Annotated in this window: 49 protein-coding genes and 2 pseudogenes (2 of these 51 only partly in view); 9 read left to right on the forward strand and 42 right to left on the reverse strand. The window is 56.8% G+C overall.

Features of this window, described 5'->3' with window-relative positions:
- Window positions 1-285, forward strand: the 3' end of a protein-coding gene (gene chaA / locus AB8818_RS04070) for a sodium-potassium/proton antiporter ChaA (protein WP_116339378.1). The gene continues 816 nt to the left of window position 1, outside the view; only the last 285 of its 1,101 coding nucleotides appear in the window; its start codon lies off the left edge, out of view; its stop codon occupies window positions 283-285.
- 115 nt (window positions 286-400) lie between these two features.
- Here the strand turns inward: chaA and kdsA are convergent, their stop codons facing one another.
- The 6 genes and pseudogenes from kdsA to hemA form a co-directional block, all read right to left on the reverse strand.
- A complete protein-coding gene (kdsA, locus tag AB8818_RS04075) occupies window positions 401-1,255 on the reverse strand; it encodes a 3-deoxy-8-phosphooctulonate synthase (RefSeq protein ID WP_116339376.1) in 855 nt (284 codons plus the stop codon).
- 36 nt (window positions 1,256-1,291) lie between these two features.
- The gene (sirB1, locus tag AB8818_RS04080) at window positions 1,292-2,101 is read right to left on the reverse strand and encodes an invasion regulator SirB1 (protein ID WP_008499515.1); all 810 of its coding nucleotides are present in this window, start codon (window positions 2,099-2,101) and stop codon (window positions 1,292-1,294) included.
- A 41-nt stretch (window positions 2,102-2,142) separates the two neighbouring features.
- Window positions 2,143-2,226 (reverse strand): annotated as a pseudogene (locus tag AB8818_RS04085) (siroheme synthase); the annotation flags it as partial.
- An 8-nt stretch (window positions 2,227-2,234) separates the two neighbouring features.
- Window positions 2,235-3,065: a peptide chain release factor N(5)-glutamine methyltransferase gene (gene prmC / locus AB8818_RS04090; RefSeq protein WP_192985214.1), complete on the reverse strand. Its 831-nt coding sequence runs from the start codon at window positions 3,063-3,065 to the stop codon at window positions 2,235-2,237.
- A complete protein-coding gene (gene prfA / locus AB8818_RS04095; protein ID WP_021240360.1) occupies window positions 3,065-4,147 on the reverse strand; it encodes a peptide chain release factor 1 in 1,083 nt (360 codons plus the stop codon). Before prfA ends, prmC begins: the two co-directional genes overlap by 1 nt.
- Before the next feature lie 41 nt (window positions 4,148-4,188).
- Window positions 4,189-5,445, reverse strand: a complete 1,257-nt coding sequence (gene hemA / locus AB8818_RS04100; RefSeq protein WP_021240361.1) for a glutamyl-tRNA reductase — start codon at window positions 5,443-5,445, stop codon at window positions 4,189-4,191.
- 201 nt (window positions 5,446-5,646) lie between these two features.
- On the opposite strand from hemA, the gene lolB reads away from it, so the two are divergent.
- From lolB to dauA, 4 genes are all read left to right on the forward strand, one after another.
- Window positions 5,647-6,258: a lipoprotein insertase outer membrane protein LolB gene (gene lolB / locus AB8818_RS04105; RefSeq protein ID WP_028013462.1), complete on the forward strand. Its 612-nt coding sequence runs from the start codon at window positions 5,647-5,649 to the stop codon at window positions 6,256-6,258.
- Entirely contained in the window at window positions 6,255-7,124 is an 870-nt protein-coding gene (gene ispE / locus AB8818_RS04110) for a 4-(cytidine 5'-diphospho)-2-C-methyl-D-erythritol kinase (protein WP_163329935.1), read from the forward strand. The genes lolB and ispE overlap by 4 nt, the downstream gene beginning before the upstream one ends.
- Window positions 7,125-7,249: 125 nt before the next feature.
- Window positions 7,250-8,197, forward strand: a complete 948-nt coding sequence (prs, locus tag AB8818_RS04115) for a ribose-phosphate diphosphokinase (protein ID WP_003856663.1) — start codon at window positions 7,250-7,252, stop codon at window positions 8,195-8,197.
- A gap of 124 nt (window positions 8,198-8,321) precedes the next feature.
- Entirely contained in the window at window positions 8,322-10,001 is a 1,680-nt protein-coding gene (gene dauA / locus AB8818_RS04120) for a C4-dicarboxylic acid transporter DauA (RefSeq protein ID WP_192985218.1), read from the forward strand.
- On the opposite strand, the gene AB8818_RS04125 is transcribed toward dauA, so the two are convergent.
- Both AB8818_RS04125 and ychH read right to left on the reverse strand, forming a co-directional pair.
- Window positions 9,987-11,045 carry a MerR family transcriptional regulator gene (locus AB8818_RS04125; RefSeq protein WP_192985220.1) on the reverse strand — a complete coding sequence of 353 codons (1,059 nt, stop codon included), beginning with the start codon at window positions 11,043-11,045 and terminating at the stop codon, window positions 9,987-9,989. The genes dauA and AB8818_RS04125 overlap by 15 nt on opposite strands.
- A gap of 121 nt (window positions 11,046-11,166) precedes the next feature.
- Window positions 11,167-11,442 (reverse strand): stress-induced protein YchH, encoded by a 276-nt coding sequence (gene ychH, locus AB8818_RS04130; protein ID WP_008499505.1) that lies wholly within the window; start codon window positions 11,440-11,442, stop codon window positions 11,167-11,169.
- Between the two features lie 274 nt (window positions 11,443-11,716).
- Between ychH and pth the strand changes: the two genes are divergently transcribed.
- Both pth and ychF read left to right on the forward strand, forming a co-directional pair.
- Window positions 11,717-12,301, forward strand: a complete 585-nt coding sequence (gene pth, locus AB8818_RS04135) for an aminoacyl-tRNA hydrolase (protein ID WP_047652242.1) — start codon at window positions 11,717-11,719, stop codon at window positions 12,299-12,301.
- A 126-nt stretch (window positions 12,302-12,427) separates the two neighbouring features.
- Complete coding sequence (gene ychF, locus AB8818_RS04140) at window positions 12,428-13,522, forward strand: redox-regulated ATPase YchF (RefSeq protein ID WP_163329932.1); 1,095 nt, start codon at window positions 12,428-12,430, stop codon at window positions 13,520-13,522.
- A 53-nt stretch (window positions 13,523-13,575) separates the two neighbouring features.
- On the opposite strand, the pseudogene AB8818_RS04145 reads toward ychF, so the two are convergent.
- The 32 genes and pseudogenes from AB8818_RS04145 to AB8818_RS04300 all read right to left on the reverse strand — a co-directional run bounded on the left by AB8818_RS04145 (window position 13,576) and on the right by AB8818_RS04300 (window position 51,871).
- Window positions 13,576-13,868, reverse strand: a pseudogene (locus tag AB8818_RS04145) (YciI family protein).
- Window positions 13,869-14,259: 391 nt separating this feature from the next.
- The gene (locus AB8818_RS04150; RefSeq protein WP_163329931.1) at window positions 14,260-14,778 is read right to left on the reverse strand and encodes a hypothetical protein; all 519 of its coding nucleotides are present in this window, start codon (window positions 14,776-14,778) and stop codon (window positions 14,260-14,262) included.
- Window positions 14,779-14,786: 8 nt separating this feature from the next.
- Complete coding sequence (locus AB8818_RS04155) at window positions 14,787-19,178, reverse strand: RHS repeat-associated core domain-containing protein (protein WP_226857674.1); 4,392 nt, start codon at window positions 19,176-19,178, stop codon at window positions 14,787-14,789.
- A gap of 3 nt (window positions 19,179-19,181) precedes the next feature.
- A complete protein-coding gene (locus tag AB8818_RS04160) occupies window positions 19,182-19,622 on the reverse strand; it encodes a DcrB-related protein (RefSeq protein ID WP_163329930.1) in 441 nt (146 codons plus the stop codon).
- 76 nt (window positions 19,623-19,698) lie between these two features.
- Window positions 19,699-20,775, reverse strand: a complete 1,077-nt coding sequence (locus AB8818_RS04165; RefSeq protein ID WP_192984480.1) for a hypothetical protein — start codon at window positions 20,773-20,775, stop codon at window positions 19,699-19,701.
- A 3-nt stretch (window positions 20,776-20,778) separates the two neighbouring features.
- Window positions 20,779-21,219 carry a hypothetical protein gene (locus tag AB8818_RS04170; protein WP_316387189.1) on the reverse strand — a complete coding sequence of 147 codons (441 nt, stop codon included), beginning with the start codon at window positions 21,217-21,219 and terminating at the stop codon, window positions 20,779-20,781.
- Between the two features lie 208 nt (window positions 21,220-21,427).
- A complete protein-coding gene (locus tag AB8818_RS04175; protein WP_226857675.1) occupies window positions 21,428-21,934 on the reverse strand; it encodes a hypothetical protein in 507 nt (168 codons plus the stop codon).
- Window position 21,935: 1 nt separating this feature from the next.
- The gene (locus tag AB8818_RS04180) at window positions 21,936-24,521 is read right to left on the reverse strand and encodes a type VI secretion system Vgr family protein (RefSeq protein ID WP_192984483.1); all 2,586 of its coding nucleotides are present in this window, start codon (window positions 24,519-24,521) and stop codon (window positions 21,936-21,938) included.
- A gap of 65 nt (window positions 24,522-24,586) precedes the next feature.
- Window positions 24,587-26,017, reverse strand: coding sequence for a serine/threonine-protein kinase (locus AB8818_RS04185; RefSeq protein WP_192984486.1), 1,431 nt, complete (start codon window positions 26,015-26,017; stop codon window positions 24,587-24,589).
- Between the two features lie 24 nt (window positions 26,018-26,041).
- A complete protein-coding gene (gene tssH / locus AB8818_RS04190; RefSeq protein ID WP_116339352.1) occupies window positions 26,042-28,657 on the reverse strand; it encodes a type VI secretion system ATPase TssH in 2,616 nt (871 codons plus the stop codon).
- A 38-nt stretch (window positions 28,658-28,695) separates the two neighbouring features.
- Window positions 28,696-29,739, reverse strand: coding sequence for a type VI secretion system baseplate subunit TssG (tssG, locus tag AB8818_RS04195; protein WP_116339350.1), 1,044 nt, complete (start codon window positions 29,737-29,739; stop codon window positions 28,696-28,698).
- A complete protein-coding gene (gene tssF / locus AB8818_RS04200; RefSeq protein WP_371199779.1) occupies window positions 29,736-31,607 on the reverse strand; it encodes a type VI secretion system baseplate subunit TssF in 1,872 nt (623 codons plus the stop codon). The genes tssG and tssF overlap by 4 nt, the downstream gene beginning before the upstream one ends.
- A gap of 2 nt (window positions 31,608-31,609) precedes the next feature.
- Window positions 31,610-32,173 carry a type VI secretion system baseplate subunit TssE gene (gene tssE / locus AB8818_RS04205; protein WP_116339346.1) on the reverse strand — a complete coding sequence of 188 codons (564 nt, stop codon included), beginning with the start codon at window positions 32,171-32,173 and terminating at the stop codon, window positions 31,610-31,612.
- A complete protein-coding gene (locus AB8818_RS04210; RefSeq protein ID WP_166711492.1) occupies window positions 32,166-32,978 on the reverse strand; it encodes a type VI secretion system accessory protein TagJ in 813 nt (270 codons plus the stop codon). The genes tssE and AB8818_RS04210 overlap by 8 nt, the downstream gene beginning before the upstream one ends.
- Window positions 32,979-32,987: 9 nt before the next feature.
- Complete coding sequence (locus tag AB8818_RS04215; protein ID WP_192984491.1) at window positions 32,988-33,980, reverse strand: hypothetical protein; 993 nt, start codon at window positions 33,978-33,980, stop codon at window positions 32,988-32,990.
- 16 nt (window positions 33,981-33,996) lie between these two features.
- Window positions 33,997-34,794 (reverse strand): PP2C family serine/threonine-protein phosphatase, encoded by a 798-nt coding sequence (locus tag AB8818_RS04220; RefSeq protein ID WP_023336024.1) that lies wholly within the window; start codon window positions 34,792-34,794, stop codon window positions 33,997-33,999.
- Window positions 34,791-36,551: a type VI secretion system-associated FHA domain protein TagH gene (tagH, locus tag AB8818_RS04225; protein WP_192984494.1), complete on the reverse strand. Its 1,761-nt coding sequence runs from the start codon at window positions 36,549-36,551 to the stop codon at window positions 34,791-34,793. Before tagH ends, AB8818_RS04220 begins: the two co-directional genes overlap by 4 nt.
- Before the next feature lie 87 nt (window positions 36,552-36,638).
- A complete protein-coding gene (locus tag AB8818_RS04230) occupies window positions 36,639-37,055 on the reverse strand; it encodes a hypothetical protein (RefSeq protein ID WP_116339338.1) in 417 nt (138 codons plus the stop codon).
- Window positions 37,049-38,038, reverse strand: coding sequence for a hypothetical protein (locus AB8818_RS04235; protein WP_192984497.1), 990 nt, complete (start codon window positions 38,036-38,038; stop codon window positions 37,049-37,051). The genes AB8818_RS04230 and AB8818_RS04235 overlap by 7 nt, the downstream gene beginning before the upstream one ends.
- 595 nt (window positions 38,039-38,633) lie before the next feature.
- Window positions 38,634-39,116 (reverse strand): type VI secretion system tube protein Hcp, encoded by a 483-nt coding sequence (locus AB8818_RS04240; protein ID WP_008502640.1) that lies wholly within the window; start codon window positions 39,114-39,116, stop codon window positions 38,634-38,636.
- Between the two features lie 180 nt (window positions 39,117-39,296).
- Window positions 39,297-39,716, reverse strand: a complete 420-nt coding sequence (locus tag AB8818_RS04245; protein WP_370552285.1) for a T6SS amidase immunity protein Tai4 family protein — start codon at window positions 39,714-39,716, stop codon at window positions 39,297-39,299.
- Between the two features lie 14 nt (window positions 39,717-39,730).
- Window positions 39,731-40,225, reverse strand: coding sequence for a T6SS effector amidase Tae4 family protein (locus AB8818_RS04250; protein ID WP_116339332.1), 495 nt, complete (start codon window positions 40,223-40,225; stop codon window positions 39,731-39,733).
- Between the two features lie 3 nt (window positions 40,226-40,228).
- On the reverse strand, window positions 40,229-40,654 hold the full coding sequence (locus AB8818_RS04255) for a Rap1a/Tai family immunity protein (RefSeq protein ID WP_116339330.1): 426 nt from the start codon (window positions 40,652-40,654) through the stop codon (window positions 40,229-40,231).
- 79 nt (window positions 40,655-40,733) lie between these two features.
- The gene (tssC, locus tag AB8818_RS04260; protein ID WP_014884232.1) at window positions 40,734-42,233 is read right to left on the reverse strand and encodes a type VI secretion system contractile sheath large subunit; all 1,500 of its coding nucleotides are present in this window, start codon (window positions 42,231-42,233) and stop codon (window positions 40,734-40,736) included.
- 3 nt (window positions 42,234-42,236) lie between these two features.
- Entirely contained in the window at window positions 42,237-42,761 is a 525-nt protein-coding gene (gene tssB, locus AB8818_RS04265; RefSeq protein ID WP_008502644.1) for a type VI secretion system contractile sheath small subunit, read from the reverse strand.
- Between the two features lie 75 nt (window positions 42,762-42,836).
- Window positions 42,837-43,853, reverse strand: coding sequence for a type VI secretion system protein TssA (gene tssA / locus AB8818_RS04270; RefSeq protein ID WP_371199780.1), 1,017 nt, complete (start codon window positions 43,851-43,853; stop codon window positions 42,837-42,839).
- An 11-nt stretch (window positions 43,854-43,864) separates the two neighbouring features.
- Entirely contained in the window at window positions 43,865-44,581 is a 717-nt protein-coding gene (gene tagF, locus AB8818_RS04275; RefSeq protein WP_116339326.1) for a type VI secretion system-associated protein TagF, read from the reverse strand.
- A 16-nt stretch (window positions 44,582-44,597) separates the two neighbouring features.
- A complete protein-coding gene (gene tssM, locus AB8818_RS04280; RefSeq protein WP_371199781.1) occupies window positions 44,598-48,218 on the reverse strand; it encodes a type VI secretion system membrane subunit TssM in 3,621 nt (1,206 codons plus the stop codon).
- Window positions 48,219-48,221: 3 nt separating this feature from the next.
- A complete protein-coding gene (locus AB8818_RS04285; RefSeq protein WP_166711502.1) occupies window positions 48,222-49,460 on the reverse strand; it encodes a DotU family type VI secretion system protein in 1,239 nt (412 codons plus the stop codon).
- Window positions 49,461-49,477: 17 nt separating this feature from the next.
- Window positions 49,478-50,821, reverse strand: a complete 1,344-nt coding sequence (gene tssK / locus AB8818_RS04290; RefSeq protein WP_116339320.1) for a type VI secretion system baseplate subunit TssK — start codon at window positions 50,819-50,821, stop codon at window positions 49,478-49,480.
- A 28-nt stretch (window positions 50,822-50,849) separates the two neighbouring features.
- A complete protein-coding gene (tssJ, locus tag AB8818_RS04295; protein ID WP_116339318.1) occupies window positions 50,850-51,353 on the reverse strand; it encodes a type VI secretion system lipoprotein TssJ in 504 nt (167 codons plus the stop codon).
- Between the two features lie 23 nt (window positions 51,354-51,376).
- A complete protein-coding gene (locus AB8818_RS04300) occupies window positions 51,377-51,871 on the reverse strand; it encodes an SH3 domain-containing protein (protein ID WP_163329910.1) in 495 nt (164 codons plus the stop codon).
- A 979-nt stretch (window positions 51,872-52,850) separates the two neighbouring features.
- On the opposite strand from AB8818_RS04300, the gene AB8818_RS04305 reads away from it, so the two are divergent.
- Both AB8818_RS04305 and AB8818_RS04310 read left to right on the forward strand, forming a co-directional pair.
- A complete protein-coding gene (locus AB8818_RS04305) occupies window positions 52,851-55,139 on the forward strand; it encodes an FdhF/YdeP family oxidoreductase (protein ID WP_163329909.1) in 2,289 nt (762 codons plus the stop codon).
- Between the two features lie 23 nt (window positions 55,140-55,162).
- Window positions 55,163-56,059 (forward strand): LysR family transcriptional regulator, encoded by an 897-nt coding sequence (locus AB8818_RS04310; RefSeq protein ID WP_192984502.1) that lies wholly within the window; start codon window positions 55,163-55,165, stop codon window positions 56,057-56,059.
- Here AB8818_RS04310 and AB8818_RS04315 read toward each other — a convergent pair.
- Window positions 56,038-56,796 carry a phosphate/phosphite/phosphonate ABC transporter substrate-binding protein gene (locus tag AB8818_RS04315; RefSeq protein WP_192984504.1) on the reverse strand — a complete coding sequence of 253 codons (759 nt, stop codon included), beginning with the start codon at window positions 56,794-56,796 and terminating at the stop codon, window positions 56,038-56,040. The two genes, AB8818_RS04310 and AB8818_RS04315, sit on opposite strands and share 22 nt — an antisense overlap.
- On the reverse strand, window positions 56,789-57,671 hold the 3' portion of the coding sequence (locus AB8818_RS04320) for a fatty acid desaturase (protein ID WP_192984506.1). The gene runs 89 nt beyond the window's last position; the window shows 883 of its 972 coding nt (coding positions 90-972); its start codon lies off the right edge, out of view; the stop codon is at window positions 56,789-56,791. The genes AB8818_RS04315 and AB8818_RS04320 overlap by 8 nt, the downstream gene beginning before the upstream one ends.

The raw sequence follows: 57,671 nt of genomic DNA on the forward strand, positions 1-57,671 counted from the left end.
CTGGGCGCGCTCAAGGCGGTGCTGAACAATCAGGTGCAGCGCGCAATGAACCTGTTCTTCGGCTCCGTGCTGGCGACCATTTCCCTCACCGTACCGGTGGTGACACTGATTGCCTTTATGACGGGTAACGATCTGCAGTTTGCGCTGGGCGCGCCGGAGATGATTGTGATGGTGGCCTCGCTGCTGCTGTGCCAGATTTCATTCTCCACTGGCCGCACCAATGTGCTGAACGGCGCAGCGCATATGGCGCTGTTTGTAGCGTATTTGATGACGATTTTTGCGTAGCCTTTTTGCCCAGCGGCGCTTCGCTTGCAGGGCCTACGGGTTTTGTAGGCCGGGTAAGCGCAGCGCCACCCGGCAATATGCCCCATAAAAAAACCCGCCGAAGCGGGTTTTTTTATTAGTTGCTGGTATCCAGCTCGTCGAAGCTCTTCACCAGATCGTCAATCGCCTTGATCTGCTTCAGGAACGGCTCCAGCTTATCCAACGGCAGCGCGGAAGGACCATCGCATTTCGCGTTAGCCGGATCCGGGTGCGCTTCAATGAACAGACCCGCCAGGCCGGTCGCCATACCGGCACGCGCCAGCTCGGTCACCTGGGCACGACGACCGCCGGACGCGGCGCCAAAAGGGTCGCGGCACTGCAGCGCGTGGGTCACGTCGAAGATCACCGGGGACTGGTTAGATACGTTTTTCATCACGCTGAAGCCCAGCATGTCCACAACCAGGTTGTCGTAACCGAAGTTAGCGCCACGATCGCACAGAATAATTTTGTCGTTACCGCCTTCGATAAACTTATCAACGATATTGCCCATCTGGCCAGGGCTCACAAACTGCGGTTTTTTCACGTTGATCACGGCACCGGTTTTCGCCATTGCGGCAACCAGGTCGGTCTGGCGCGCCAGGAACGCCGGAAGCTGAATAACGTCTACCACGTCTGCCACAGGCTGCGCCTGCCAGGACTCATGCACGTCGGTGATCACTTTCACGCCAAACGTCTGCTTCAGCTCCTGGAAAATTTTCATCCCCTCTTCCAGGCCCGGGCCGCGGTAAGAGTTGATGGAGGAGCGGTTGGCTTTGTCAAAAGAGGCTTTAAACACGTACGGAATGCCCAGCTTCTGGGTCACGGTCACGTAGTGCTCGCAGATACGCATGGCGAGATCGCGGGATTCCAGCACGTTCATACCGCCAAACAGCACGAACGGCAGGTCGTTTGCCACGTTGATATCACCAATGCTAACCACTTTTTGTTTCATAGGATCGCCTTATTCAGGTGTGAATCGGAATTAAGATTAATGCAGTGTAATTTGTTTGTGCGAGATCGCGTTGATCTGCGCGCGAATCATTTCGCTAATCGGATCTTCCGGGCACTGCTCGACGAAATAGCTCAGATCGTTCAGCGCCACGTGCTCGCAGTCGAGCTGGGCATAGATAAGCCCGCGGTCGCGTATTTCGTACGGATCTTCCGGATTAAACTGCAGTAGCACTTCGCTGGCACGCAAGGCCAGCTCCATCTGACGCTCTTCCATCAGCGCTGACTTCAGCGTATCCAGCAGCTTGCGGATGACTTCGGCGTTGTCGGCTTCGTCGAGATCTTCGTTAAAGAGCTCGGCCACCGGGCTGATGTTGCCCTTCAGCCAGACGTCCAGCGTATGCTCATCCAGCGTGTCGCCATTAAACGGATTAATGAGCCACATCTCACCGTCCAGCCACTCCGCACGCAGGATCATCTGCGTCGGAAAAATGACCGGCACCAGCGGAATATCCAGCCGGTGCGCAACCCACAGCAAAATAGAGCCCAGCGCAACAGCGCTGCCCTGACGATTTTTTAAGACCTGGTCCAGCCATAATGCGTCAGACAGGCGATACACGCCACGCGTGTCGCAGAAACCCCATTCGCCGTAGAAAAGTTCCAGAAGCTTCTCTAATTGCCAGTCCTGCGGGCGCGCCTGATTGATCTCTTCACGCGCCAGGCTGACCAGATTCTCCAACTCATCGTAGACGTACTGCGACGTAAAATCGTCGCGTATCATCTCCGAAATCAGGATCATGCCATCGCAAAGCGGCACTTTATTAAATTCGAAATCGGCTAAGGACTTCATGACTTACCCCAGTAACGACTGAGCGAACAAGGACGCTCAGGCGCGATAAAACTCAAAACGATGTAGATGATAACGCCAAACTGCCTTTCAGTCAGCCTTACGCCTTTATCAGTAAATGGCAGATACCCGGCACTCAAGCCCACTGCCCCAGCGTCAGGCGTTCGTTGCCGCCGTAGTCGCGACAGGTTTCGACTGCGACGTAGCCTGCTTGCGTAAACAGTGACCGCACGGCTTCTCCCTGCGTCCAGCCATGCTCCACGAGCAGCCAGCCGCCAGGAAGTAAATGTTTCCGTGACATTGTCACAATGTGATCAAGATCGGCTAATCCCGCGTTGGCGGCAACGAGCGCCGTCAGCGGTTCGAAGCGAACATCTCCCTGCGCAAGGTGTGGGTCATGTTCGTCGATGTAAGGAGGATTGCTGACAATCATCGCAAATGAGCGATTCTCCAGCGCGGCAAACCAGCTGCTTTGCAGCACCGTCACGTTGCGGAGACCGAGACGTTCCACGTTACGCTGCGCCAGCGCCACCGCGTCGGGCATCACATCCACCGCCGTCACATCGCAATCGGGGCGCTCGCTGGCGAGCGCCAGCGCGATAGCACCTGTTCCCGTCCCGAGATCGAGAATGCTGCAGGGAGCTGTTGATAAACGCGCCAGCGCCTGCTCCACCAGACATTCAGTGTCCGGACGCGGGATCAGCGTTGCCGCCGAGACGTATAGCGGTAGCGACCAGAACTCGCGCTCACCGACCAGGTGCGCCACCGGCTCGCCCGTTTTACGGCGGGCAAGCAGCGCGGCGAGCCGTACTTCCTGCTCAGCGGTCAGCAGCGTCTCACCGAATGCCAGCAGGTACGTGCGGGCTTTACCCGTCACATGCTCAAGCAAAATTTCGGCATCACGCTTCGGGCTTTCGCTTTCTGAAAGCTCACCGGCCGCCTCGCGTAACCAGCGCTGAAAATCCATTATTCCTGCTCGGACAGCGCCGCCAGCTGGTCGGCCTGGTATTCCTGCACGATAGGCTCAATCAGCATATCCAGCTTCCCTTCCATCACCTCGTCCAGACGGTACAGGGTCAGGTTGATGCGGTGGTCGGTCACGCGGCCCTGCGGGAAGTTGTAGGTGCGGTTACGGTCGCTGCGATCGCCGCTGCCCAGCAGGTTACGACGCGTAGAGGCTTCCGCCTGCTGACGCTTCGCCATTTCAGCCGCGTGGATGCGCGCACCCAGCACGGACAACGCTTTGGCTTTGTTTTTGTGCTGCGAACGTTCGTCCTGGCACTCCACCACAATGCCGGTCGGCAGGTGGGTAATACGGATGGCGGAATCGGTGGTGTTAACGTGTTGTCCACCCGCGCCGGAGGAACGGAAGGTGTCGATGCGCAGATCCGCCGGGTTGATGTCCGGCAGTTCCGCTTCCGGCAGCTCCGGCATCACCGCCACCGTACAGGCGGAGGTGTGAATGCGACCCTGAGATTCCGTGGCCGGCACGCGCTGCACGCGGTGACCGCCGGATTCAAACTTCAGACGGCCGTACACGCCGTCGCCGCTGATCTTAGCGATAACCTCTTTGTAGCCACCGTGTTCGCCTTCGTTGGCGCTCATGATCTCGACGCGCCAGCGGCGCGATTCGGCGTAGCGGCTGTACATGCGGAACAGATCCCCGGCAAACAGCGCCGCTTCGTCACCGCCGGTACCGGCGCGCACTTCCACAAACGCGTTACGCTCGTCGTCCGGATCTTTCGGCAGCAGCAGCACCTGAAGCTGCTGCTCCATCTCTTCAGAACGCGCTTTTGCATCCTGCAGCTCTTCCTGCGCCATCTCGCGCATCTCAGGATCGTCGAGCATCATCTGCGCGGTTTCAATATCTTCCTGAACCTGTCGCCAGTCGGTAAAGCATTTAGACACATCACTCAACTGCGCATATTCACGCGAAAGCGCGCGAAAACGTTCCTGGTCCGCGATGGTCCCGGCATCGCCGAGCAGCGCCTGTACTTCTTCATGGCGCTCGTGCAGAGCTTCCAGTTTAGCGACGATAGAAGGCTTCATAGGCGTAAGTGCACCTTGTCTTAGAAAATGGGTATAGGGCGCTATTCCAGCCCGAGGCTGTTGCGCAGAATAGTCAGGCGTTCATCATCCCCGTCACGGGCAGCCTGTTGAAGAGATTTGGTTGGGGCATGGATCAGGCGGTTGGTCAGCTTCCACGCCAGATCCTGCATAATCGCCTGCGCGTCGCCGCCCTGTTCCAGGGCCGCTAACGCTTTGGCAGTCAGGTCATCACGCACCTGCTCCGCCTGCCCGCGGTACTCGCGGATGGTCTCGCTGACGCTTTGCGCGCGCAGCCAGGCCATAAACTCGCTGGTTTCCTGCTCAACGATAGTTTCCGCCTGCACCGCCGCCGCTTTACGCTGGGCGAGGTTGTGCGAAATGATGCTTTGCAGGTCATCCACGCTGTAGAGGTAGGCGTTCGCCAGCTTGCCGACTTCTGGCTCAACATCGCGCGGAACGGCGATATCCACCAGCAGCATAGGCTGATTACGACGCGACTTCAGCGCGCGCTCTACCATCCCTTTACCGATGATTGGCAGCGGGCTGGCGGTAGAGCTGATAATAATGTCCGCCTCCTTCAGGCGTTCATCGATGTCGCTCAGCGCAACCACCTCTGCACCCACTTCATCCGCCAGCACCTGCGCACGTTCGCGGGTTCGGTTCGCGATAATCATCTTTTTCACCTTATGCTCGCGCAGATGGCGCGCCACAAGCTCGATGGTTTCGCCCGCGCCTACCAGCATCACGGTGACGGTGGAAAGGGATTCGAAGATTTGGCGTGCAAGGGTACAGGCCGCGAAAGCAACAGAAACCGCACTGGCACCAATGTCGGTTTCGGTTCGCACACGCTTCGCCACGGAGAAGGACTTCTGGAACATGCGCTCCAGCTCGCTGGCCTTCAGATGCCCTTTTTGCGAATCCGCAAACGCTTTTTTCACCTGCCCCAGAATCTGCGGCTCACCGAGCACCAGCGAATCCAGCCCGCTGGCGACGCGCATCAGATGGCTGACCGCATCATTATCCTGATGCCAGTACAGGCTGTTACGCAGTTCGTCTTCGTTAAGATTGTGGTAGTCGCATAGCCAGCGGATCAGCGCGTCGTGCAGGTTATCCTGCTCTTCCACGCTTAAATACAGCTCGGTACGGTTGCACGTCGAGAGCACCACGCCACCCTGCACCATCGGCTGTGCAAGCAGGCTGTCCAGCGCCAGGTCAAGCGTATCCGGCGAAAACGTAACGCGTTCTCGCAGCGAAACCGGGGCCGTTTTGTGGTTGATGCCGAGTGCTAATAGGGTCATGTTGAGCGGGAGTAGTACCAGCGTTAATAAGGTTAGCAGGACGCATCATACAGGATGCGCGAGATCAATAAAAGAGACCGCCTCCTTTCGGAGTAATAGGTTACTCAACGCTTTGAGATAATTTGAACGTAGACGGTAGCACTGCGGGGCGCTAGCATTAACAGTTATAACTGCAACGTATCTCAAGGATTTGTCCTCATTATGACCCGACTGATTCGCCTGCTGCCGCTGGCGGCACTGGTTCTGACCGCCTGTACTGTCACCCAACCAAAAGGCCCGGGCAAAAGCCCTGATTCACCGCAGTGGCGTCAGCACCAGCAGGACGTCCTTAATTTGAAGCAGTACCAGACGCGGGGCGCCTTCGCCTATCTCTCTGATGAACAAAAGGTTTATGCCCGCTTCTTCTGGCAGCAAACGGGGCAGGACAACTATCGCCTGCTGCTGCTGAACCCACTGGGCAGCACCGAGCTGGAGCTTATCGCCAAACCGGGCGAAGCGCAGATCACCGATAACAAAGGCCAGCACTACACCGCGACCGATGCCGAAGAGATGATTGGCAAGCTGACCGGGATGCCTATTCCGCTGAACAGCCTGCGCCAGTGGATCCTCGGCCTGCCGGGAGAAGCAACCGACTATACGCTGGACGACCAGTACCGTCTGAGCCAGGTCAATTACACCCAGAACGGCAAAACCTGGAAAGTGGTGTACAGCGCCTATGACAGCAAGAGTAAACCGTCGCTGCCATCGAACATGGAGCTGACCCAGGGCAGCCAGCGCATCAAGCTGAAAATGGACAACTGGATCGTTAAATGATGACCCACTGGCCTTCTCCGGCGAAGCTGAACCTGTTTTTATACATCACCGGCCAGCGTGCTGACGGGTATCACACCCTGCAGACGCTGTTTCAGTTTATTGACTATGGCGACACGATCTCCATTGAACTGCGCCAGGACGGGCAGATTTGCCTGCTAACGCCGGTCGAAGGCGTGGCGCATGAAGAAAACCTGATCGTGCGCGCCGCGCGTCTGCTGATGAACGCCGCCGCGGAATCGGGGCGTCTGCCGGCGGGAAGCGGTGCGGATATCCGCATCGATAAGCGTCTGCCAATGGGTGGCGGTCTCGGCGGGGGCTCATCCAACGCCGCCACCGTGCTGGTTGCGCTGAACCACCTCTGGGGCTGCGGGCTGTCGACGGATGAACTGGCTGCTTTGGGCCTAACGCTGGGCGCAGATGTCCCGGTGTTTGTTCGCGGTCACGCGGCCTTTGCCGAGGGCGTGGGCGAGATCCTCTCCCCGGTCAACCCGCCGGAAAAATGGTATCTCGTTGCCCACCCCGGCGTGAGCATTCCGACCCCCGTCATCTTTAAAGATCCTGACCTGAAAAGAAATACCCCGGTACGGTCAATAGAAACGTTATTAAATTGTGAATTCAGCAACGATTGCGAGGATATCGCAAGAAAACGTTTTCGCGAGGTTGATGCGGTGCTTTCCTGGCTGTTAGAATACGCGCCGTCGCGCTTGACTGGTACAGGGGCCTGTGTCTTTGCTGAATTTGACACCGAATCCGCCGCTCGTCAGGTGCTTGAGCAAGCGCCGGATTGGCTGCATGGTTTCGTAGCGCGCGGGATGAACACTTCCCCGCTACAGCAGGCAATTCTGGCGCAGACTGAGTTTCGGTGACAACGTCACCCTGTTCCAGACGTTGCATCGCGCTCTTTAATACACCGCCTGGATAGCCTTTGCCTGGCCCGCACAGTTTACGGCGAACGCTATCCACCACTGGACGCATGCCTGAGGTTCTTCTCGTGCCTGATATGAAGCTTTTTGCTGGTAACGCCACCCCGGAACTAGCACAACGTATTGCCAACCGCCTGTACACTTCCCTCGGCGACGCCGCTGTAGGTCGCTTTAGCGACGGCGAAGTCAGCGTACAAATTAACGAAAATGTACGCGGTGGTGATATTTTCATCATCCAGTCCACCTGTGCTCCAACGAACGACAACCTGATGGAACTGGTTGTTATGGTCGACGCCCTGCGTCGCGCTTCAGCAGGCCGTATCACTGCTGTAATCCCTTACTTCGGCTATGCTCGTCAGGACCGTCGCGTCCGTTCCGCGCGTGTGCCAATTACCGCTAAAGTTGTCGCTGACTTCCTGTCCAGCGTCGGCGTTGACCGCGTACTGACCGTTGACCTGCACGCAGAGCAGATCCAGGGCTTCTTCGACGTCCCGGTTGATAACGTATTCGGCAGCCCAATCCTGCTGGAAGACATGCTGCAGCTGAACCTGGACAACCCAATCGTGGTTTCTCCGGACATCGGCGGCGTGGTACGTGCCCGTGCTATCGCTAAACTGCTGAACGATACCGACATGGCGATCATCGACAAACGCCGTCCGCGCGCTAACGTTTCTCAGGTGATGCACATCATCGGTGACGTTGCTGGCCGCGACTGCGTGCTGGTTGACGACATGATCGATACCGGCGGCACGCTCTGTAAAGCCGCCGAAGCGCTGAAAGAGCGTGGTGCCAAGCGCGTATTTGCTTACGCGACTCACCCGATCTTCTCCGGTAATGCGGTGAACAACCTGCGCAACTCCGTCATTGACGAAGTTGTGGTATGCGATACCATCCCACTGAGCGACGAGATCAAGGCACTGCCAAACGTGCGTACCCTGACCCTGTCCGGGATGCTGGCCGAAGCGATTCGTCGTATCAGCAACGAAGAATCCATCTCTGCAATGTTCGAACACTAATCGAACACGGCCAAAAAACCCGCTGCGGCGGGTTTTTTTGTCTCTGGGTTTTATTTGTATGATTAATGCCTCCTTCACCTGCCATTCACATGACAGATGATGCGCATACGGATGATAGATAATTGTGAAAAACGTAGCCTCCTCACATGTTCTGCCCTTTCGCGCCCTCATCGACGCCTGCTGGAAAGAAAAGTACACCTCGTCACGTTTTGTCCGTGACCTGATTGCCGGGATCACCGTCGGCATTATTGCCATCCCGCTGGCGATGGCGCTGGCGATTGGCAGCGGCGTTGCGCCGCAGTACGGTCTGTACACCTCGGCCGTTGCCGGTATTGTTATTGCTCTGACGGGCGGCTCGCGCTTCAGCGTCTCCGGCCCGACCGCCGCCTTCGTGGTGATCCTCTACCCGGTTTCGCAACAGTTTGGTCTGGCAGGCCTGCTGGTTGCCACCCTGATGTCCGGCCTTTTTTTAATTCTGTTTGGCCTGGCCCGCTTTGGTCGGTTGATTGAGTACATCCCCCTTTCCGTCACGCTCGGGTTCACCTCGGGGATTGGGATCACCATCGGAACCATGCAGATCAAGGATTTCCTCGGCCTGCAGTTGCCCCACGTACCGGAGCACTACCTGCAAAAAGTGGGGGCGCTGTTTATGGCGCTGCCGACCGCCAACCTGGGCGACGCCGCCATCGGGATTGTGACGCTCGGGACGCTGATCGTCTGGCCTCGCCTCGGTATTCGCCTTCCGGGCCATCTGCCCGCGCTGCTGCTGGGCTGCGCGGTGATGGCCATCGTCAATATGTTCGGTGGCCATGTCGCGACTATCGGCTCGCAGTTCCACTATGTTCTGGCGGACGGCTCGCAGGGTAGCGGCATTCCGCAACTGTTACCTCAGCTGGTGTTGCCGTGGGACATGCCGGGCTCCACTTTCACACTGAGCTGGGATTCTCTGCGCGCATTGCTGCCCGCCGCGTTCTCCATGGCGATGCTGGGTGCGATTGAATCTCTGCTCTGCGCCGTCGTGCTCGACGGTATGACCGGTACCAAGCACAAAGCCAACAGCGAACTGGTCGGTCAGGGGTTAGGCAACCTCATCGCACCGTTCTTTGGCGGTATTACCGCAACGGCAGCCATCGCCCGTTCTGCGGCAAACGTTCGCGCGGGGGCGACCTCCCCCGTTTCGGCGGTTATCCACTCCGTGCTGGTGATCCTCGCCCTGCTGATCCTCGCCCCGCTGCTCTCCTGGCTGCCGCTTTCCGCCATGGCCGCCCTGCTGCTGATGGTGGCCTGGAATATGAGTGAGGCGCATAAGGTGGTTAACCTGCTGCGTCGCGCGCCGAAAGACGACATCATCGTGATGCTGATCTGCATGTCGCTGACCGTGCTGTTTGATATGGTTATCGCCATCAGCGTCGGGATCGTACTCGCTTCCCTGCTATTTATGCGCCGCATCGCGCAGATGACGCGCCTTTCCCCGGTTAACGTAGAGGTGCCTGACGATGTGCTGGTGCTGCGCGTGATTGGCCCGCTGTTCTTCGCCGCGGCGGAAGGTCTGTTCAGCGATCTGGAGTCCCGCATCATGGGCAAACGGGTTGTGGTGCTAAAATGGGATGCCGTACCGGTGCTTGATGCCGGCGGCCTGGATGCCTTCCAGCGCTTTGTGAAACGTCTGCCGGAAGGCTGCGAGCTGCGGGTGAGTAACCTCGAATTCCAGCCCCTGCGCACCATGGCGCGCGCAGGCGTGCAGCCAATCCCTGGCCGCTTATCCTTCTACCCTAACCGGGAAGCTGCGTTAGCGGATCTGTGAGTTACCCGATGCAGAGAAACGTCTCTGCATCATCACCCCGATCGCCTGCTGGAGCCATGCAAGCACGGCAGGCGTCATCCACGTCCCTTTCATCAGATGCGGTTCCTGCTGCATGGCAACGCGAAACTTTTGCTGGGTCTCCGGGTTCGTCCCTGCGTACGACTGGAATAACGTCAGCCATTTTTCCGCTAGCTTTTGCGCCTCCTCCGCAGCAGGATCGAGATTTTCCCGCTGTGCATGATGCAGCTTCGCCACCAGCGGTGGCCACTCCATCATGCGGTCAAAGTAGTGCGCCCGGGTAAAGGCCATCTCTTCGGCAGTGAGGTATTTCTCCCATATGCTGAGCTTAGATTCCGCAAACGCGCGCGTGATGTAATCGGTTATCTCCGGCGTGATGCCGGTCTGCTCGCGCATTTGAGGCTCCACGCTGTGCATCTCGTTCAGGCGGGTGAGAAACTCCGGCCTGCCCGCCGTGTCCTGCTCCAGGCGTTCCATCCAGCGCGTCGCCAGATCCATCGCCCGCGTGTCAGCAACGGGTATATCCTGTTCCAGCAACGCGTTGGCCTCTGCCACCAGCCCTGACCAGATAGCCGACAGCGCGTCCTTCTGCACCGCAAACGGCAGCTGCTGTAACTCTTCTTTGCTAAACCAGCGATCGTACATATTCATCAACTCCAGAGTCTGTAGCCAGGATTCCAGATCCGGCGTCGCATCATCGGTAAGCCCGGTACGCAGCTCCACCAGCCGGTCGCGCAGCGTGTGTATGCTGCGCAGCTGTTTATCCAGCAGCGTAATTTGCGCATCGAGTAGCTCGGTTAACGACAGCGACTCCTTTTCCAGAAAGTCCCTGATTTCAGCAAGTTCCAGCCCCGCTTTTGCCAGCGCCTGGATCATGTGCAGTCGCTGCACATCCGCCAGGTTGTAAAGCCGGTAACCTGCCGCGCTTCTGGCAGAAGGCAGCAGCAGCCCTGTTTGCTCGTAGTGATGCAATGTCCGCACGGTGATACCGGCTCGTTTCGCAAGTTCGCCCACCTGAATCAACATAACTGCTCCTTTTTTCTTTGCCAGTGCCGCCACTCTGGAGCCTTACGTTACGTGAGGGTCAATATGCTATGCAAAAAAAAACGACTCCAGATGGAGTCGTTTCGGTATTCTGTATCGGGCACTAGCTGTGCTTATGCTGGTCACGGCGGCAGCGTTTATCGTAATGGCGCACCCACCAGTATTTATCGCAGACTTCCTCATGTCCGCTCACACGCGCCCCGGCAAGCCACAACACCGCACCGAGGAAGATGCTCAGTACCGCGCCATGCGCGAAGTATTGCGGGAGATCAAGCTGCGGCAGCTGGTTTAAAATGGAATAACCCACGCCGACTACCATCACGAAGAGCCCCAACCCCATCAGCACGTTACCGAGTAACGAAGCGTTTTTGCGTTTCATGTGTCACCTCCGGAACTTTGGGTTGTCAGGGGAAAAGCCCCTAATCCTTGTGTGTAAAGTATAGACAACGCCCCTTTTATGAGTTGCGTGAATGATCACAATTACAGATAACTCCCAGACAAAAATTTACAAATAACATGTTGAACAGCTTGAAATTCTAATTGTTCAGATAAGTAATTATTTGTATTTCGCTGTTACGATCGCAGAATTTTGTCAACCGGCGCGCCAGACAGTAAACTACGCGCCAGATTTGGAACCCATTAGGAATTGAATCGTGACGATTAAACTGATTGTCGGCCTCGCCAACCCGGGCGCAGAGTATGCAGCCACCCGCCACAATGCCGGGGCATGGTACGTCGATCTGCTGGCCGAACGGTTACGTGCTCCCCTGCGTGAAGAACCAAAATTCTTCGGCTATACCTCACGTATCAACCTTGCTGGCGCGGATGTTCGCCTGCTGGTGCCCACCACCTTTATGAACCTGAGCGGCAAAGCCGTGGCGGCCATGGCAACGTTTTATCGCATCAGTCCAGATGAAATTCTGGTCGCCCACGATGAGCTGGATCTCCCCCCAGGCGTGGCAAAATTCAAGCTGGGCGGCGGGCACGGCGGCCACAACGGTCTTAAAGACATCATCAGCAAGCTGGGCAATAACCCGAATTTCCACCGTTTGCGCGTGGGAATTGGTCATCCGGGCGATAAAAACAAAGTTGTCGGTTTCGTACTCGGTAAGCCCCCGGTTTCTGAACAGAAACTGATTGACGAAGCGGTAGACGAAGCGGCGCGCTGCACCGAAATCTGGCTGAAAGACGGGTTAACGAAAGCGACAAACCGCTTACACGCTTTCAAAGCGCAATAATCCGCCCGATACGGCTTTTTTACCGCGCGTCATGCGGGTTACGTGTATAATAGGCGTAGTTATTTACTTTTCATCAATCGGTTATCGTTAACGGATTGATTATCAAGATATTAAGGTGATTTAGAAATGGGATTCAAATGCGGTATCGTCGGTCTGCCAAACGTGGGCAAATCCACCCTGTTTAACGCGCTTACTAAAGCGGGTATCGAAGCGGCGAACTTCCCGTTCTGTACCATCGAACCGAACACCGGCGTGGTGCCAATGCCGGACCCGCGTCTGGACCAGCTCGCGGAAATCGTGAAGCCGCAGCGTATTCTGCCAACCACCATGGAGTTCGTGGACATCGCGGGCCTGGTAAAAGGTGCCTCCAAAGGCGAAGGTCTGGGTAACCAGTTCCTGACCAACATTCGTGAAACCGAAGCGATCGGCCACGTAGTGCGCTGCTTCGAGAACGACAACATCATCCACGTTAACAACAAAGTGGATCCGGCGGACGACATCGACGTTATCAACACCGAGCTGGCGCTCTCTGACCTCGACACCTGCGAACGCGCGATTCACCGCGTGCAGAAGAAAGCCAAAGGCGGCGACAAGGACGCGAAAGCGGAACTGGCTGCGCTGGAAAAATGTCTGCCACAGCTGGAAAATGCGGGCATGCTGCGCGCGCTGAAAAACCTGACTGACGAAGACAAAGCGGCGATCAAATACCTGAGCTTCCTGACCCTGAAGCCAACCATGTACATCGCCAACGTTAACGAAGACGGTTTTGAGAACAACCCGTACCTGGACAAAGTGCGTGAAATCGCAGCGGCGGAAGGTTCTGTGGTTGTGGCGGTTTGCGCTGCCGTTGAATCCGACATCGCCGAGCTGGACGACTCCGACCGTGAAGAGTTCATGGCGGAGCTGGGTCTCGAAGAGCCGGGCCTGAACCGCGTGATCCGCGCGGGCTACGAGCTGCTGAACCTGCAGACCTACTTCACCGCTGGCGTGAAAGAAGTGCGTGCGTGGACGATTCCTGTGGGTGCGACTGCGCCTCAGGCGGCCGGCAAGATCCACACCGACTTCGAGAAAGGCTTTATTCGCGCGCAGACTATCGCGTTTGAAGACTTTATCACCTACAAGGGTGAGCAAGGTGCGAAAGAGGCAGGCAAGATGCGTGCGGAAGGGAAAGATTACATCGTTAAAGATGGCGATGTGATGAACTTCCTGTTTAACGTTTGATTGGTTTTGAATGAAAAAAATCCACGCTTTGGCGTGGATTTTTTATTGCGGGGTTAAAACACATTTTCCAATAGTTCTTTTTTCATGCTGGGTTCAAAAGAAATGATCTCAACAGTCGCAAGCTTTAACCTCTGAAAAGGATCCTCGCGTAAGCGCTCCTCAAGAGAGGCAAGACTCTCACACTTAGCGAGAATGACACCGCCGTTTCTTGGGATCCGTCTACCGGACGCCAGGAAAATCCCCTCTGCATACCCTTTTTTAGCCACTCAACATGAGCAGGTATCGCTGCATCGATTTCTTCGAATGGTTTTATATAGGTCATAATGACAATGTAAACCGTGCTCATCTTTTGCCTATCAGTTTTTTTAGTCGTTTGTTGGAACCGCTTATGCAGCTCCTCTTTTGCCCCCCGGTATTGTTATAACGTTTATGTGTATTTTAATCTTAATACGCGGGTCAGGATTGGGACAACACGTTATGCATCGTAGGAAAAAACCAATCATGCCAGCCGTTTTTTACCGCATAGCTACAAACAATGACGACTTCCCTTGGAAGAGTGAGTTTTAAGCAATAAAAAAAGTCCCTTGGGGAGGTGCAGACAAATATACTTTTTCACAGAGTTCATTGAAGTTTGTCAAAACGGCTGGTAACGGCTTTTGTTCATTTAATACAAGGACTAATTAACGTGTTGAATCTAACATTACATAGTCTAAAATTGACATGCCGAAAGTATATTTTTACCCTTTGGCGATCACGACGCTCCTATAATCTGTTTCATTTTTTATCCAGAACATTTCATCTTGAGGTAACGATCCATCACTGCAGAAATCAACAAGTTCGCCGAACCAACCATCAGGAACATATTTGTGATAATGCATACTCTCAACATATTCAGAATATAGTCGCTTACTTTCAAAGTCTATAAATAAATCCGGCATTAGATCATATATATCCCACCAGGTTGTTTTTTCTGAAAGCCTATTGTAAAACGCCTCAGCTATATCATCCTTATCGTATAAATAACCATCTTTAATTAAGTTATCAATGAATATCTGCGCGTTTTTTTCATTTACTACTGGTATGTCATATCTTTCCTTATGGATATCCTGTAGGTTTATTTCTACCCCGTTTTTCACAAAATCGTCTACCCATTTAACTCTGTCCAAAACCCACATTTCTTTAAAGGCAACGAACCAATAAAATCTTCCTTCGTTCTTTACTATTACAAGGAGTTCATCATCTTTATTAACATTCATATAGTAACCTATTTTACATTCCCCGAGCCTGGAATCGCTACTTCTTCAAGCCATTCTGCCCATATTGATGGTAATTCATACGATCTACCTGGCGTTGTCGGATCGACACGCTTAGGAGCTAACCCACCTTGATTTAACGGATTAGTACGATAACCGGCCTGAGGTATTGCACTTTCTTCTATGAAATCCGCCATCCACTTAGGAACTTTAAAGGAGACAATTTCTGCATTACCACCTCTAATATCAAGGAAATGCTGAGCATGCGAGCTATCTCCAATACTGATATTTAAGGTTCCACGCTGAATTTTTGGGTTATTAGCAGAATCTAATTTGATTCTGACCCGACTTGCATTTGGTGGCGTTCCCCCTTGAACCCTAAATATAGACTCAGTTGCATTGGGATCCCCTCTCTTACATAGACCCAGCGGATCTATCCAACCTAATGGGTTAGGAGCATAGCTGTAAAGATTTAACCCACCATATAGCCCTATCGGGTCCTGCTGCGTAAACCTTCCGCAGTCCGGGTCATAATACCGGAACAGATTGTAGTGCAGCCCTGTCTCACGGTCCAGGTATTGCCCCTGCATGCGCAGGTTCTGAGAATATCCTGATACCTGCGTCTCGCTTTCCCGCAGCAGCTTGCCCCAGGCGCTGTTCACCCCTTCCCAGCGCACCTGCCCTTCGATATCCGTCATCCGCTCCGGCGTGCCGTTCGGCTGGCAGTGGAACCAGAAAATCTCCGGGGCATCAACACCGTCAATACGCGCCAGCGGATCATAGCTGTCCTGATCGCTGTAGACGTAGGTGAGCGGCACATCCCCGTGCACCTCCTGCAGCAGGCGGAACCCTTCCCAGACAAACCGGGTGGTGACTGGCTTGCCGGTTGGCTGTCCGCCCAGCATCTGGCGTCGCGTTTTGCTGATGCGTCGCCCGAGCGGATCGTAGCGGAAGCTGACCTGCGTCTGCGGCCTGTTGCGGTCCCTTGGCTGGCTGATGACCTCCGTCAGGCGATGCTCGCCGTCATAGCGGTAGTGCCAGCGGGTCTGGCCGTTATCCTTCTCCACGGTACGGCCGTGGATGTCATAGCGCCAGCGAATGCCGTTCAGTTGCGTCAGGCGGTTGTGCGTGACCTTCTCAGCAGAGCCTTCAAGCGGGTTACCGGCAGCATCCCAGCGCCACTGCTCCTGTCCGGGCAGCGTGCCGTCCTGAACAAGCAGACGCCCGGCGCTGTCGTACTGCCAGCGGTACCAGCTGAACGGGTTATCGTCCCGCTCTTCCCGCACCAGGTTATTGCGGTAGTCATAATCCCAGCGGCGGGACCAGCGGCGCGGCGACGGGCGCTGGGCATTGCCGGTAAAAACGTCCCGGCGATGCAGGCGTCCAAGACGATCGTACTCGCTGCGGGTGGTCAGCAGCCCCTGGGTGCGGCTGGTCTCGCGGTGAAGCTCGTCGCGCGTAAAATCGGAAACCGAGAGCTTATCAAGAGCAATGCTGAGCAGATGCCCGCTGCCGTAGTAGAACTGCTTCAGCTCGCGACCATCGGGCAGCGTGACGGAGGTGCGGTTGCCCAGCGCATCATACTCCCACGCCAGCTCACCTTGCTCGCCCGCTTCGCGGGTGACGCGACCGAGTGCGTCATACTCAAAGGCAAGCTCCTGCTCTGCCTCGGTGGTCCACGCGTCGGCTGAAAGCGCCGGATGCAGCCCAATCCGGCTTAACAGCCCGGACGGAGTGTAGTGGTAGCGGGTCTGTCCTTCTGGCGTGGTGCGGGCGACCAGTTGGCCGCTCGCGCTCCAGACGAAGGCGTGGGTGATGGCCTCCGGATGACCGGCGGCAAACGTGCGCGCTATCGTGCGCCCGCAGGCGTCATAGCGATACTGCGAGGCCACGCCATCAAGCCCCACCTCTTCCAGCAGCAGAGAGTCCGCGCCCCAGCGGAACTGGTACGCTTCGCCGTTTTCGTTTTCCAGGGCAATCAGACGTCCGCGGCTGTCCCAGCGGCGACGGACCTCTTCACCCTGGGTATTACGGGTGGCGGTTAAGCGCCCGGCCCCATCGTATCTGAACTCACTTTCTTTCCCGTCGGCGCCAGCATGCTTCACCGGCAGGCCACGTTCGTTCCATTTGAGCGACTCCGTCCAGCCTTCCGGTCGGTCGAGCTGCACCGGACGCCCTGCGGCGTCGTAGCGGTAACGCGTCTCTTCACCATCGGCGCTAATCTCAGCCACCAGCCAGCCCAGCGGGTGATAGCGATAGCGGGTAATACGCCCTGAACAGTCCGTCGAACGTATGATCTGCCCGGCCTCGTTGTACTCCTGATAGCGGCTGTTTCCGGCGGCATCGACCTCTTCGACGACCTGGCCGAACGCGTCCCGGCGCAGCTGCGTGGTCTGCCCCATCGGATCCACCACGCGCTTCAGCCCGTGGTGTTCGTCGTACCAGAACCGGGTGGCGCTGCCGTCGGTTTCAATAATGGCCGCAGGAAGCGCGCGGTGTTCCAGCCAGGTGGTGGTGCGGGTGTTGCCGTCGGCGTCGATCTCCTGAACCCGGTTGCCCATTTCGTCGTAGACGAAGGTGACGGCATTTCCGAGCGGATCAATGCGACGCGTCAGAAGTTCGTTCTCATCCCACTCGTAGCACCAGTTTTCACCACGCTCGTCAACGTAGCGGACAATCAGATTTTGCGCGTTCCAGTAGTGGCGGCGCGTCTGACCGTCGTAGTGTTCGACGGTCGTCAGCCCGACTGCTAAATCATAGCTAAAGCGGCAGCCGTCACCGGTGCTGGTGCGGTTTTCCACCACGCGCCAGTGATCGAATTTTTTCCAGCGGTATTCGCTCTCCAGACCGCCCGGCATCCGGTGCCAGACCATCAGGCCGTGGTCGTTATAGCGGTATTCACGCGTCACCACGCCGGAGGCATCCGTCGCGCTCGCCAGCTGGCCGCGCGCGTCGTAGCCCCATTGCATCAGCGGCCAGGTCTGGTTGCCGTCGAAATGGCTTGCAGCGGTAACACGCCGCGGGAAACGTTCATCTTCATAGCGCAGGGTGACGTCGATTGCCCGCGGCTCGTCGTGCAGGCCGACCAGCCTGCCGTGCTCGTCCCACTCCGTCAGCAGCGCGTTGCCGTATTCATCGCTGAGGGAGGCCAGACGCAGGATGGAGGGATTCACCCGGGTTGGTTTATACAGACGCCACACCGCGCCGTCATCGTCGGCAATCGCCACGTCGCCGCTCTCATTGCGGCGGATAATAATGCCTTCGCTGATGCTGTAAAACGCGCGGTCGACAGGCGGCAGTTCGAAGCTCAACTCGCGCCCGGTTTCGTCGAACCAGGTAGCGTTGTCTTCTTCCAGCGCCAGATAGCTGTCAAAGGTGGTTGCCCAGCCCAGACCGAACAGCCCTTCTCGGGTGGTCAGGCTGTTGTAGCTGCGCTGCCAGCGCAGCGGGAAGCGTCCCGGCAAGGAAAAATCGAGTTCGTCGTCGTCATTCAGCACCTTCACGCCGGTGGCGGCGTGAACCGGGTGCGAGGATCCGAACACGGCATTCACCGCCATATCGGCCAGCATCCCACCGCCGGCCGCTGCCAGCGCGCAGGGCATGTTTTTGAGGATCTTGCCCGGGCGCCCGCGCAGCAGGGAGAGCGCAATCATCCCCAGCGCCAGGCCCGGCGTTTTACCGCTTTTGATATCGCGGACCGTGAGCGTGTCCCCGCCGATGATCACGTTCGGGGAGACATCGTCAGAAACGGTGCCTTCGCAGGTGGTACGATCTTTCGCACGCACCGCGGGCTGCCCGTTGATAAAGACGCTTTTAGAGCCTTCCGCCAGGTACTGCGGCCCGGAGTGTTTTTCACACGCCACCTTATCTTCTTCCAGCGGCGAGGTTCCCGCGGCGGCAGAGGCCACGCTCGGCTGCCACATTTCGCTGCCAAACTGTCCGGCGGCGGAAAGCAGCATGCCCGCGTAATCGGCAAAGCTGCCCGGCGACTGCGGCTCAGGGGAAGGGGTATCGGCGGGCGTCAGCGTGCCTGCCGCGCGTGCGGCGGGGATTGCGTTGGTCAGCACGTTATTTGAACCGGTGGTGATTTTACCCGCAGGTGACGGTGGGAAAAGCGCATTGCCTAATCCTTCCGCGGCGTTGCTGATATCGTCGGTAATACCCGCCACGTTCGCCAGCACGCCACCGATAATCCCGCTTAACAAACAGCTGGATCCAATTGCCGCCACGCCTGCGGCAGCAGCACCCGCACCGAGTAGAGGCGCGGCAGCCGTTGCCGCCAGCCCTACCGCCGCGCCAATCACCGCATAGGCGGCACCTTCCGCCACAATGCTGGTGATGTCAGCAAAAATGCTGGAGTGAATAATCTCGTCGCCCTTACGAGCCGCGTTGTTATCGCTCATGCCTTACACATTCCGGTTGTCGTTTAGCGTCAGACTCTGCTTAAGCGCGCTCCAGCGCACCTCGTCCTCTTCGGTGAATGTTCTTAATGCCGAGAGGGTAAAAATCATCAATACCGGTTTGCCCGGTGTCTGAACGGCAAGCTGTTTTTGCCACAGGCGCTGTCCGTTACGGTCAAAGGTGGTCTCAACTTCAAGTCCGCTGATTTTTCCATCAGGACCGGCTTTTACGTTCCGGAATTCGCTCTGGGCTATCTCACCCATCTGAGGACGCAGCACGTCCCACTGGCGATGAAACTCTTGTTCGTAGTCGTTGCCGTCCGGGATAACGCCGCGGCTGACCACCACGGACAGCCCGCTTTCGTCATCGCGAATAATGTTCATGCTGTTATCCTGCCAGGCAGCAGGAAAAAGGGAAAACGAACCTTCCTGGAGGGTGTATTTCATAAGTGAACTCGGGATGATTAATATGATGAGAAACAAAAGAGGCCAATCCATGCTGGCCCTTTGGCTGGCTATATAGTTATTTAAGCCACTGGCCTGACTGTTCAACTAAAACATGGTTGCCTTTGCTGACAACCAATTTCACGGGTGCGTACGTCACGGTGTAAGCGACTTCGCCATTTTTGTATGTTGAACCAATTATTTTACCTGCTGGATCGTGCAGCGTTTTTCCCTTTAATGAGATGGTACTGTTATCGCTTTTGCGCACGCCGAGATAAACCATCTCGTCACATTCGCTATCAAAATGACCGCACGTGTTTATAAGAGAAATAGCGAATTTTTCGGTGTCCAGTTTTCTGGTTTCAGCGCTATAAACCGATGCGGCTTTACGTAACGTATAACGCAGCGGTGCATAATAATTTCCTTTTTGAGGAGGAGTGACTAAACGCCATTCCATTGCACTCCCTTTTATTTCCAGAACAGCTCGTCCGCCTACGCCGCCAAACGATGAGTTGAACTCAACGCTAGCACGATTGCCAACGATCGTACCGCTAAGATTTTGCTCATCATCTTCCGGGCAATCTATGCGGTTTCCTCTCTGGGAGATATAGCAATAGGAGCCTGTGATACGGTTACCTGATTCAGCTAAACGCAGGGTTAACGTTGAGTCGTTCTCGAATTCGCCGGCCCAAGTTCCGTCAAACGCGAGGCCTAATTGGCTGTTCGTTGCAAAATGCTTCGCATTGAATCTGGCGGCCCACTGCAGAATATCGGCATGAATAACCGGGCTATTATCAGAAGACTGGTAATGAATAACGTCCGACTCCGGAATCACCCAGGCCGCAAAGATTTTGCCGTCAGGATTGATCACCAGCGCGGACGCGTTCTCCTGATAGAGATCCTTTAGCCAGCCTTCAACAAACAATCCGCCACCTGGGGTGGTATGCGGATCACCAAAGACATCAAAGTTATCAAGAAAGGTCTGGTAATGATTTCCCAGCGTCTTCCGGAGATTGTCTGTCACTCCGCTATCGTTAACGATGCGACTAACCGTATTGAGCTTATTGTATTGCGATAATTCAAGCGCAGATGACGTTTCAACGCCCCCTGTCAATAAAGCGGTGAACAATACGACTGCCAAATATTTCTTGGTCATAAATTACTCGGAAGAGCCATTGGTGTAATTCATGGTCATTTTCAAAACGTTGCCGTCTTTCATCTCAAACGAGAGCGCTTTTTTACCCAACTCGTAGGTAATCCACTGTTCCCCCGAATCATTGTCGACCTGACCGGTACCGTATGCGCTGTTCAGTTCCTCTCTCGTTGAACCCACATGGATACCACGCGGCGTTGGGAAGCCTTCGTCAGTCAGCGTAATTTGAGACACGATATAATCATCAACGCTTCTTTCCGCTTTATCCCACCAGAGATTGGAACTGAATATTTCTAACCCAGCCCTTTGATGCTGGAAGAATTTATAGTTCATTCCGTCAAAAGGAACCTCACCGGTAAAACTGCCTTCCACAGGCATTTCAATTTTACAGGCAATATCAGGAGTCCATCTGTCGCCCAGGGCGATGGGCTGGTCTTTGACCTTCACGGAAAAATCCTGTTTTGTCAGAACGGGCGGCATAGCCTCTGCCAAAACCACATTGCTACTCAGACAACTTAACATCAGGGAAAAACAAAGAAATATGGGCGTGTGTTTTTTCACGTTAAACGTCACTGACTTGATGTAAATTACGCTCTTCACGGATGCTGCAAACCGGCAGCGAAATACCCGTGCCGGCATGAAAACACAACACTTATTAACGATCGTAACGCGACATAACGACTCTATTTAGGCATTCCTGGTTCATCACCGGAAAACTAAATGCCCATGCAAGTCCTCTCTCATCAGTAACGGTTCGGTATCCAACAGATTGTCCTGCGGTATTCCCACGAGGAATGTTAGAAATTTTAACATCAGGGAAATGAGTTTTGACTTGTTCGAGCGTAATGCAAGGCTGTTCGATTACAAACGAGACAAGTGAAACGCTATTATCTCCGTTTCCCCATAAACGAACATCTAAATCGCTGATACGCGTTCCATCAGATAATGTGAATGGAACTGACGTATAACGGTCTTTCACTTCTGGATTTTTTTGGACCAGTGGTTGATGGAAAAGTTTACTGACATCCTCGGTCTGTTTTCCCCAGACTGTTTTGAGTTCTTTAACAATATGCCATAAAGAATCTTGGTTCATGTTTGTTTGTCCTGCGTAAGAAAAAGTTGAAAATAGTGGGAGCAAAAAGAGGATGGTATTTTTTGTCATTCTACTTACCATAGAACCCCCCGTAATAATCGCTGTAATTGAGATCGGTACCCGAAGCTATTTCGCCTTTACCGTAGACTTTACCTATAGCTTTTGCAGCGTCAACCCGCGACAGCTCTCCACTTACCATTTTATCATAGGCTGCATTGTAAGCTTTGAGATTTTCCGGGCTTCCTGCTATATCAATATCAATACCGCCATTCCCCAGAATTTCACGCTGTATTTTGATATTATTCAAGGTTGCACCACCTTCATCCATTAGCTGGCTGTTAATGAAGTTTTCTTTACTCGAATAATCTGCAGCAACAGGATATGTGGCATGTCCTGCTTCATGAGCTAAAGTTTGTACCGTCGTGGCCGTGTCTTCCATGTGTTCAGGATCCATAACGATCAATTTATTATCCGCCTCAGCATAACTTCCCCCACCAGCCGCTCCTGGTTGAATCGCCCATCCCTTGTCTTTCAAATCTTTTAGCTGAGTTTGAAGGGTCGGTGACTTGTTGATTTGTTTAACAACATCATCATTGAAAGGCATAACGTCTGAGCTATTCGGATTATTTTTATAAACATAATTCCCTTTCAAAGGCGGGGCTGTTGTTGACGCCGAAGCTGGAGCAGGTTTCGATTGGCCTGCTGCTGGAGCCGCAGCGGGGGCAGGACGACTGGCGCTCTCTTGCGGCGCAAACTTCGCCTGCACCGCCGCATCAATATCCCCTTTATGCCCCGATCCCGGTGCCGTTGTGCCCGGTTTGGTGCCAGAGGTATTCAGATGCAGCTTACCGCCCGTGGTGATATAACCATCCCCTTCCACGAAGAAGTTAAACTCTTTGCCGATCAGGTTAATCTTGCCGTTAGCGTTCAGCTCAATAGCGCTCTCACCTGAGACCAGCCGCAGCTTCGTCCCGGATGCAATAACATACTGCTCGACCGCCGCATCCAGCTTGCCTTTCCCCGTCAGGATCTCGGTTCCGCCTTTCACCGCCTGAGTCTGGTTCGCTTCCACACGATGCAGCTCATTTTTCTTCACATAATGGCTGCGCGCCCCGCCGACGCTGTGCGTTTCATCATTTTTAACGCTTGTGTCCATGTTGCGCTCGGCCTGGATCCACACCTGCTCTGCGCCCGCTTTATCCTCAAAGCGCAGGGCGTTGGCGTTGTCTACGGAGCCCCCCTTAGAGCGGCTCATAAAACCCATCTGCGTCGCCGCAGCCGGCAGCGCCCACGGCGGCATGCTCGCGTCGTTGTACACGCGACCGGTAATGATCGGACGGTCCGGGTCGCCGTTGATAAAGTCCACCACCACCTCGTCGCCGACGCGCGGGATCTGCACCCCGCCGTAGCCCTGGCCTGCCCACGCGCTCGACACGCGCACCCAGCAGGAACTGGTGTCATCGCCTTTCGCCAGACGGTCCCAGTGGAACTTCACCTTCACGCGACCGTATTTGTCCGTCCAGATACTCTCGCCCTTCGGCCCGACCACTTTCGCCGTCTGCGGGCCGTAGGTGCGCGGCCACGCCGTGGACTGCGCCGGGCGGTACACCACCGCCGACGGAATAACCGTGAAATCGGTGCGGTGAATGGTCTCCCCCTCGCCGCTGGCATAGCGGTTCTCTTCGAGGTGGTAGCCCGCCGCCGTCACCAGATACTCCCCGTTGTCGCTGAAGAACGGCGCGTTGGTTAACGTGAAGGTGTGCCCCGGCGCTATCCCCGCCGCCGTCGCGGTGGCCTGAATCTGCTGGTGCTCAACCTGCCAGCGCTCCTGACGAATACGGGCATAGAACTCCCCGTGCCCTTTGTCGACAAAGCGACCCGGCCAGTCGTACACGTCGATGCTGCCCGGCTTCGGCGACGCCGGGTTCTGCTGGGCCTGGAACAGCCACGCGTTCGGCTTGCGGAAGTCATAGTCGTCGAGGCTGTAAATCCCCGGCGTCACGCTGTCCTCCAGCGCCCACTGGCTGATGCCCTCTTCGTCCGTACTGCCGCCGGACGGCGTCTGGTGGTAAGGAATGACCTCATAGCCGCTGAACGGCTGATGCTGCGTGGCGGCGTCGGTAAGCACCAAGGTGTGCTTGTCCGCCTCATGGCGGAAGTGATAGGCAATCCCCTCCAGCTCCATCAGGCGGCTGATGAAGTCCAGGCTCGACTCCTGATACTGCACGCAGTAGTCCCACACCCGGTAGCTGCCTGTGAGTTTATCCTCAACGTTAACCTGATGCTCGCCCAGCAGGGTTTTCACAATCTGCGGCACCGTCTGCCCCTGGAAAATACGCAGGTTACGGTCGCGCTTCATTGGCCACAGGTCCGGCTCCACCGTCAGCTGGTACACCGCATAGCGCGTGCCCGTCAGCTCAACGGCGCTGACCGCCACCCGGGTAATCTTGCCGTTAACGTAGCGGGACGTCAGCAGGCTCTGCGTCGGGATGGTCACCGTGACCGGCTGGCCGAGCAGCTTGCTGCGGTCGATGCGTGCGTCCGTGCCGAGCACGGTCAGCGTCAGCGCGAACGACTCGGACATCGCCTCGCGGCCCGTCAGTTTCCAGAACAGAAGCCCCTCCACCGGGAGCTGAACGGTAATTCGGTTGAGCATAATCTTTATTCCATATAGCTTATGCGATTCAGAAAAGAGGTTCGCATCTTTGACTGAGCGTAATACTACGGATTCACCAGCCAGGTGCCCGGCTTGCCGATATCCAGCGTCTGGCTGCGCGTTCTCCCGTTGCCCTGCAGTTCAATCTTCGCCTCACCGGCTGGCAGCTTGAGCGAGGCATAGCCGTTCGCCGCCGGACGCAGCGCTTTTGGCTCGCCGTTCACTTTCAGGGTTTCGCCGTCGAGAATGCGGATATAGACCAGCGCAACAGGGCTCGCGACAGGCGGTGGCGTTTGTTGCGCTGTCTCCGGCGCAGTCGTCTGCTCGCCAGCCTTCGCGGCTTCTGGCTTCACGTCAGGCGTGTTCGCGGCGGTCTCAGTCGGACGCGTCTCTGCCGGTGCCTGTGCAGCCTGCTCAGGTACATCATTACCGCCGCTGAACAACATCGCTCCGGCGACAACGCCCACCAGCACGCCCGCGGCAACCATGCCCGGGATCTTGTAGCGCCGCCAGTCAAGCGCTGATGCTGGCTTCTCTTCCTCAACCGGAACCAGCATGGTGCCTGTCTTTTTGGCGGTCAGCACATCGTTAATCCCAGCGACCGGCATCTCAATCAGCGCGGCAAATTCGTCGATAGACTGCGGACGATCCTCCATGTGCAGCGCCAGCGCTCGGTCGATGGCCTGCAGCAGCGGGATGGAGTAGCCCTGCGGCATGATTTCCACCAGCGGTTTGCAGGTGTCCTGAATGGAACGCACCACGCTGACCGGAGGCGGAGAACCCACAATCAGGGTACGCAGCACCGCGCCGAGGGCGTAAATATCCGTCCACGGGCCCTGCTCGCTTTCGTTGTCGTCGGTGTACTGCTCAATCGGCGCAAAGCCGGGGCGCAGCATGGTTTCCGTTTCGTCGGAAAGGTTACCGATGGTGCGGCGCGCGGAGCCAAAATCGAGCAGCACCGGCAGGCCGTTATCCTGGATCTGAATGTTATCCAGCGAGATGTCGCGGTGCAGATAGCCTTCGTCGTGGATGGTCTTGATCGCGCCGAACAGCATCGGCAGCGTGCGGCGGATCCAGGCCTCGTTGATCAGCTCCGGTTTTTCTTCGCGCAGGCGCGAAAGCGTGGTGCCGCTGTAAAACAGCGTCCCCATGTAGGCCGTGTCGTTTTGCACCCAGAAACGCAGGACGTGCAGCAGGTTCGGGTGGTTAAAACGCGCCAGCAGACGCGCTTCCTGAATGAAGCTGTTCAGTCCCGCGGAAAACGCTTTGCCAAAGCGTTCGCTGCGCAGCACCAGGGTCATGTCGTCGCCGCGCACGGCGAGCGAGGCAGGCATAAATTCTTTGATAGCGATAGTGCGTTCGAGCTGGTGATCCCACGCGCGATAGACAATGCCAAAACCGCCGCCGCCGATCACCTCTTTGATTTCAAACTCGTTGAAGCGGTACCCGACCGGGAGCGCGTTTGGGACAGTCCGATTGTTATCATTATCCGTCATCTTTTACAGTTCTCTTGATGATTATTACGCGGCAAACTGACAGTGAAACTCGCCCTGCTCGCAGGTGACGTGCAGACGTCGGTACTGCTCGTCGCTGCGGCTGGCGGTAAGTAAGATCTGGCTCATCTGAGGCAGCAAGGTGTTAGTCAGGATAGCATCCACCATGCGGCCGCCGGACTCCACCTCGGTGCAGCGCTGAACAATCTGTTCCACCACGCTGTCGTCAAACTCAGAAATAATGCTGTGATTCTCTTCCAGACGACGCTGAATGCGCTTGAGCTGCAGGCGAACTATCTGCCCGAGCATCTCGTCGCTGAGCGGGTAGTACGGCACCACCAGCAGACGGCCCAGCAGCGCCGGCGGAAATACCTCCAGCAGCGGCTGGCGCAGCGCGCCGCTCAAGGCGTCCGGCTCAGGCATCAGCTCCGGATCGGCGCACATGGCGCTAATCAGCTCGGTGCCCACGTTGGACGTCAGAATAATGATGGTGTTGCGGAAATCAATGTGGCGCCCCTCGCCGTCTTCCATCCAGCCTTTGTCGAAGACCTGGAAGAAAATCTCATGGACGTCCGGGTGCGCTTTTTCAATTTCATCCAGCAGCACCACGCTGTAAGGGCGGCGGCGCACGGCCTCGGTTAACACGCCGCCTTCACCATACCCTACGTACCCCGGAGGCGCACCTTTTAAGGTGGAAACGGTGTGCGCTTCCTGGAACTCGCTCATGTTGATGGTGATAACGTTCTGCTCGCCGCCGTACAGGGATTCCGCCAGCGCCAGCGCGGTTTCGGTTTTCCCGACGCCGGACGGGCCGCACAGCATAAATACGCCCACCGGTTTGTTCGGATCGTCCAGTTTCGCCCGCGAGGTTTTCACGCGGCGGGCAATGAGATCCAGCCCGTGACGCTGGCCGATAACGCGCTGGTTCAGCGTGTCGGCAAGGTTGAGTACCGCGTCGATCTCGTTTTTCACCATCCGGCCCAGCGGGATCCCGGTCCAGTCAGAGACCACCGCAGCGACCACGTTTTCATCTACCGCCGCAAACAGCAGTGGCTCGTCTCCCTGTAAGGTGTTCAGCGCCTGCTGCTGCTCCGCCAGCTGGCTGTGCAGCTCAGCGGTGTCTTCCTCACCCGCTGCGAACAGCGCGGCGCGCAGGCGAATAATCTCCTGCACCAGGCTGCGCTCTTCTTCCCAGCGCTGGGCCAGGGCTTCGCGTTTTGTTTCGTACGCGTCGCGTTCTGCGCGTAACGCCGTGACGCGCTCGGCCTCACCGGCCCCCACGCGCGCTTCGCGTTCTGCGATCTCAATTTCCACGTCAAGCGCAGCAAGGTGGCGCAAGCAGTCTTCCAGCTGCGCAGGCGGCGCGCTCTGGCTGACCGCCACGCGGGCACAGGCGGTGTCGAGCAGCGCAACGGCTTTATCCGGCAACTGGCGCGCCGGGATGTAACGATGGGACAGCTTCACCGCCGCGCTGACCGCTTCGTCGAGCAGCAGGACCTGGTGGTGCGTCTCCAGCGGCGACACGGTGCTGCGCAGCATCAGAATGGCTTTCGCTTCGTCCGGCTCGTGAACCTGAACCGTCTGGAAACGACGGGTCAGCGCCGGGTCTTTCTCGATGTACTTTTTGTATTCCGCCCAGGTGGTGGCGCCGATGGTGCGCAGCTGACCGCGCGCCAGGGCTGGCTTCAGCAGGTTCGCCGCATCGCCGGTTCCCTGCTGGCCGCCTGCGCCAATCAGGGTGTGGATCTCATCGATAAACAGAATGATCGGCGTGGCGCTGGACTGGACTTCGTTAATGAGCGCCTGCAGACGGGCTTCAAACTCACCTTTCATGCCCGCGCCGGCCTGCAACATGCCGATATCCAGCAGCCACAGCTGAATATTTTGCAGCGGCTCCGGGACGTCGCCGTCGGCGATACGCAACGCCAGCCCTTCCACCACCGCCGTTTTCCCAACCCCGGCTTCCCCGGTCAGCAGCGGGTTGTTCTGGCGGCGACGCATCAGGATATCGACCATCTGGCGGATCTCCTCGTCGCGCCCGACAACCGGGTCAATCTTCCCGTCGCGTGCGCGGGCGGTCAGGTCCTGGCCGTACTGGGCCAGCGTACCCTGAGCCGCCGGGACCGCACCCGCGGGCGCGTCGACGGCGGCAGCGGCCTGCTGCGTCTCTTTGCTGTTGGCGCAGATGGCGTCGAACTGCTCAATCAGCACCTCAACGTTAAGGCGGGTGAACTGCGCCGAAATGCTTTTCAGCACGTTGGCCAGATTCCAGGTTTTGAGGATGCCGATCAGCAAATGGCCGCCGCGAATGCGGCTGACGCCGAACTTCAGCGAGCCGAAGACCCAGGCGCGCTCCACGGCGCTGTCAATATGTTCAGAGAGATCGGAAACGGAACTTGCGCCGCGCGGCAGAGCGTCCAGCGCTGCAACGATATCGCGCGCCAGCTGCTGTTCATCAAGGGCAAAATGGCGGATGACCTGCTGCAGATCGCCATCCTGCTGCTGCATCAGCTGATGCAGCCAGTGCACCAGCTCAACGTAGGGGTTGCCGCGCAGCTTGCAGAAGGCAGTCGCGCTTTCCAGAGAGGTAAATAACAGCGTATCCAGTTTGCCGAAAAGCACGGCACGGCTAATTTCTGACATGTTAGTTTCCATTAACAATGATTCGGTATACGGAAGGATTACCGCTCTGCGCGATACACCAGATCGCCACGCGGGACAGGCTGCGGCTGCAGGCCCAGCCAGGTGTTATAGCCTAATCGCCCATTGCTGCCGAGCGTGGTGCCCTGCACCGCGTCTTCACGCAGGATCACCCGCGTTTCCCATTCAAATTCAATCCCGGCGTACTGGCGCACCCAGTCGCGCAGCTCGGTGACCCACGCTTCACCCGGCAGAAAGCGGTTGTACTCCTCCGCGCTCAGCGGGCCAATCTCAATGCGAAACTTATGCTGCACGTCGCGGACGGCCACGCCAAGAAAGGCGGATTCACCCATACGCGGCATGCGGCGACCTTCCCCCAGCTGCGCCTGCTCGCGCGTGGAAAGCGGCATCCACTGCGGCACGTTGCTGACCAGTTTGACTGGCGCTTTAAAGTAGCTGCGCAGGATCTTCTCCAGCCCCTCCGGATCCCGCCCGTGACGGGTCAGGTGTCCGGCGTGGGTAAAGCGGGCATGAGAGCTCAGGCTGCCTTTGTTCATCTGCCCCGGCTGCCCCATGCCAATCAGCGACGCCAGGTAGCCCTCAAAGCGCCTGTTATCGGCGCGATCCAGAGAGACAGCCGGTTGCGCATCCGCCCACGCGCGGTAAAACAGCAGCGCCAGACGATGATGAAACAGATCGGCAAACGCGCTGAGGCTGGTGTCCTGATGATGATGAATACGCTCGCGGGCGTATTCGGTCATATGGACCGGCAGCGGACCGTTCGGGCCAAACAGGCCGAAGCTTAAAATTGATACTTCATGAATCCCGCTTTCCTCACGCAGGCCGACCTGAGCCAGCGTCGACGGCGCAAAGCTCATCGACGGTTGCTGGCCAATGCGCAGCGGCTCAAACTTCGGCAGCGGCGCGCGTCCCAGCGGGTAGCGCTCGCCGCCCTGGGCATCAATGCGCCTTAACAGCTGAAACAGATCGTAGCGCCAGGGCGCCTCACGGACCCCGTGCCAGAACGCATCCGGCAGCTTCGTCAGGCGATGTACGCGCAGCGGTGCAGTAGCGGCGTCACTCATACCAGCGCCCTTTTACCCATGCGAGGCGCCCAGTAGCCAATCTCGCCGCGCTGCTGGCTCTTCAGGGTGAACTCGGTGAAGCTGTTGATAGAGACCAGACGGGCAAAGAGGCGCTCCATCACGCTGCCGAAAAGCCACGGGCTGGCGCCGGAAAACGCCCGCTCGTCTACGGTCAGGCTGATGCCAATTCCACGGGCGAAAACGACCGGGCCGGGTTCAGGCACGCGGCGGTGAACCGGCTCCAGCACGCAGTGGCGAACGCCCTCTACCTGACGCGCCACCGGCGTCTCGGCCAGGTTGGCGTACAGCCCTAACAGCTGGCGCAGTGCGGCTGCTCCCTCTTCATTCTCGCTGTCCATCAGGCTGAGGTAGTTCATCTGCAGCTGGCTGATGAGCCGCCAGGTGCTGAACCCTTCAGCCAGCGCCGGACGCGGTGGCGTCGGCCCTTTACGCAGAGTGAGTGATTTCACCGGCATAGAGTCGGCCATAATGAACTGCCCGAGCTCCTGCTGCAGCATCAGCGGCAGGTCGCGGCTGGTGCAGAGCACCTCGGCAGAGATATAGCGCAGGTTTTCCTGCCACGGCGCATGCTGCTCGTCCACCAGCGAAACAAACACCTCTGAACCGATATAGCCGGTACGGGTGCCGTAGCGCAGGGCATGTTCAGAGAGCACGCGCTGTTCCCGGCGCAGGGAAAAATAGGCCCCGTAGTTGCCCGCGTCGCCGCTCCAGGTGCTCCAGAATGGACGAAACGTCTGGTCGTCGCGCTGACCATCGGCGCTGCCAAAAATTTTATTTACGGCGTAAATTTCATAATCCAGCGGCCGGATGTTATCGACCACCAGATGGTATTCATGCTGCCCTTCATTCAGCTTCTGCCGGGCCGCCACTTTCGGGAACAGGTTGATGACCGGCGTACAGTGCAGCGCCAGATGGCTGGCGTCTACCACGCGCTCCAGCTGCTCATCCGACTTATCCAGCAGAATAAAAATGTCGAAGGCTTTTTCACCCTCACAGCGCTGGATCAGCGTGCTCAGACCGCTCAGGCTGATGAAGCGGAAGCGGGCCGGAAACGCAAAATACTCCTGCAGCAGACGGTAGCCGTCAAAGTTGCGCAGATCGTCCGGAAGGAGCGCCTGGTCAGACTCAAAGCCCTCCTGGCGAAGCGCGTCCGACGCCAGCAGCTGTCGCTGCGGCTGCGGGCTGACCGTCTGGCAGACGATCCCGGCGTGATGCTCCATGACCAGCTCCAGCAGCTTCAGCGCCTCATTGTCCGGGCCGCTCAGGAAAAACTCCAGCCGGTCGAAATCCAGGTGCCCGAGGTTTTGCGGGCCATCGCAGGCAATGCGGATCCGCAGGGCGCTGTTGATCCCCCGCTGGCTCAACCCCAGCTGCGCGAGCGGCAGATCGGCGGGCACGCCGCCCAGCTCGATCTTGTCGATTTTCAGCGGCAGCAGGTTGACCTCGTGCGCCGTGGTATAGCTGCAGGTCACGCCTGTTTTTTTCAGCGCCAGGCTGTCCATCATGGTACCGCGCGGCACAATGAAGCCCTTGCTCAGGTCGCCCCGGCTGCTGTCGGGCTCAATCTCCGCGATCGCCATCGACGGCGTGGGTGCGAGGTAGTTCGGCGCGATCATCTCCAGCAGACGCTGGGAGAAGCGCGGAAACTCCGCGTCCATTTTCATCTGCACGCGGGAGGTCAGGAAGGCGAAGCCCTCCATCAGACGCTCGGTATACGGATCCGCCACGTCGATGCCGCGCATGCCCAGCCGTCCGGCGACTTTTGGGTAACGTTCGGCAAACTCGGCCCCCATTTCGCGCAGGTAGGCCAGTTCGCGGTTGTAGTATTCGAGCAGTTTACTTTCCATGATTACCCCGCGTCTTTCAGTTCAAAATGGCCGTTTTCCAGATCGACATCGGTGCGAAACAGAAACTCCAGCGGGTACGGCACGCACCATAAACGCCCTTTGATCTCGATGGAGAGCACGTTGTGCAGATCCAGCGAGGAGGTATCCGACACGCAGCGGACCTGCAGCCCCTGCGGCAAAATGCGCGGTTCAAAATTGATGATGGCCTCGGTAAGCTTGCGCTGAATATCGTGCCATTCGATATCCGACATTCTTTTCCCGGCGAGCGGTGCGACGCCAAAGTTAATCACCGAGCGGCTCACGTGCGGCAAGGCGCTCAAATCGCCGGAAGCATCGTGGTTGATGGTGTTAAACAACCACTGCAGATCCCGCAGCACGTTGCGGCGCAGGGCGGCGTGGGTGATCAGATTGCTGTTGGCCGGTTCGCGTTTTTTTTCCGGGTCGTTATCGGTGAGACGATCCAGCAGCGAGGGCTGCATTTTGTCGCGCGCCCCCACCTTCTCCTGCCTGCTGCGGGCTTGCCAGCCGCTGCGCAGCAGATCGCCTTCGCCAGCAGGATTACTCATCGGCTCCATCCGTCGCAAACGTCACGAGGCTTAACGACAGCAGCGGGCTTTCGCTTTGCTCGCTGAGCCAGGCTTTCTGGCCCATCCCTTCGTAGAGGGTGCCGTCTTCGTCGAGAGGCCGCCATTCAGTAGTACGGCCCAGTTTGACCGCATCAGTGGCATCGGCAGCAAAAGGATAACGCGCCGGGATCTGACACACCTGCTCCGTACCGTCGGTCAGGCGCACCAGCGCATGACGCCAGACAAGATCGGTCACGCTGGCAGGCGCCTGGAAACGGATCTCCGCGATAGCGCTAAACGGCAGCCAGAAATAACGGCCGTTCACGATGGTTTCGCAGACCGGGCCGAGGCGGGCGTCGCCATCCATCAGCCACTCGAACGCCTGCGTCTCCTCGTTTTCGAGGATAATCTGGCCGGCGGCAGCCTCAGCCCGATCGAGGGCCTCCAGACGCAGCGCCCGGGCGCGCTCGCCCTCCTCGCTAAGCGCCATAGCCAGGGTGGTCAGCCAAGTCCACTGGGTTTCAGGCATGGCCGGACGCGCCTGCCCCGCCATCACCTGCGCGCGCTGCAGCTCGCCCTGAATGGATTGCTCCAGCAGCGTGACGGTCGGCTTCGCCTGCGGCTTCAGCGCCAGCCAGCTTTTCAGCTGGGTCAGCGCACGCGTCCAGTTGCCGCTGAGGGTTAAAAACTGCACGAACGCGGCGCGGAGGTCGGCATCTGCCGGACGGGCTTTGATCTCTGCTTCGAGGCGCGCCAGCGCGTCGTTGAGCGTTTCACCCGCCAGGTGTTGATAGAGCGTATTCATAGCCATTCCTTAATTCGCCGCGCGCCAGGCGCCCACTGCCGGATCGCGCAGCTGAGGGCGCAGGGTATCAATCAGAACGATATTCAGCGGCGTGCCCGGTGCGACCCAGGCGCTCCAGGTTTTCTTCACCGCCGCAATACGCGCCTGCAGCTTTGCATCGTCGCTGGCGATCTCACGGGAAATCTCCACCGCCACCGTGCCGTTGCTCTTCCAGCTGTTCAGGGCGCTATCGTAAGGCAGGATCATCCAGCTCTGATCGCTGTTCGGGGTGCTGAATACCATGCGCTCTTTGTTAACGGAGGTGATCAGCGCGTTTTCCGGATCGGCGCTCTGATTCAGCCCCATCACCGGGAAGCCGTGAATGTACGTCACCGCCATCTCTTTCTGTCCGCCGTTGCGGGACTGAGAGACAACGGTGTGACCACTCAGCCAGCTGCCGTTACCGCAGCGGGTGGTGTCAGAATCCGGGATAAAGAGCGCCGGTGCGGACGCGCCCCCTTCCCAGAAGGTGCGCAGGTGGCAGCCGTCCTGCAGGGTAAATTCCTGCCACGGCGTGCGGTCCGCGGCAACCGTATGGGCAGCAACGTTCTGATCCGGTGGCAGTAACGCGCCGCTGGACGTGGCCGTGGTGACGGCAGGCGCAGCCTGCTGCTGTTTCACCACCAGCGCCCACTCCTGCGCTTTGGCGGCCGAACCCTGCGCCAGCGTCGTCCCCTCCGGATCGTTGAGCGTCCAGTTCAGCTTATTCACTTTGCTGCACTGGTGCTCCAGCAGCGAGCCAAGGCGCGGCACAAAGTTTTCCAGCACCGAGACGTCTTTCTTGCCGTTCGCCACGATACGCAGCGCCACCTCAGGCTTACACCAGCTCTGCGGCGTGTTGTCTTTGATGTTGTCGATCCAGATATCCAGCTTCTGCGCAGGAGACTGCACGATGCGGAAATTCTCAGCCTGCGCGGTGGAGGTCACCGCCAGAAGTGCCAAACCCGATAGCCAAAGTTTCATATCGTTCCTTGTGTGTCTAATCAGTTCCGCAGGGAAGAAATTGTGCTGCGTCAGAGAGGGTGTGCAGCAAAGTAGTGTCCTGAGGATTGCCCATCCATACCGCCAGGGCAGTATAGTTATCCTGAGCATTCCCTTCCTGTTCGCCATTCTTTTGAATGATTTGGTTCATTAAGGTCAGCCACTCCTGCGGCGTATTGACCATGTGCAGCGACTGCTTCATTTGCTCTTCACTGACGCCGTGCCAGAACCCGTCGGTGCAGAGTAAAAAGGCATCGCCGTCTTCCACCTGCACCACGTCGCTGTAGCTCGCCTCCGGCCCGCCGTTTTCAATCCCCAGCGCCAGATAAAGCAGGTTGCTGTTGAGATCGTCCGTCTGATGCCCGGCATCCTTCATCTGCTGCACCAGGCTGTGGTCGGTGGTCACGTGCCACAGCCATCCCCGGCGAAACAGGTACAGGCGGCTATCGCCGGCATGCGCCCAGTACGCCAGCCCGTAGTCCCGGTCAATGAACAGGCTGACCAGCGTCGTGCCCATCCGGCGATAGTCCTGAACGGCCTGCTGTTCGCTCAGAATGGTGCGGTTCGCCGTCTGTACGTAATCTCGGATATGCTGCGCGTTCAGGTGCTTGTCGCCATCGAAGCGGGAGATAATGCTGTTGCGGGCCAGTTCCGCGGCGACCTCACCGCCCGGCAGCCCCGCGATGCCGTCACAGACGACAAAGCAGGCCGAGCGTTCCCCTATGGTTTCTCCCGTCTGATCCTGGTTGCTGGCGCGCGTCCCCTGGCGGGAGAGAGAAGCGGTTGCGATATTCATTTGTCTTCCGATCCGCTCTGTGAGTCTTTGTACTGATTCACCTCCATGTCATACGCATGAAGGAAGGCTTCGCCGAACAGGGTGTGGAAGTCATCCTCGATCTCGCCCGCCGTCTCGCCATAGCTGCGAACAAAATAGTCCCACAGGGCGGCTTTGCGGCTGCCCGGCAGCGCCAGGCGAGAGGTCATGCCGTTCTGCTTCGCCTGCTCCTCCAGCTGTTCCGGGTTAAAGGACTGCAGCATCGCAGCGATGATGGCGCGAATACCGGAGATCATCCCCAGCTGGTGCGCCTGAAGGTCGATCAGCGCGTCGCGCACGGATTTGGTCGGCGGCATAAAGCCCGGCATCGGCGTGCCAAACATCTGGATCAGTACGGTTTTTCCGGTCGGCAACAGCTTGAACGGGTTGTTGGCATCGTCCAGCACCATGGTCATATCGGCTTTCACGCCGCGCTTGAGGATAGAGCGCGAGGAGAGCAGCGCCACGGTGCCCTGCGAGAACATGCCCAGAATCTGCCCCAGCTGACGCATATTTTCACGGTCAAACTGCGGAACGGGCTGCATTTCGCTCAGGCCCATGCCTTCGAGCAGCGCCTGCAGCAGTTCGCCCTGCAGCACTTCGCCCTTCTCGCCGTTATTCGCGGTGGCGGTTGGGGTTGCCGCGTTGTTGACCGGGTCGATGCGCAGACGCCCCTTCGGTGCCTGAGCGCTGCTGCGCGCAACGGCCTGCGGTGTTGGCATGGTGAAGCCCGCGTAATCCGGCCGCGCCGGCTCTTCTTCACGCGCTGTTTCCTGCGGCTCAGGAGCGAACAGCGGAGATTCTGCCAGCACATCCTCTTCCTGCTCTGATTCAGGCGCTGGTGCTGGCTTGTCGTCAGCAATGTCATCCGGATGGGTTAACGGCGCCCCGCCCATCAGCCCGAGCGGGTCATCATTGCGCGCGGCTGGCGCGCTGGCCTTTCCACCAAACAGCGCCAGCGGGTCGAGCTCGTCCGACGCTTCTTCTTTAGCGGTGGGTTGCCCCTCAACCGGCGGCACCAGCGTGGAAGGCGTCACGTCGTCAAAAATGCTCTCTTTTTTGAACAGCGCTTCGTCGCTGAACAGCGTGTCCGGGTCGACGTTCTTACGCTCAAGCGATGGATCGCTGTCGTTGAACATCGCGAGCGGATCTTCGGCATTACGCTCCGGGGCCGCAGGCTGAGAGAACGGATCATGCGATGTCGCAGGCTGAGGTTTTGCGCGGTTGCTGGAGATGCTGTCGGAGATGGAGAACTCCTGCATCAGGCTGTCCCAGATTTCCGACGGCACGGCGGTCGGTTCCGATTTACCGCGTGGCGCAGGGTTAGCAGGCTTCGCTTGCGCTGCGGGTGCAGTTGGCGCGGCTGTCGGACGTGGCGGCTGCTGCATGCTTGCCGCCATACGGCTTACCGGCTGCGTATCGTGGATAAGCTCAGTAACTTCAATGCGGTAGTCATCAATACCGAGAATGTCGCCATCCTGGAGTTCAACCTGACGCCCCCGCTCCAGCGGAATGTCATTTAATACCACGCGGGTGACACTGCCACGGTTGGTGACGCGGCATTCGCCCTGGGCATCAACGTGGACAATGGCCTGCAGACGCGAGATGGTGCGGTCATTGTCCGGCAATACCAGATTGTTATCCGTACCGCGCCCAATGGTGCCGCCCGGGGCGTAAAAATCACAGCTGCTCTGCGGCGGCTGATGACCGGGTTTCGTAGAAATAATCGTGAATCGCATGGCGTATTCCTGCTGGTATGATTAGCGCTCAAACGCTGCCGCTCTCGGGGCGAGAACGGCGGCGTTTGAGAAAGTGAATATCAAAAACTATTTAATGAAGGTTATAAAATATAATCCAACAATGAGCCATAGAGTGAATATTAACGCCTGTAATTTATAACGACGATGTAACTTTAGTATCCAGCCAATTCTTTCTTCCGGTAACGATTGTACGTATTTATAAGCCTCTTCCTGAACAAGCCTTTCACGAGTGAACTTCATTTTTACGCCTTTATAAAGGCGAACAAACCAGATTATTTTTTGATAATTTGCCAACGAACCAAAAAAAGAAGCGTAGTCGGTAACAAGATCCAGGTCATATCCTTTTCGCCGGTAGTCAGAAAGTAACTGATTATAATCAGCCTCGTGTTTTTTGAAGTAACGAGAACTGAATAGATCCATAACTATCACAATCAGCAATAAAGCCACGATAAGGAATAATAGTAAATTTTCAATATTCACCATATTTTATCCATCATATACTCAGTCGCTCCGCCCGCTATCTCGCCACCAACGTATCCACCTGCTGCCGCCCCGACAATGGAACAGGCGAGCAAACCTACACCACCCGTCGCGACACCAAGCGCAACGCATACACCGGCACCTGCCATGGCCCCGTATTTGCCACCGTAAATCCCTCCTGCAAGACTTGCACCAAAGCTGCTGTATTTTTTCACAGCAACTTTAGTACAACTTTGCTCTCGTCCCGTGGTACATGCATTGTAAACTTCATTGGTTGTATTTGCACCGGCAAAACCTATTGCAAGCCATCCCCCGGCTTTAAGAAAACGAGCGGCTTTAGAGGCATTATCGACATAAGTTGAATAACCACGAATAGAAGCGACACCCGCTGTGCTCCATTCATGTACAATTGATCTGCTTGACAACCCTAATGCATGCTTCAGTTCGTTATAGGGTTTCATCTTTAACGTCAGCCTGGACAATTTATTTAATAAACCATCCAACTCAGAAAAGAGGCGCTGACGCTCAACAAAAAACTGCTGGCTTATCAATGTCCCTTGTGCCCTGTACTGATTCTGGTATGCCAACTCAATGGATTTAAGTTTTTTTTCTATTTCACTGAAATATTTTTCACCTGCGTCAGCAACAACTCCAAGGGACTTATCCATAAAATTAGTGACTGCGGCTATGGTACTAAAATGGTGATTAAAAAAATTCGCTTCTCCAGAGTTAAGATCGGCCAGAGCACCATTGACTTTATTTTTTGCAAGCTGTAACTGCTTAAGTTGCACAGCATTATTACTTCCCGGCGCATCAAGAATCAACATCTGTCCAGGTTTTGACCACTGCATATCACTATTAACCTGCATGAAATAACGTGCAGCATCACTGTTTGGATTGTTGAATAAGAGCCTTGCCTGGAAATCCAGAGTTCCGGGTTGCTGAACAATGCAATATCCCGGATTAACTAATGATTGACCAGCCATATTCATTCCCTCTGATTTTCACCGAAACGCTTACAAATAAGCACAAACATTTAAATAAAAATGAAGTTAAGCAGCACCCAAATGTTGACGCTTTTCTAAAAAAAGAGCCAACATTTGGAAACTCTTCTATTCTATTTTAGTCAGCGATAGTTCACCTTTAGCATTCGCACTGAGCACAAAGCGAGTCGCGTACCTAAGAGCGGCATTATGATTTCTCAACTTTAATACCACATCATACTTTCCTGGCTGCCAGTCAACGTTATCCCAGCGAAGACAATCCTCAGACTTTAGAATGCGGCTGGAATGAAAAATTTGTGGGGAATATATAGCTTCCCATTCATTACCTACCTGTCGAGATATTGAAGGTTCGTAAACTAAAACAGTTTCACCTGGCCTCGTGTCATCCAAAAATCCAAAACAGGGGGCATTTTTTTCCAGCTTAACAGTTAAACTTTGAAACTGAGCAGGATGGGATATGCATGCGCTACATGATAATACAATGGATATAACAGTTAACGCTCTTTCCACCGCTATTATACACCGAGTAGTGAACCAATCGTAATGACCGGGGAAAAAACCCCGGCCACATACGCAATTATGCTTCTTTGTTTTCTTTGATATTCCAGCCAGCGCTGCTTTCAGCACCTTTACCACCAGACGTGGTCTGCTCCCAGTACTGCTGTTTCACTTTCGCAGCCTGGAATGCGTAGGTCACACCAACGGTATCGCCGTTGTCTGCACCAGTGTACTGAACGGAAGTCACCAGCACATCTTCCAGCGTAATGCGGGAATATTCCACCTGCTGGCCACCCGCTTTACATACGGACAGCTCAACTTTGGTCAGGTGTTTACCGCTGGCGCAGTGTTTCAGGATAGCGGTGGTGGATTTGTCGATCAGCGCGTTAACGTGCAGGTCGTTAAAGTTGACTTTACCGGCACCGCCGCCACCGCCAACGCTCATATTACCAGGCTGGGAAGCGCCCCAGGAGAAGGAGGTAATATCAGTCCAGCCGGTGTGGTTAGAATCTTTAGATTCGCCCGTAACACCCTCGACCTTCAGAAACATATCAATAGCCATAATATCTACTCTTCGTGGATGAACAATATTGCTTTCGAAAAAGCACTTATATGGCAAACAGGAAAGCATGGGGCTGAATAAAACCGTCCATATTTTACCTCTGCCTCACATCAAATGACCCGTGTCATTTGACAGTCTTACATTCCCTCTGAATGAACGGAAAGAATGTGAAGTCTTTTACTATTGTGGATTATCCTGAATCCAGGTGCGGTCAGGATTTCCGATGATTAATTGAGGAACAAGTTTATTAAGTTCGTCACTATGATAAAGACGTAGACAGTTTAAGGTTACGCCTTTTACATCGGGTTTTCGCTCCGAATGAAAACCATTAATTTGATTTTTATATTTTCCAATGAGGGCATCCACTTTATCAGTGCCATTTTCGGCATCAAAAGGTATCCACTCAATGAAAGCACTCGCACTGCGGGCCGCATCAGCAGAAAACTGGCTGCCTTTATCGGCCACCTGCGCAAGGCAACGCGCCAGAACTAAATCTTTTACTCCCTGCCGGTATGTTTGCTGCTGGTAAAAATCAAATTGAGTGTTATCGCCAAGAGCCGAAAATGTTAAAAATGCGAGCAGAATAAATGCTCTCTTCAAATTCATTAGTGATATTACTTTAATTCCCAAAACCAGATTTCCTTACAGTAAGGAAAACAATCGGAGTTACATATAAACGAATTATTACTTAGGGGCTCGATGAGGTCGATATGACCTCCACCGTAACCATCTATTTTATTAAAGAAAACTACACCTTTTCTGCCGAGCATTGACCGTGCACCAGCCTGACGATCGGTATAGATTTCTGCTTTCCCAAAAACGTGAGATTTAAAGAGCTGATCGGCGAGCAATTTTGCACCCGGCTCAATTGTTTTTCCCTTATAGGGCCCTGACTTGATGGGGAGACGCCCAGTAAATTCAACATTACATTTCAACAAAGCCAAACTCATCCTGACCGCACACGTATTTTCGTATGCAGGTTGCTGTTTGATAATCGTTGAATAGTCGTAGCCAATTTCTGCGAAAAGCTGTTCGCCAGAGGTAAAGCCCGCACGAACTTGATTTGAAGAGTAATGTTGACGTTTCAGCTGTTCGTATAATGGTCTCATTTATTACTCTCCTTTTTTGCAAGGGCGTAATTCTTTCATGCCATCGGTGATAATTTTCGACGCGCGCTCTTCTTTTTGCTCTGCAGTCAATTTAGCGAAACGCGGGTAAAGAAACTCATGAAGGGTATTGGGTAAAAAAGGCTTTCCTTTGCACCAGACGGTTCCCTCGGAGGCATCCACAACCCCCAGAAGATACATATTTGCCTTAATGCGTTCACGTTCATTGGTTTTTGAAAGCCAGGCATTAGCAAACCGCTCTGCGGTAAGGTTTAAATCATACCCGGTTAATAGAGCCGGATCGCGCAGCATGTTTGATGTGTCATCCTGCGGCAATGCTTCCGCTTGAGGATAGGTATATTTTTCTGTTTGCGCACTTGCCAGTACTGAAACTGCCAGCAAACTGGTAGCGATTAATAGATTTTTTATCACCGGATATCCTTATTCACTGACAATTATTAACTGAAATATGGCTTTTGGCTAACCGGCCCCATCGGGCCGGTAACCATCATCACGCGTCTTTCGTCTTCAGCGACGGCAGCTTAGATACCAGACGCAGAGAAACGGTCAGACCTTCCAGCTGGTAGTGCGGACGCAGGAAGAACTTCGCGGCGTAGTAGCCTGGGTTGTCTTCAATCTCCTGCACCTGCACTTCCGCAGCCGCCAGCGGCTTGCGTGACTTGGTCTCCTGGGAGGAGTTAGCCGGGTCACCGTCGACATAGTTCATCACCCAGTCGTTCAGCCAGCGCTCCATCTCTTCGCGCTCGCGGAAGGAGCCGATTTTGTCGCGCACGATGCACTTGAGGTAGTGGGCAAAGCGGCAGCAGGCAAACAGGTACGGCAGACGAGACGCCAGGCGCGCGTTGGCGGTGGCATCCGGGTCGTGGTACTCGGCCGGTTTCTGCAGAGACTGCGCGCCGATGAAGGCGGCAAAGTCGGAGTTTTTACGGTGAACCAGCGGCATAAAGCCGTTTTTCGCCAGCTCGGCTTCACGACGGTCGCTGATGGCAATCTCGGTCGGGCACTTCATGTCCACGCCGCCGTCATCGCTCGGGAAGGTGTGGCACGGCAGGTTTTCCACCGCCCCGCCGGACTCCACGCCACGAATCGAGGTGCACCAGCCGTACTCTTTGAAGGAGCGGTTGATGTTAGCCGCCATCGCATAGGCGGCGTTCGCCCAGGAGTAGCTGTTGTGGTTCGCGCCGTCGGTTTGCTCTTCAAAGTCAAAGCTGTCGACCGGGTTGGTGCGAATGCCGTACGGCAGGCGCGACAGGAAGCGCGGCATCACCAGGCCCAGATAGCGGGCATCTTCGGATTCACGCAGTGAACGCCAGGCCGCGTATTCGGTGTTCTGGAAGATCTTGGTCAGGTCGCGCGGGTTAGCCAGCTCCTGCCAGGACTCCATCTGCATCACACCCGGTGCAGTACCGGTGATAAACGGACAGTGCGCCGCAGAGCCGATGCGCGCCATTTCGCCCAGCAGCTCCACGTCCTGCGGGCTGTGGTCGAAGTAGTAGTCGCCCACGATGCAGCCAAACGGCTCACCGCCGAACTGACCGTACTCCTGCTCGTAGATTTTCTTGAAGATCGGGCTCTGGTCCCAGCCCACGCCCTTGAAGCGCTTCAGGGTGCGGCCCAGCTCCTGCTTGGAGATGCTCATAAAGCGGATCTTCAGCATCTCGTCAGTTTCAGTGTTGTTCACCAGATAGCTCAGGCCGCGCCAGGCGCTCTCCAGCTTCTGAAACTCTTCGTGGTGAATAATCTGGTTCACCTGCTGCGACAGCTGCTCGTCGATACCGGCAATCAGGTTCTGAATGGTGCGATAGGTGTCGTTCGAGAAGGTAACGGTATTTTCCAGCGCCTGCTGCGCCAGGGTTTTGACCGCGCTTTCTACGGCGGAACGGGCCTGATCGGTTTTCGGGCGGAACTCTTTGTTCAGCAGCGCGCTGAACTCATCCTGGCTGAACGCCTGACCCGCCTGCTGCTCGTGTTGTTGAGTCTGGTTGCTCATCGATTATTCCTCGCTACCTTTCGCGCTTTCGTCATTTTTCGGCAACTGGCTCAGGGATTTGAGCAGCGTCGGATCCTGCAGAATTTTAGCGATCAGCTCTTCCGCACCGTTTTTGCCGTCCATATAGGTCAGCAGGTTAGAGAGCTGGGTACGCGCTTCCAGCAGCTTGTTCAGCGGCTCAACCTTGCGGGCCACCGCATCCGGCAGGAAGTCGTCCATGCTGTCGAAGGTCAGATCCACGTTGAGCTTACCTTCGCCAGTCAGGGTGTTATCCACCTGGAACGCCACGCGCGGCTTCAGCGCCTTCATGCGTTCGTCAAAGTTGTCGATGTCGATTTCGAGGAATTTACGCTCGTCGACGGCCGGCAGATTTTCAACCGGTTTGCCGACCAGATCGGCCATGACGCCCATCACAAACGGCAGCTGAATCTTACGTTCTGCACCGTAGATCTCTACGTCGTACTCGATCTGCACGCGGGGGGCACGGTTACGTGCGATGAATTTCTGCCCACTGTTACTCATTGCCATGATGTTCTCCATCAAAGATGCGCGGTGAAGGTGAAACGGCAGGCTCCATGCCTGTCGTCATAATGCCTGGACGCGTTATTCGCGGCGTCCAAAGATGTTTTCCAGTTGGTTAACGCCGTCTGGCGCCAGGTCGCGAATAATGTCCATGAAGTTAAGTTCTGACAGCCGCTGCACCCGTTCAATCATCAGCGGTGCGGGGTGGCTCGGTTCGTACTGCGCAAAATACTGCTTCGCTTTTTCCAGCATCAGCTGCGCGTCGGCGCGGCTGGTGACCTGCACGCTGCGCCAGTCGGTCACCTGCTGAATCGGCTGCGTTACCGCCGATTGCTGTTCAGCCTGTGGCTCTGCCTGCGCTTCACGGTTCGGCAGCAGCTTGCTGATGTCGGTCACCTGACACGCGCTGGCGACCAGCCCCACGGTTTTCAGCAACTGCTCCATCTCCGGCAGGCCGCTTTCACCGAGATGCCCGGTGAGCAGCTCACGGATGGCAAGCAGCCGTTCGTTAATGACGATAACCGCTGCGGTTCCCGGCTGGTCGCCGCGGGCCAGCTCGTCAATCAGCCGCGGACGGCCGCCGGGATAGTCCGGACATTCCGTCTTGCTGCCGTCCAGCAGCGCCTGGGCGTCACGCAGCGAAATTTCATCGCCGTTAGAACGCAGCAGCGAGGCGTTGCGTACCGCGACGGTGAGGTCGGATTTATCGCCCAGCCCGGCCAGGGCGTTAATGCGGTAGAACGGGTCGGTTTCGCCATACTCTTCCAGCAGCGGGTAGAGCGGCTCCCAGTAGCGCGCGATCGCCTCCTGCACCAGCATTAATCCGTCCGCGTAGCCCGCAAGCCCGCGGCGGCGGGTCCAGGCATGGGTTAACGCCAGCATCACGCGAAGATCTTTGGTGCGGGTCAGCAGGCTGGTGGCGAATTTTTCAACCGTGTTCCAGTCAGCAGGCTCTGCCGGGATAATGGTGTCGCCAAACTGCTGTTCCGCTTTCCCAAGACTTGCCTGATTCATGATCTGGAAGTCGGCGTCGTACTCCAGGTTTTCGCCGCAGGGCTTTTCGGGGCTTATTGGCGCGAGAAATTCTTCGATATTCATGAGATCCCTGCTTATTCAAACATGGGCGGATAGAGACCGTGACGGCCCGGACGGGCGCCTCCTGCCGGGTCGAACAGCAGGGTGAAAAGCTGCCCGGTAAAGTTACCGCTGTGAACGTGGGTGTAGAGCGGGTAACCGTCGCAGCGGTTGGTCCACCAGTAGCTGGTCTGACGCAGCGGGTCAAAACACTCTGCCGCCTGCGGCCAGCCCAGCGTGCTCTGGCCGTCCTCGTCATAGCCAATCACATCAAGGATGTCGGAACGCTTTTGCGGCTCGACGGGCTGCGGCGCCGGAATGGACATCAGCATCTCATCCAGCTGCGAGGCGGAAAAACTGTTGCGCACCGCGTGCAGCCCCAGACGACCAATCTGCTGATACCAGCTCTCCGCCTGGCTGAGCAGGCTGGTCGACCACTCTGACGGGGCAAAGCTCAGCTGAATGCAAACCGGGTACTGTCGGCCAACGCTGTCGCGGCCGGGCAGCAGGCAGCCCATCTGGATCATCTGGCTGCCCAGCATCGGCGGGACGACGAAATTCCAGACCGGTGCTTTGGTGAACTGGCGTTCGCCACCGCGCTGCTCTTCCTGCTGCCAGGCGAGCAGGCCAACCTGAAACCAGTGCGACCACTGGCGTTGTAAGGTGTCAGGAAAGCGACGCTGCAGGAAATCTCCGGCGCTGGGTAATTTGCCATACCAGCTGTAGCGGTTCATCGCAGGGGTATTCGTCATACGGCTGTCCTTGCGGTTATGGGCATGAAAAACGGGGAAGCTGGAACGGGTTGCGAATGCTGTTTGGCGCAAACTCCAGCGTGACCTGATGTCCGTCGACGTTGAAGGTAGCCTGACGGCTCAGGCTACCCGCGCCAGGGCTGGTGCTCGCTTTGTCGAAAAAGCGGTTGAGCGCCCAGGAACCGTTGGTTACCAGCGTCGCCGTGCTGCCGTTAGCCAGCCCCAGCTGCATGCGTACCTGATTGGTGCCGCCCGGCCCCGGCCAGTTCATGATCTGCACGGCCTGCGGGCCGTGGCTGTAGCGCAGGAGCTGGCCGTCGACGTCCAGCGTCAGGTTCAGAATGGTGTTATCCATTCTCACGGTGCGTACCGTTACCTTGAAAGATGGCGTGGTGGCGCCGTTAGCAAAGAAAGCGTCGCGAATCGACTGGGCCTGCTGGAACGGTCTCAGCAGCCCCTCGCTGCCCGGCAGGGTTTTACCGTCGATGCCCGGCATAAAGCGCCAGTTTGCCTGCGTGGTATCGACTTTGCTGGTCAGGTTATCGCGAAAGAAGGTATCCATCAGCCCGGTACCGGGGGCAAACATGCGGGCAAGATCGTCCGGGGTGACCTCGGTGCTGGCGCTGCGCACCAGCGGGTAGCGGCCGGCGATTGCCTGACGGCAGAACCCGCCGACTTCAACGTTAATCCGCTTACGCACGTTTTCCAGGTCGCGGCGCTGGGTATCGCTGCTGGCCCCCACCGCCATGTTGCTGAACATGGTTTGCAGTCCGCCCGGTAAACGACCGGCGCTGGCCTGCAGACGGCTGATCGCCTCGCCGCCGGGTGCTGGCATACCGCTGTTGGCCGCATCCTGAACCGCGGTCAGGTAACGATAAAGCTCATCCACCTGCTTGAGAAAATCATCAAATACAATCGTCTTCCCGCCTTTCTCCAGCGGCTGCGCCAGCTCAATCATCGGCGCATAGTGGTCGGTCACCAGCTGCTCCGGCGCCTGAGTAATCGCGGCGGCCTGCGTCGGGGCATTGTCATTATTGCTGAACAGCGCTTCCAGCGTGCGGGTGGCGCGGTTGCTCTGCGCCTGCGCTTTACCGGCATCTTCCGGCGCCGGGGTATCGCGGGAGAGCGTCAGCACCTGGCTCAGGTTCTGCACCAGACGACGCAGGGGCGAGTTTGCGCCAGAGAGCAGGCGCGCGGTGTTGATGCGCTGGGAGAGATCGGCGCTGTTATTAAGCTGAATGTCGGCGAGAAAGCGATCCCAGTTCGCGATAAAGTCGCGCATGTAGAGCTGGCGCACGGCGTTATCGATCTGCTGTTTATCTTCCTGCGCGCTTGCGGCACCCAGCACCCAGGCGTCGTCCTCATGCAGGGCGGTGGTTACGCTGTCAATCTGGCTGTTAAAGCTTTTCCAGTAACCGTCCGGCGTATAGAGCCCCGGCACGCCTTCGCTTACCGGCTTGCCGCTTTTGCGGGAAAACACCAGCTCGCTCTGCGGGCCGCCCAGATCGGAAAGGGAGACCGGCTTGAGGTTTTCGTCATGTTCCAGCAGGCGCTTCAGGCGACCGTAAACGCGGGTTGAAAGTGGCTGCTGGTTGATCAAAGCCCTTTCGCGCGCCACCAGGGATTCGTCCTGAGCGTACGGCGAGGCCTGAATTTTCGGCTCCAGCAGTTGGGTGAGATGCCATTCGAGCTGCTGCAGCTGCGCCTTCGTGACGTTTTGCGGCAGATTACGCTGCAGGTTGAGCATCACCCACGAATGCAGGAATTTGCCGTCGTAGTGTTTCGGCTGATACAGCATCTGATAGGCTTTCAGCGCCTCGTAGCTGTACTCCACGTCGCTGCCGTTGTCGTTGCGCAGCCAGGTGGTGATGTGCATAGCAACGGCGGGCAACAGCAGCTGATCCAGCGCCTTCTGGTACAGGGACTGAGAGGCATCGCTGACGTCATCCCCACGGTAAAGCCCCATGCGGCGGGAAACTGGCGGATCGTTGACATCAAACGCGTCGCTTTTCGGCAGGTCCACCAGGCCATTCAGCAGCGGGAGCAGATCGAACAGGTCACGCTGCGGCCGGTTCTGCAACGCTTTGCTCTGCTGGTCCAGCAGCGGCACCTTCGCATCCACCTCTTCCAGATAGGCCTTGTTTTTTGCATAGCTGGTCAGCCACAGCCCGCCGAGGATCGCCAGAAGGGCCAGCAGCGCCGCGTAGCCGGACCAGATCACTGCCCGGTTGCGCAGTTCCCACCAGCGGTTTTCGCCGGCAATCCCGGCTTCCTGGAAGATGACGTTTTGCAGCAGGTTCTTGATGAAGAAGCTCTGGCCCTTCGCGCCGGGGATAGGCGCTTCTTTGCTTACCGAATCCCAGTTATCGTTCTCTCCCCCTTCCGGCAGGGAGAGCGCGCGGTTCAGTTCGCCCATTACGCGGTCGAACGGCATGCCTTCCTGGGTACCGCTGGCGAAGTAGATCCCGCGCGGCGAGAACTCGGTTTCGAAGTTGGAGCGGGCGAAGACCGTGCTGAGGTAATCCGCCAGCAGTGGACGCAGCGCGGCGAACTCCTGTGGGAAGAGATACGCTTCGGCACGGGTTTTCGCATCATGCTCTTTGAGCATGGTTTCCGGCAGCCCGGCATCAAGGCGCTGCTGCAGCAGAGAAAACTCCTGCTGGAAGTTACCCATCAGGTCGTAATCGGCGTGTTTGGTTTGCTCCCACGGCAGCGTGAAGCCCCAGATCTGGTCTCGCTGCGCTTTGTCGTAGTCGGCAAACCACGCGCGGAAGCCTTTAAGCAGGTCGGCCTTGGTCACCATCACGTACACCGGGAAACGGATACCCAGCTGTTCATGCAGCTCGGACAGACGCTGGCGCAGATTCACCGCCTGCTGGCGGGACGCCTCGGCGGACTGGGTCAGCAGGTCCGAAATGCTGATCGTGACGATGACGCCGTTGATCGGCTGGCGGCGACGGTACTTGCGCAGTAGCCCCATGAACTGCAGCCATTCACCGGCGTCCTGCACCTGTTCGCTTTCCTGAGTGGTATAGCGACCCGCGGTATCCAGCAGCACGGCCTCGTTGGTGAACCACCAGTCGCAGTTGCGCGTGCCGCCGATGCCCCGCAGCGCGGTTTTACCGAAGCGGTCGGCCAGCGGGAACTGCAGCCCGGAATTAACCAGCGCCGTGGTTTTACCGGAACCCGGCGCGCCGATAATGACGTACCACGGCAGCTGGTAGAGATATTGCGTGCTGAAGCGCTGCGTCCACTGGGCACCCTGTCCCGCTTTGCTGAAGTGCGCTTTTTTCAGCATCTGCGCGGCTTCATCAAAACGGCTGGCGAGGATCTGCTCCTCGCTGTTCAGGCGCTGCTGCGGATCCGCCGCCTCCGGGCTGGTGGTGTTCTCGTTGAGCTTGTCCATCAGCTTGCGGTTCAGCCAGGCGTTATAAAGACGCGGCAGAATATGGCCCTGCGCCCACAGCAGGTAGACCACGGCAATACTGATGATGCGGTTCTGCTCGGATTCGAGCGGTCGGGTGTCCACGATGGACAACAGCGGACCTATCATCCAGATCACCGCCGCCAGCGCCGTGACGCCGAGGAAGCTCCACAGAATGCGGTTAGTCAGTATGGAAAGAAGAGTCGTCAGCATTCCTTAGTTTCCTTGCGGCAATCCGTTCAGCTCGGCCTGAGTGTTTTCAGGCGACACCAGCAGAGTAATTTCCACACGGCGGTTACGGGCGCGGTTTTCCGGGGTCGTGTTCGGCGCCACCGGGTTAATCTCGCCCCGCCCTTCCGCCTTCACGCGGCCAGGCTGAGAGAGGCTTCCCTGCAGCATTTTCTGTACGGAGCGCGCGCGTTCCAGTGAGAGCTCGTAGTTAGAGGCAAAGCGTGCGCTGCGGATCGGCACGTTATCGCTGTAGCCCACCACCAGAATTTTGCCGCTGACGTTATTCATCGCCTGCGCAATGCGGTTGATGACCGGTTCATAGCGGTCGCGCACGACGGTAGAGGCGGAGGCAAACAGCCCGTCGCCCTTCAGGATCACGACGCTGCGATCCGCTTCGTCTTTCACCGCCACCAGGCCCGCCTCAATTTCAGGCTTCAGGAAGCCGCGCAGGTTCAGCACAGCGGGCAGCTGACGCGCCGGCTGCTGGATGGTGGTTTCCGGCAGCTGGGACTGGTAAATCTTCGCCAGCACCGGGTTGGTGCTGTCGCCAAGACGCCAGTTAAGCACGATATAAAACAGGCAGGCGATAAACCCGGCCAGCGCCACGCAGGCCCACAGGGGAACCATCGGCCGCCACAGCTTGCGCAGCACCGGACGATCTTCCGGATGAGGAGAAAGCGGCGGCGGATAGCTACCGCGCACGCCGCGGATCATCTGCCACAGCCGCTGCTTGATGGTTTCAAGCTGGGTACGGCCATTGTCCAGTACCCGGTAGCGCCCCTCGAAGCCCAGCAGCAGACAGTAGTTGATCATCTCCAGCAGCAGAATATGCTCGCGCGGGTTCTGCGACAGGCGCGCCAGCAGCTGGAAGAACTTCTCCCCGCCCCAGGTTTCGTTATGGAACGTCACCAGCAGGCCATTGCTGGACCAGACGCCGCTGCTGCCCCAGGGGGTAAGCGCGGCGGCCTCGTCCAGCGCCGTACACAGGCAGTAGCGCGCCCCGACGATCACTTCGTAGGGCAGCCCCGCCTGCTGGCAGCGGACTTCAAAACGGCGAATCTCATCGATCAGGCGCTGGCGTAACGCCACCTGATCGTCATGTGATACCGAATGACGGATCTGCGGAATCGCGTTGAGCAGCGGATTGGCGGCCGCCACCAGCTGATTGTTGCTACTGGCTCCGGTAAACGCGGCATCACTGCCGCTATCCTGTCGTTCCTGCATATTAAGCGCTCGCTTTATTATTCTGTCGGGCTACGGATGGCCCAAAACTCCATATCCAGCCCCGGGAACTCCCCTGCAAGGTGCAGGGCGAATGCGCCGGACTTATCCATCTCGTGCCACAGCTCGCTGCCCTTCTCCAGCTCAAAGTAGCTGTAGCCGGCATGCCACGGGATCTGCGGTGGCGCGACCGGCATGGCGCGCAGCATAATGCCCGGCAGCTGTAGCTGAACCAGATCGCGAATTTTCGAGACCGGTGCGACCTTCATCTGCGCCGGGAAATGAGTCTGCAGGTGTTCGCCCGGCACGTTGGCTTTTACCGCCAGCACGAAGCCAAACTCACGCACCATGCTGGTTTCAGGCACCGTGGCAATGTTCAGGCCATGGGAGCGCTCGTTAAGCGGCAGCTGAATCGCGTGGTCTTCCATTACCAGCGACAGCCCCTGACGCAGCATCAGCATCAGCTTGCTGAAGCAGTTCGCCAGATCGTCGTGATCGTAAATCGGCAGCACGCTCTCGGTTGTACGCTGCGACGTCCAGGTGGCGAGCTCGGTGGCAAACGGCAGCCAGCTGCGCCAGAGCGTTTCCGGGTGCAGCAGCGGCAGCGTTTTCAAATGTGAAACCTCGCCCAGATGACGGTTCACCAGCGACAGCAGCGTAAATTCAATCAGTTCAGAGGTGTTAAAGCGGCCAGGCTGGCGCAGGCGGCCGCCAATCTGCTGGCTGCGCTGCACCAGCAAACCGTGCAGATCGTTAATCATGCTGTAGATCTGCGGGCTGTTGTTGGCGTTCAGCATCGGCGGGATGTAGCTGTTATCGAGCCGCACGTGGTTGTCGTTGCGTTTTTCAGTCACAAACGCCACGCCGATGGCGGTCCATTCTGCCGTGAGGTCTTTTTCCAGCATCAGGGTCAGACGCAGGCGGCCAAACTGTACGGTAGCATCCCCTACCGACATGGCGTTATCGTCTTCCACCTCCTGCTCAAACGCGACGAAGCGCGCCAGCGAGGCCGGCTCTTCGCTGAAGATCACCTCTTCCCGCTCGCCACGACGAACCGGCAGCGCAAGCACCACCTTTTCGTTGGTGAGGTTGTCAGGAATTTTTAGCGGCGCGGGACCGTTGCGTCCGTTGCGCACCTGGAAAAAGGTGCCGTCCGGCAGTAACCCGCTGCAGTAGCTCAGGGCAATGCAGCCCTGGCGAAGCATTGCTTCGTCCAGCTCTACGTCGAGAAAGCCCCAGAGATAAGAACGCTGCAGCGCACCCCACTCACGAACATGGTTGAGCAGATAACTTTCAGTCCGCTGAAAATGGTGTGGACGCAGGAACATGCCTTCGGTCCAGACGACCTTTTCTGCTTTGGTCATGATGATGTGTTTCCTGTTGTGAAGCGCGTTACTGGCTGATGACCCGAATGCCGTTTACGTCGAGAAAAACGTTGGCCTGGAGTTCATCCGCGGACCATTTCCAGAACTGGTAGATATGATTTTCGCCTGGCACAGGCAGCGGGAGTGAAACGCGCCATTTTTTACCGTCCAGCTTCTGATATTCCGCCATCACGCCGATATAGCGCGCCTCGGGATCGCTCTGACCGCTGAGGGTTTTGGACAGCTGTCCCGGCATCAGGAAGAAAACATCGCTGTTCAGCAGATTCGCGCCAAGCGTTGCTGACGCGTTGTTCTGCAGGGAATAGAAGTCGCTGGACATGAAATCCGCATCGGATTTCAACAACAGCACCCGGACTTTAAGTGGCGCAGAATCATTGATTTGTGGATGAGCCTGAAACTGCAGATTGTAGCGGGAAGGGTCGCTGTGTGAAGACGACGTACAACCACTGACAAGGGCGAAAAACGCCGCGTAAAAGACTAACCACAGCCGATGAAACTTTTTATTATTCATAAAAATACGCCCACGAAAGCCGTTTAGTTCAGGATCCAGGTACCGTTAGCGCTGTCTTTGCAGGCTTTGCTGTTGCCATCCACATCGACGCAGGTCGCCTTTTTACGCGCCTTAGGACGAATGGCCTGTTTACGAACGGTCGCTTCGTACTGGTCGGCTTTGATAACGGCACGCATCGGGACGTAGCCAATCAGTTGGTCGTTCCCCTCATCGGCGAGCGCCATCCAGTAGTGTTCAACCTGCCCCAGCACCACATAAGTTTTGCCGGTATCCAGCGTACGGATAACCTTTCCGCCAAAATCAGGACGGCTCATCAGGGAGGCCGGGTACATAGCGCGATAAGGCTCGTTAAGCGGGGTGAATTCCGTTGGCGGCACCACGGCGTGACGGTGAGTCAGGGTGACGCCGTTGACCTGGCTGGTCACAATCGTGTCGTCGGTGATTGCCGGTTTCTGTGGCGCTTTACAGCCCGCCACCGCCATTACAAACAGAAGTGAAAACAGTACGCGCATTTTCATATGCTTTTCCGTAGCGATATTTTGATGATGGAGATAAGGGGATGAAATTTGACTTAGGTGCTATTGTTAAAATAGTCAGGATAATTTCGGGGTGTTACTAATTTTAAGGCATAGCTACCGCACGAGCCCTTCAGAATAAGGCCCAGCGTCTTCCTGACATATTTTGACAAACGGTAAACAAGTTTACATGAGCTTGCCTGCAATTCAATATTTCCTGCCTGACAAGTGGTGCTTAAAGAAGCACATGAATGATTATAGGATTAATCTGAGAAAAAAATATGATTTAAGCGCGACCCTCTATTTCACCTGCCAGACAACAAGTTATCCAATTGATATTTAAAGATTAACCACAAAAAAGAATTACTTTCATTACCGCAGTCACTCTATTATTGCTACTACCATAACTAGTAGAATTTGGCTTTTTGTGAGGTGAAGAAAATATATCCAGTATGAATTATTTGTTGCATTAGCCATGTAACATTTATTACTGGAAGGGGTAAGATGAATATATGAAGCTTATTCAGCAGGGTTGAAAAAAGTTAATTTTGCACTTCAAAATAAGTTTCTCTTTTAGCCACTACTTTTTCCCCGTTATTATCACCTGGATATTATAACAATTAAGCGTTGCTACACCATTTATGATGTTTCCCTCGATGAAATTGTGAAGCATTCCCTTTTCTGTTCGGATTCGCTTTGCTGCAAACCACGCAACCTTCATTTGAAATTTCACCCTGACTACATAATCGCCCCGCTACCGCCATCGCTCAGACTGAACACATGATAGATATAATTTATTATTAAAATGATAAAATTTCGTTATAATTTCTTTAAATAGTTACACATAAACCGCTTTAACCCATTGTTATAAATATGATTACAGGCAAGAGCTATAACTCGATCGTATGGGTTCCTCTTCATGCCAGTCATTGTTTTTGCTTATTACCCAGCCGTTGCGCGACCAAACACGTCAGGAGTATGTATGAACACGAAAAGACGCTCAGTTCCCGGTATCAGACACTATGATGGTCCTGCCGGCGGCTGGGGCGCGTTAAAAGCGACGGCCATTGCGGTACGGACTCAAATGGATACCTTTGAAGCCCCCGCTACGCTGCTGCGCACCAACCAGCCTGACGGTTTTGACTGCCCGGGCTGCGCGTGGCCCGATAAAGAACACAAATCAACGTTCCAGTTCTGTGAAAACGGCGCCAAGGCGGTGACATGGGAAGCGACCAGCAAGCGCGTGACGCCCGCGTTTCTGGCGGAAAACAGCGTCTCCTCGCTGCTGGCAAAATCGGACTTTGAGCTGGAGGGTTACGGGCGTCTGACGCATCCCCTGCGCTATGACCGGACTAGCGATACCTTCCGGCCCGTCGACTGGGACGAGGCGTTTCAACGTATCGGGGAAATCTTGCGCGGGCTCGAACCGGACCAGGTCGAGTTCTATACCTCCGGACGTGCCTCCAACGAAGCGGCGTATCTGTTCCAGCTGTTCGCCCGGGAGTACGGCACCAATAACTTCCCGGACTGTTCGAATATGTGTCACGAGGCCACCAGCGTCGGCTTGCCGCGCTCCATCGGTATTGGGAAAGGTACCGTCTCGCTGGACGACTTCGACAAGACCGAGCTGGTGATCTCCATCGGCCATAACCCCGGCACGAACCATCCGCGAATGATGGGGACCCTTCATGAGCTGGCTCGTCGCAACGTGCCGATTATCGTCTTCAACCCGCTTCGCGAGCGCGCCCTCGAACGTTTTGCGGATCCGCAAAGCGTGATTGAAATGGCAACCTATAGCTCTACGGATATCGCCTCAACCTACTTCCAGGTGAAGGCCGGGGGCGATGCTGCCGCGCTGAAAGGTATTGCTAAACATCTTCTTGAAATGGAGGCCGAACGCGGTAACGTGCTCGATCGTGCCTTTATAGCAGAACACACCCAGGGCCTTGACGACTTTGCTGCCGATATCACGCAGACCCGCTGGGATGACATCGAGCGCGAGTCCGGGCTCAGCCAGGCAGCGCTCAAAAAGGTGGCCGAGGCCTATGCAAAATCAAACGCCACCATCATTACTTATGGAATGGGGATTACCCAGCACAATAAAGGCACGGCCAACGTCCGCCTGATTGCTGACGTGCTGCTCCTGCGCGGGAATATCGGCAAGCCCGGCGCGGGGATCTGCCCCCTGCGCGGCCACTCAAACGTTCAGGGGAACCGCACCGTCGGGATTAGCGAGAAGCCCACCCCCGCCTTCCTGACGCGTTTGAAAGAGGTGTTTGGCTTTGAGCCCCCTTCCCGTCACGGGCATGATGCGGTGCAGGCGACGCAGGCCATGATCGACGGTCGCGCAAAAGCGCTCATTTGCCTCGGCGGTAACTTTGCCGTTGCGATGCCCGATCACGAACGGGGTTTTCCGGCGATGGGTAACCTGGATTTGAGCGTGCAGGTTGGGACCAAGCTCAACCGTACCCATCTGCTGGTGGGCAAAGAGACCTTTATTTTCCCGTGCCTCGGCCGCACCGAGCTGGATATGCAGGCCACCGGCCGTCAGTCCATTACCGTTGAAGACTCCATGTCGATGGTGCACGCCTCCTCCGGCAAGCTAAAACCCGCCTCGCCGTTACTCCGCTCGGAGCCCGCCATCGTGGCAGGCCTTGCGAAAGCCACGCTGTCGGATACCCGTGTAGACTGGACGACGCTGGTCGAGGATTACGACCGCATCCGCGATCTGATTGAGCAGACCATCCCGGGCTTCGAGAACTACAATGCGCGGATCCGCGTTCCCGGCGGCTTCCGCATGCCGCTGCCGCCGACGCAGCGTATCTGGCCGACCGCGACGGGCAAAGCGATGTTTTCGGTATTCGACGGCGTACACGAGAACGCCAGCGGCGAAGGCGAGCATGTTCTGCGCCTGATTACGCTGCGCAGCCACGATCAGTACAACACCACCATTTACGCCCTGGACGACCGCTACCGCGGCGTGTTTGGGCGCCGCGACGTGCTGTTTATGAACGAAGAGGATATGGCGCAGTCGGGGCTGGAACACGGCGATCGCGTGGATATTGAAACCGCCCTGCCCGGCAGCGCTCAGCGTCTGGAGGATATTACCGTGGTGGCGTACAACATCGCCCAGGGCTCCGTCGGGGCCTATTACCCGGAGGCCAACGTGCTGGTGCCGCTCGATTATCTCGATAAGGACAGCGGCACGCCGTCGTATAAATCGGTTCCGGTTCGCATTACCCTGCGCTCGAAAGAGATCCGCATGCTGTAAGGCTTCACGCGCAGAGAAGAGTGATGGACATAAAACAGTTAAAATATTTACTCGCGCTCGACGAAACCCGCCATTTTGGTAAAGCGGCCTCGCGATGCAATATCACCCAGCCGACCCTCTCCATGCGCATCCGCAGCCTGGAAGAGGAGCTCGGGCTGGTGCTGATTGTGCGCGGACAGCGCTTTGAAGGGTTTACACCGGAGGGTGAACGTATTCTGGCGTGGGCGCGCGCGCTGCTCGCCGCGCACGACGGATTGCAGGCGGAAGCCGCGCTGTGCAAAGGTCAGGTGGTGGGGGAATTACGTCTGGGGATGGTGCCGTTGGCGAGCGTGGATCCGATGATCTTTATCCGCCAGCTGACGCAAAAGTACCCGGAGCTGACCTACAGCCTCTATTCTATGTCTTCGGCGCAGATTGCGGACGGCGTCAGCCGCAACCAGCTGGAACTGGGGATTTGCTATCTCAACAGCATCGACACCAGCCTGTTTGATATTATCCAGCTACCTAAAACGAAGATGGGCCTGCTGCACGACACCCGCCATTTCCAGTTGGACCAGACACCGCTCACCTGGCGCGATCTGACGGATTTTCCGCTGGGGTTCCTGACCAAAGGGATGCACTACCGGGCGCATATGGAGGCCAGCTTTAAATCAGCCGGCATCGAACCCAGGTCCGTTTTCGAGAGTGATTCAACATACCAGATCATTCAGGCGGTTCAGAGCGGCGTGTGCTGCGCCGTGATGCCGCTGAACAACGGGCTTGAGGAACTGAACAACAATTTCAGGATCGTCCCCATCGCCGATGCGAACGTTGAGGCCCCCGTCGGCCTGATTATGCGCAGGCAGAAGCCCGTCTCCTCGCTGGCGCTGCGCTGTTTTACCGACGCCCAGGCGATTTTTCACGCGGTCAATGCGGCGTAAGCCTGCCGCGTCACCACGCTAAAACCGCCGATCAGAACCGCGACACAAACCTCCCGGTATTCCGGCGCGCTCACCAGCTCGCGTAGCGCATCGCGAATGGCACTGAGTGTTTCGGGGGACGTGCGTTGCGACGTGATTAATGGCAGCCCAGGCGTAAGCGGGGTACGGTCGATCGCCGCCAGCCCCGCAAGCCGTTCCGGCTCATGACGTTCCAGCAGCGCCCAGGTCACGCAGTCGATGGCGGCGATATCGCTCTTTCCGTGCTGGACGTCAATCAGGGACTGACGGTGACTGCCGCTGAATGACGTTTGTGAGAAAAATGGCCCGTCAACGATCAGGGGAGCCACCTTTTTTCGCAGTGCGTTATAGCCGGACTGCGAGTCTACCGAATTACAGACCGCCCGACGTCCGCGAAAATCCGCCAGCGTGAGATGCCTATCAGCCTCGCGCGTCACCAGGAAGCTGCGGTACAGGCTCCCTTCGCAGCCCTCCGCGGTGTAGTGAAAACAGCCGACCACCTGCACGTCCGGGAGCTGCGTTACCAGCGGGTAGCCGCACGTCTGGCTGAGGATAAGCTCAGGATGCCGCCAGTGGGTCAGCAGGTCAGACTCCGGCCAGCCGGGAACAGGATCGACGGGCACATCCCGTGCGGCCAGCAGACGCTGAACCGCCAGCCAGAGCGCGCGGGTGTCGGCGCGATCCACGGCGTACATGGGAAGCGCCAGCAGGTTACTCATACCTCTCCTCCTGTTGTTTTCCGGGATGAACGGTGACCTCCACAGGCCGGGTCCAGAACTGGCGTAGCCAGTCACCGTAGCCCCTGACCACAAAGCCGTGGTTACGCTGCCGGTACGCCTCCCGATTTTGCCGGTAGATCGTCGGTAACCCGTACCAGGGAACGCCCGGTAAATCGTGGTGAATGGAATGGTAGTTGAGATTCAAAAACAGCACCCGCCAGAACAGCCCGGCCTCGTTAATGACCGAGCGCGCGAGCGGATCGTCCGCCGCCCGATGTTCGTAAAACGACCGGACCTTGGTCAGCGCCAGCGCCGGATAGCTTACCGCCAGCACAAACCAGACGGGTGAAAAGCCGTGATGCGCCATCCACGCGAAAAGCGCCGCCAGCAGCAGAGCGTGAACCAGCCACATCGCCATTGCCCGCGGCTGGCAATGACGAAACGCCGTCACGGCGCTGCCCAGCGTCTGAAGGATATCCAGAAGCGGCGCCAGTGCCAGCCGCCCGAAAAAGGTATTCCGGGCGCGGATCGCGCGTTTCTGCCACGGCGAAAAACGTGCCCAGCTCTCGTCGGTAAAATAGTACGACTCCGGGTCATCCACCGGATCGGTCAGGCTATGGTGCCGATGATGCGCAAGATGGGAATCCCGGTACAGGCCGTACGGATACCAGACCGCCAGCGGGAGCGTGCCAAGCAGCTGGTTAAGCCAGGCGAAACGGGTGGGATGTCCGTGGATCAGCTCATGCTGCAGCGACATGTACCAGGCGGTAAACCCGATGAGCAGCAGCGTGGCGGGCAGCAGGCCCAGCGTTTGCCAGAACGCCAGCGTGGCAAACCAGCCGGCATAAATAGTGACGATCAACAGCCACGTGGGC

The sequence above is a fragment of the Enterobacter sp. KB-280D8 genome, from assembly GCF_041399405.1.
In the GTDB taxonomy this organism is placed as follows: domain Bacteria; phylum Pseudomonadota; class Gammaproteobacteria; order Enterobacterales; family Enterobacteriaceae; genus Enterobacter; species Enterobacter cloacae_N.

Bases quoted from the DNA above. Each gene is read 5' to 3' on its own strand.
- tssF (WP_371199779.1), bottom strand. From the start codon at position 31,607: ATGGAAAGTAAACTGCTCGAATACTACAACCGCGAACTGGCCTACCTG.
- sirB1 (WP_008499515.1), bottom strand. From the start codon at position 2,101: ATGAAGTCCTTAGCCGATTTCGAATTTAATAAAGTGCCGCTTTGCGAT.
- tssC (WP_014884232.1), bottom strand. From the start codon at position 42,233: ATGAGCAACCAGACTCAACAACACGAGCAGCAGGCGGGTCAGGCGTTC.
- tssH (WP_116339352.1), bottom strand. From the start codon at position 28,657: ATGTCAGAAATTAGCCGTGCCGTGCTTTTCGGCAAACTGGATACGCTG.
- tssK (WP_116339320.1), bottom strand. From the start codon at position 50,821: ATGACCAAAGCAGAAAAGGTCGTCTGGACCGAAGGCATGTTCCTGCGT.
- tssA (WP_371199780.1), bottom strand. From the start codon at position 43,853: ATGAATATCGAAGAATTTCTCGCGCCAATAAGCCCCGAAAAGCCCTGC.
- AB8818_RS04155 (WP_226857674.1), bottom strand. From the start codon at position 19,178: ATGAGCGATAACAACGCGGCTCGTAAGGGCGACGAGATTATTCACTCC.
- AB8818_RS04185 (WP_192984486.1), bottom strand. From the start codon at position 26,017: ATGACGGATAATGATAACAATCGGACTGTCCCAAACGCGCTCCCGGTC.
- prfA (WP_021240360.1), bottom strand. From the start codon at position 4,147: ATGAAGCCTTCTATCGTCGCTAAACTGGAAGCTCTGCACGAGCGCCAT.
- hemA (WP_021240361.1), bottom strand. From the start codon at position 5,445: ATGACCCTATTAGCACTCGGCATCAACCACAAAACGGCCCCGGTTTCG.
- AB8818_RS04310 (WP_192984502.1), top strand. From the start codon at position 55,163: ATGGACATAAAACAGTTAAAATATTTACTCGCGCTCGACGAAACCCGC.
- tssE (WP_116339346.1), bottom strand. From the start codon at position 32,173: ATGAGTAATCCTGCTGGCGAAGGCGATCTGCTGCGCAGCGGCTGGCAA.
- tssJ (WP_116339318.1), bottom strand. From the start codon at position 51,353: ATGAATAATAAAAAGTTTCATCGGCTGTGGTTAGTCTTTTACGCGGCG.
- AB8818_RS04315 (WP_192984504.1), bottom strand. From the start codon at position 56,796: ATGAGTAACCTGCTGGCGCTTCCCATGTACGCCGTGGATCGCGCCGAC.
- AB8818_RS04150 (WP_163329931.1), bottom strand. From the start codon at position 14,778: ATGAATGTTAATAAAGATGATGAACTCCTTGTAATAGTAAAGAACGAA.
- lolB (WP_028013462.1), top strand. From the start codon at position 5,647: ATGACCCGACTGATTCGCCTGCTGCCGCTGGCGGCACTGGTTCTGACC.
- AB8818_RS04240 (WP_008502640.1), bottom strand. From the start codon at position 39,116: ATGGCTATTGATATGTTTCTGAAGGTCGAGGGTGTTACGGGCGAATCT.
- AB8818_RS04175 (WP_226857675.1), bottom strand. From the start codon at position 21,934: ATGACAAAAAATACCATCCTCTTTTTGCTCCCACTATTTTCAACTTTT.
- AB8818_RS04235 (WP_192984497.1), bottom strand. From the start codon at position 38,038: ATGGCTGGTCAATCATTAGTTAATCCGGGATATTGCATTGTTCAGCAA.
- AB8818_RS04160 (WP_163329930.1), bottom strand. From the start codon at position 19,622: ATGAAATACACCCTCCAGGAAGGTTCGTTTTCCCTTTTTCCTGCTGCC.
- tagF (WP_116339326.1), bottom strand. From the start codon at position 44,581: ATGACGAATACCCCTGCGATGAACCGCTACAGCTGGTATGGCAAATTA.
- AB8818_RS04300 (WP_163329910.1), bottom strand. From the start codon at position 51,871: ATGAAAATGCGCGTACTGTTTTCACTTCTGTTTGTAATGGCGGTGGCG.
- tssM (WP_371199781.1), bottom strand. From the start codon at position 48,218: ATGCTGACGACTCTTCTTTCCATACTGACTAACCGCATTCTGTGGAGC.
- ispE (WP_163329935.1), top strand. From the start codon at position 6,255: ATGATGACCCACTGGCCTTCTCCGGCGAAGCTGAACCTGTTTTTATAC.
- AB8818_RS04220 (WP_023336024.1), bottom strand. From the start codon at position 34,794: ATGAATATCGCAACCGCTTCTCTCTCCCGCCAGGGGACGCGCGCCAGC.
- AB8818_RS04165 (WP_192984480.1), bottom strand. From the start codon at position 20,775: ATGACCAAGAAATATTTGGCAGTCGTATTGTTCACCGCTTTATTGACA.
- tagH (WP_192984494.1), bottom strand. From the start codon at position 36,551: ATGCGATTCACGATTATTTCTACGAAACCCGGTCATCAGCCGCCGCAG.
- AB8818_RS04230 (WP_116339338.1), bottom strand. From the start codon at position 37,055: ATGGTGAATATTGAAAATTTACTATTATTCCTTATCGTGGCTTTATTG.
- AB8818_RS04250 (WP_116339332.1), bottom strand. From the start codon at position 40,225: ATGAGACCATTATACGAACAGCTGAAACGTCAACATTACTCTTCAAAT.
- tssG (WP_116339350.1), bottom strand. From the start codon at position 29,739: ATGAGTGACGCCGCTACTGCACCGCTGCGCGTACATCGCCTGACGAAG.
- AB8818_RS04210 (WP_166711492.1), bottom strand. From the start codon at position 32,978: ATGAATACGCTCTATCAACACCTGGCGGGTGAAACGCTCAACGACGCG.
- AB8818_RS04285 (WP_166711502.1), bottom strand. From the start codon at position 49,460: ATGCAGGAACGACAGGATAGCGGCAGTGATGCCGCGTTTACCGGAGCC.
- kdsA (WP_116339376.1), bottom strand. From the start codon at position 1,255: ATGAAACAAAAAGTGGTTAGCATTGGTGATATCAACGTGGCAAACGAC.
- AB8818_RS04180 (WP_192984483.1), bottom strand. From the start codon at position 24,521: ATGCTCAACCGAATTACCGTTCAGCTCCCGGTGGAGGGGCTTCTGTTC.
- ychF (WP_163329932.1), top strand. From the start codon at position 12,428: ATGGGATTCAAATGCGGTATCGTCGGTCTGCCAAACGTGGGCAAATCC.
- AB8818_RS04305 (WP_163329909.1), top strand. From the start codon at position 52,851: ATGAACACGAAAAGACGCTCAGTTCCCGGTATCAGACACTATGATGGT.
- tssB (WP_008502644.1), bottom strand. From the start codon at position 42,761: ATGGCAATGAGTAACAGTGGGCAGAAATTCATCGCACGTAACCGTGCC.
- prmC (WP_192985214.1), bottom strand. From the start codon at position 3,065: ATGGATTTTCAGCGCTGGTTACGCGAGGCGGCCGGTGAGCTTTCAGAA.
- AB8818_RS04215 (WP_192984491.1), bottom strand. From the start codon at position 33,980: ATGAAACTTTGGCTATCGGGTTTGGCACTTCTGGCGGTGACCTCCACC.
- AB8818_RS04125 (WP_192985220.1), bottom strand. From the start codon at position 11,045: ATGTTGATTCAGGTGGGCGAACTTGCGAAACGAGCCGGTATCACCGTG.
- ychH (WP_008499505.1), bottom strand. From the start codon at position 11,442: ATGAAACGCAAAAACGCTTCGTTACTCGGTAACGTGCTGATGGGGTTG.